Source organism: Paenibacillus agri (assembly GCF_013359945.1).
GTDB classification, from domain to species: Bacteria; Bacillota; Bacilli; order Paenibacillales; family Paenibacillaceae; genus Paenibacillus_AQ; species Paenibacillus_AQ agri.
The window spans coordinates 57672-115342 of sequence record NZ_JABWCS010000203.1; the positions used below are offsets into that span (position 1 = coordinate 57672).

The window sequence follows — 57671 nt, forward strand, 5'->3', positions numbered from 1 at the left end:
ATGTCCATTGCATCTATTACGGATTGCTACCCGATCAGTCGAACGGCTGTTAATAAGCATCTGCAGGTTCTGTCCGATGCACAGCTTGTCAGCAGCCAGAAGGTCGGACGGGAGACCCGGTACAGACTTCAGCCGGAGCCTTTGGCGGAGCTACAGGAGTGGCTGGCCTTTTTTGAAGAATACTGGTCCAATAAATTACTGGCCCTTAAAGACTTTGTCGAGGCTGACTCTGATGACAATTAAAAAACCGGGAGGCGTGTAATTACACGCTTCCCGGTTTTTTGTTGTACATGTCGCTAACGTTTGTAACTATCAGTATCGGCTACATCTGGCACTAACGGTTACACCTATCAGTATCGGCTATATCTGTTGCTAACGGTTACACCTATCAGTATCGGCTATATCTGTTGCTAACAGTTGCACCTAACGATATCGGCAACTTCTACCGCTAACAGTTGCATCTGTTGCCACAGCCCTAAATGTTGAGAACTCAGCTGGATTGCTTGGCTTTCGCCGAACCGGATAGTTCGCCTATCGCTAAAGAAGCTAGAATAACAATAAGCGCAGCGATAGAGGTCCAAGCCAAGTGATCTCCCAGAATCAACGTGCCGAGCAAGATACCGAACAACGGAACCAGATAGTTGGTTAACGATGTGAAGGCTGCTCCAGTTCGTCTGACTAGTGTGTTGTACAGCATGTAGACTAGCCCGGCATGAAAGACCCCAAGGATGATGACATATAGAACCTGCTGCCCGCTTAGGTCTAACTGCAGCGGGTTTTCAAAGATAAAAGCCAGCGGCACTAGGACAACCGATGCCACGAGCAGAACGTTACGCATCGCCAGAATCGACGATATGGGCGGCAGGCGCTTGATCAGCAGTAGGGATGCTGCGAAGCTGATTGCAGCACCGAGCAGTGCGGCATAACCGATAAAGCTTCCTTTTCCAGCCAAAGACGCCGACGACAGATCAGGAGCGAACAGCAGGCAAAGGCCTGCGAAGCCGATCAGTACACTCAGCCATTTTTGCCAGGATACCTTCTCGCTGGGTGCAAAGATTTTCACAAAAACAATGGTGAAGATTGGTATGGAACCTAACAAAATCGAAGCAGTGCTGCTGTTGATGTATTGCTGTCCCCAGCCAATCAGGACGAAGGGAACTACGGCTTCAAACAAGCCGATCAGGATAAAGGACCTCCAGGTGCCGGTTGGCAGAGGTGTAGACTCCTTTTTACCTGTGAAAAGATACAGTACAGTAAGGGTAATGGTGCCCAGCACAGCTTTGCTGGCCGCCAGTGTAATCGGCGTAATGTTGCCAATAACGAGGTCCACAAAGAAGAATTGGGAACCCCAGATCAGGCCGATGCCTAAGAGCAGCATGTAGTTTAATCGTTTCATCGTTCAGTCCCTACCTTCTTCTATATGATGATTGTCTTCATCATCTTAGAGCGGAGCGGTCCTTGATTCAATGCATAAAAAGGCTATCTGTACCGATACACCAGCAGAGAAGGCGATCTATTGATCTCGCAACCGCCAGACAAACATACTTTTTTTCCTTGTCCACATTTATACCTTAAGGTTATTGATATAGCTATGAAATATGGATATGATTCTCCAGAAGCGTTTGCACGGGCGTTTAAGAATCTTCATGGGATCATGCCGATATCTGCGCGCGATAAAGGCGTTTCTCTAAAAGCCTATCCTCGAATGTCCTTTCACATTTCAATTAAAGGAGATATCTTGCCGGTTCTGATTTTGGTTTTCAGCCAAAAAACATATATTGACATCTCGCACACTTGCCCCGTATAATTCCAACTAATCGGGTTTGATTTATAAGTATTGCATTGTTGACCAGTCCACTGGAGACAATTATTCGTTTTTGCGAATAATTGTCTCTTTTTCGCTTACTGGTAATTACCAGATTACCACTTGATCGAGAGAGAGACCAAAAGGGGGAATATTCTTGGAACTGTTGCAAGAGGTGGTACCGTTGTATCACCAGCTCAAAACGTATATCAAACAACAAATCGAAAGCGGCCAATGGCAGCCAGGTATCGCGATTCCAAGCGAGCGGGAACTGGAGAAACTGTTGGGATTGAGCCGTACGCCCATCCGTCAGGCCCTTGGAGAACTTGTTGCGGAGGGATGGCTTGAACGCAAACATGGAAAAGGCACTTTCGTTGCACAGCGTACTTCCGCCGCTGTCACGACGAAGCTGGTCGGACTAGTCGAGCAGCTTCGCAGCCAGGGATTATACCCGACCATTGAAATCGCGGAATTCGGACACTGCGAAGCGCCGGCCGCCGTATCACAGGCACTCGGCATTCCGGCATCTACGCAGATGATCCGTACGGTTAGACGAATTGCGGTATCCAGCGGTCATGTGATAGTGGATGAGAACTATTTCAACATCAATTTATCCGGGGTCATAACGGAAGAGCGGCTTGGGCGCTCAACTGTCTTCGATCTGCTGGAACAGAGCGGAATGAATGTCAAGAAAGGCTCGCAAGGCTACTCAGCAGTCAATGCCGACGCCCGCATCGCCAGACTGCTCGAAGTTCCCGAAGGCACCGCATTGCTAGTCATACAGACGCTGTTGTTCAACAACCGTGATCAGCCTTTGCAATATTCCTTGTCTTATTGCAATCCAGAACGCTACACCCATGAGATATTGCTCAGCCGTTAACAAATTCAAAGGAGATGGAATGTCATGAAATTATGGAAAATAGTAACTTTATCTCTCGTCACCGCAATACTAACCATCGTAACGGCCTGCTCGGGCAGCAGTAATAACGGCGCAAAGCCGGTCAATCAGGCAGGCAACGTTTCAAAAGATAATCAACAACAACCAGCCTCATCGGAAGAAAATATCGAACTAACGTTTGCTAACTGGATTTCAACGGAGGATGCGACGAAGGATGCCTACAACCAGTTAGTAGAAGGTTTTGAAAACGCCCATCCGAACATCAAGATCAAGTCACTCGGCATCCCGTTCAACGAATACAAAGATCAGGTACTCATTGCCTCTACCGGAGGCAATACGCCGGATGTGCTGATGGCAAACCAGAGCTTTACGCCGGCATTCGGCAATGCAAACATCGTACAGCCGCTAGAAACAATACTTGGCGGTGACATCATCGACGATATTTTGCCTTCGAGCAAAGCAGGAGTCACCTTTAACGGCAAAGTGATCGCTATGCCGTGGGCGCCGCATCCTAATGCGCTGTTCTGGAACAAGACGCTGTTCGCCAAAGCGGGTCTCGACCCCAATGCGCCGCCAAAGACGTGGGACGAGCTTCTGAAATATGCGGAGGCAGTCGCAGCGCTTAAACAAGACGATAAAGGCAACCCAATCTATGGTATCGGCGAAGCAAATAAAACCGGCGCTTACACCGGCCAAATGCTGCTCCGTATAACGCTCTCTCATGGCGGTAAGTTCGTTGACGATCAGGGCAAGCTGATCGTCAACCAAGGCTCGGCGCTCGTAGAATCGCTGCAATACCTGCGCGACATCGCCAATAAGAATGTTGCCCCGGTCGGCGCCGAGATCAAGGATTTGCGCGCCATGTTCGGGACGGGTTCGCTGGGCATGCTCGTCAACGGCGACTTCGGCCGAAACACGTTCCGAACCACTAGCGGCAAAGGGGAAGTTTTCGATAAGGAGTGGGGCGTGACAACCGTGCCTGTCGGCGCGACCGGACGTTCCGAGACCGTCTTCACCGAGCATCAATTGCTTATCTCATCGTCGACCAAACATGCCGAAGCAGCCGCTGAGTTCGTGAAGTATCTGGTATCTAAGGATGCCATGGTTTTGTACCACAAACTTAACGGAGTCATGTCCTCCCGCGCCTCAGTTGCATCATTGCCCGAGCTGAACGAGGACGATTACGCCAAGGTATTCAATGAGCAGATGAAAACGGCCAGCCCATTCCCGACGGGCAACCCTGCGTTCGAACAGGCTATGAAAGAAACGTCCAACTTGACTGTGCTCGCGACAACAACATCCGAGGATATTCCAGCTATTATCGCCAAGATACTGCCGAAGCTTCAAGAACTGTATGCTGCGAAGTAGGCAATGGCAAACCTTTATTTCAAACACTTATAAGCTAAGGGGGGAGGCAGTCTATGTCAATCAAATGGTCTCGCACCCTTAAAAATCAGGCGTTCGGCATGCTGCTTGTCGCACCCGCGACCCTGCTGTTGTCTGTGACGATTCTAATCCCGTTGGCTCGTTCCATTTCGACGAGCTTCCGGGGCGCTTCGTTGCTTTCGGCTGAACAGCCCTTTATTGGTCTGGCCAATTATAAGGCGTTGTTGTCGGGACAAGAATTTTATCATGCGCTCTCCATTACGCTTCGGTATGTTGCATGCACTGTCGGCATTGAGATTGTTCTTGGACTCGTGAGCGCTTTGCTGCTGAACAGCCGTATCCGATTTCGGGCGTTCTTCCGCAGCATTTTGCTCATCCCGTGGGCGATCCCAACGCTTGTCGCAGCGCTTGTCTTCCTACTGATTTATCAGGCTGATTATGGAGTTTTGAATGGCTTGCTTATCCAGAGCGGATTAACGGAAAAGAAGCTGAACGTTCTGAATGATTTAAACTTGGCGTTGTATGGCATCATGGGCGTTGCGATTTGGCGCCAGACGCCGCTGGCTGCCGTAATGACGCTTGCCGGGCTGCAGGGCGTCCCGCGCGACTGGTATGAAGCTGCAACAATTGACGGTGCAAGCAAATTAAAAACATTTTTGTATATTACTCTTCCCGCTTTGAAACCTGTACTTGCTAATGTGACGCTGTTGATGGTCGTTGCCAACTTTCAAATGTTCACGTTATTTTATGCTCTTACCGGAGGCGGACCGGCGGACGCGACTCAATCATTGGCTATTTACACGTACGAAACGGCGTTCCAGGCCTACGATCTAGGTAAGGGCTCGGCAATCGGCGTAATATGGATGCTGTTGCTGCTACTCATCGCTGTTCCACTTAACCGTGTGGCGCATCGGAGTATGTCATGAAGGGGGTATATCGGCTTCCCACTGTTCGACGTCATCTGCTGAACCGCAGCAATATCGGTGTTTATGTCCTGCTTGCGGTTATTCTTTCGTTGTTTCTATTTCCGGTTTACTGGTTGGTATCGGTCTCACTGCAGACGAACGACGATCTGTTTCAGTTTCCACCCCAATGGGTTCCGTTCAAGCTGACGATGCAAAGCTATAAGGGTGTCCTGCTCTCGGCGAACTTTCTTACTTTTTACAAAAACACCGCGATTGTCGCGGCCGGATCAACAGCACTTTCAATTGCCGTTTCGATTCTCGCCGGATACGGCCTCTCGCGCTTCCGTTTCCGGGGCAGCCATCTACTGCTCGTCTTCTTTCTATCGTCGCAAATGTTCCCCGCCGTGACGTTATTGATCGGACTGTACACGCTATACAGCAAGCTTCATTTGCTCAACACCCTGCTTGCGTTGATGTTAGCCGCAACAACGACAGCGCTACCTTTCTCTATTATGATGATGAAAACATTCATGGACGGGATCGCCGGCGAGTTGGAAGAGGCCGCGGAGGTCGACGGCGCGACACGCCTAAAGGCGCTTATCCATATCGTTTTGCCGTTGACCAAGCCAGGGATCATGGCGGTAACAATCTATTGTTTTCTCGTAGCGTGGGACGATTTTCTGTTTGGCATGACGCTTGTTCGTGATCTCAATATGCGGACTCTCAGTCCGGGGCTATCCCTTACCTTCCTTGGCGAATTAAGCACCAACTGGTCGGGGGCGGCTGCAGCAGCTGTCACGGCTACAGCCCCGCTGCTCGTCTTGTTTCTGTTTTTGCAGCGGTATATGGTGGAAGGTTTAACCGCAGGAGGAGTTAAAGAATAAGCAAAATGCTTGAGAGGAGAAGAAGTATGACAACCGTCAGCAAACCGAATGTCCTCATTTTTTTCACCGATCAACAGCGCTGGGACACCACGGGCATCCATGGCAATCCACTGGGGCTGACGCCTAATTTCGACCGAATGGCTGCATACGGTACGCATTTGGAGCATTCCTTCACTTGCCAGCCCGTATGCGGTCCAGCGCGCTCCAGCCTGCAAACCGGTGTTTATGGCACTACATCCGGCTGCTACAAAAACGGTATTCCATTGCCGGAGCATTTAGGGACGCTCGGACAATATTTCGGGCAGGCTGGCTATCAGACCGGCTATATTGGGAAATGGCATCTGGCAGACGAGGAGCCGGTACCTGCGGCCAAACGTGGTGGCTATGATTATTGGCTTGCCTCGAACGTGCTCGAGTTTTCGTCGGACAGCTACCGAACGGTTATGTACGATAATGACAGCAATCCGGTACGGCTGCCGGGATACCGGGTTGATGCGCTTACCGATGCTGCAATTCGATACATCGACAACCATCGGGAAAATCCATTCTTTCTGTTTGTATCGTATTTGGAGCCTCATCATCAGAATCATATTGACGACTATCCTGCTCCAGTTGGCTACCGCGAGCAATATGGCGGCCGCTGGATTCCGCCCGATCTCGCGGCACTAGGAGGCACCGTCCATCAGCATATCGGCGGTTATTATGGCATGGTTAAACGGCTAGACGAAGCGCTCGGCCGGGTGCTCGACGCTCTTAAAAGCTTGGAGCTGGACGAGCAAACAATTGTATTGTTTACCTCCGATCACGGCAACCATTTCAAGACGCGGAACGAGGAATACAAGCGTTCTTGCCATGACAGCTCGATTCGCGTCCCTACAGCTTTTAGTGGCCCTGGATTTAGCGAAGGCCGCAAGCTGCGGCAGCTTGTCAGTCTGATCGACCTGCCGCCTACACTGCTGGATGCCGCAGGAATTAAGGTGCCTGCCCAGATGCAAGGGAACTCGATAATGCCGCTCTTGAACGGTGCGGGCTCTTCTCAGCCTTGGCAGGAGGAGGTGTTCGTGCAAATCAGCGAAAGCAGCATCGCTCGAGCGATCCGCACGCGAAAATGGAAATATTGTGTCGTCGCCGAGGGCAAGGACGGTAACGCGCAGGCCGGCTCGGAGGAGTATATCGAGGCTTATTTGTACGACCTTGATGCTGATCCGTATGAACTAACGAACCTGATTGGTCTGGACTCTCATCGCGAGGCTGCGGATATCCTGCAAGCCCGTCTGCAGCATCGCATGGCGGCCGCGGGGGAGAGCGTGCCGATCATCCGGCCGGCGCCGGCCGTGCCGGGAGGCCAGCGTCATGTTTCGTTGCAGGAAGCGCGGAGCTGACAACGGAAAGGGCCGCTCTCCTTCTTGCCGGATCGCTTTTCACATCGCTTGATCTTAATTTCCAGTACTGGTCTCCTTCCGTGACGGGCGCGACTTCCGCTACCTGCCGGTGAAGCCCGCAACTGCGGTACAATTCCCTTGCTTGCCTTGCAAAGAGTGCCGCAGTGCGATTAAACCTACACTGAACGAAGGAGCTGTTTTCCAAAATGATTCGTCAACTAGTCCGATTACTGGTTCTATTAGCGTTGTTAATTCCCGTCTTTGGCCGGATAGAGCGCGTACCCTCCGTTTTCGCGGCCGGCATTTCCTATTATGTGGATTGTGCTGCTGAGAAAGCCGGCATGGGAACCGAGGCCGCTCCATTTCACAATTTGGCGGCAATTAATACGGTTCATCTTACCCCCGGTGATTCCGTTCTGTTCAAACGCGGGTCGATCTGCTCCGGCACTTTTGCGCCGGTAGGAAGCGGGAGTTTCGCCGCACCTGTCACGATTGCTGCCTACGGTCCGGGCTTGGCAAGACCCGTTATTAACGCGAATGGTCAGACCGACGCTATTTTGCTGCGTAATTTGCAATATATAGAGTTAAGCGATCTCGAACTGACAGCTTCCGGCGATAACAAGACGGCTAGACGGGGGGTACACGTTCTTGGCGAAAACGCAGGCGACTTATACGGCATTACGTTGCGAAACTTATATATTCACGATGTCCGCGGCTACATGCCTTCAACGGTCAGCGGCAACTATCACGGCACAGGCAAATACGCGAATGCTTCAGGCGGCATCGTTATTGAGGTGCTTGGCACAGCGGTGCCGACCGCTTTTCATCAGGTGCAAGTGTTGAACAATCAGATTGCAAGCGTAGACCGTCAAGGGATTTATGTTTGGTCTAATTATTGCCAACGACCGGGACTGGTGGAGTTTTGGGGGAGTTTGTGCAACGGGTCGTGGAAGCCGATGACCGACCTCTACATTAGCGGTAATACGCTCTCGGATATCGGCGGGGACGGAATCGCACCAATGACGGTTGACGGGGCGCTGGTCGAATCCAACATCTTAACCGGTTTCAATATGCGATCCGACTCGCCGAACGCAGGTATGTGGACGGCGAACGCAAACAATGTCACCTTTCAATTCAACGACACGTCCGGTGGCAAAACGACTAAGGATGGTATGGCATATGACATCGATCATTCCACAAGCAATATCACATTCCAATACAACTATTCCCATGGAAACGAAGGCGGATTTTTTCTGATTTGTGCCCAGGGAAACAGTAAGGCGGTCAACTTCGTGATCCGATACAATATTTCGGTCAACGACCGGGCGCGTATGTTCCAAAGCTGCGGCGGCGAGGTGGTTTCAAGCCATATTTACAATAATACAATGTATATAGGTTCCGGCCTTGCGCCCGTTATTTATCAAGAGACGACGAATCAGCGGCAGGCCATCCAGTTCCGGAACAACCTCATTTATAAAGAGGGTGGCGGTCAGGTTACATGGACGCTGGACGATTTGAATTTCGTTATCGACAATAACGCGTTTTTCGGAGTGCCGGTTCCAGCATGGGCGACTAATACGGTAACAACTGACCCTTGGCTGAACGGCCCCGGCAGTCTCGACCAGGCGGGTTACAAGCTGGGAGCCGGCTCGGTGGCACTGAATGTAGGGGCTGTGATCCCTGCAAACGGAGGCCGAGATTATTTTGGTAATGCTGTTTCTTCTACGACAGCGCCGAGTATCGGAGCTTATCAAGGGCCAGGCCTTGCACCTGCATTCGTTAGTCCGCTTGCTCATTTCAAGCTCGATGACGGAAGCGGCGTCACGGCCGCTGATGCAGCAGGTACGAATAACGGCAGTTTGATAGGCAACCCGGTCTGGAACAACAACGGCAAAATCGGCGGTTCGCTCAAGCTGAACGGCAGCGGCGATTACGTGAGCGTGCCGGCCGTACTGAATCCGGGCTCAGGCAATTTTACCGTTGCGGGATGGGTCAAGCTGGATACTGCGGCTGGTGTTAACCAAGTTATTTTTCAACAGGAGGGCGTTTTGGGGCGCACATTACTATACCGAGTAACTTCGACTGGCCAACTCGGTACTTTTCTTGGCGGAAGCGCCTTGCTCTCATCTGAGACGATTCCTACAGGAGAATGGACGCATGTAGCGGTTGTAAATCGGGGCGGAGCCGTCACGCTTTATGTGAATGGACAACCGGTCGGATCGGCAACACGCACCATCGAATCCCAAACGTCCCCGTTCCGCATCGGGGCCCATAAATCGCCTACCGATGCCAACGATTATTGGAACGGCAGCGTAGATGATTTCCAGCTATACAATACTGCGCTGAACAGCGCCCAAGTGTACCGGCTATACAACAGTTAAGTTTAAGCTCCCTGTCCGTTAGTACGGCCAGGGAACTTTTGCACATTTGAATACTGCGACAGGAGAGAGAAAGATGAACCATCCAATTCCCAAAGCATGCTGCTCGGTGAGCAGACAGCATACGAATGATAAACTTATACAAGCAGCAGAACCGGTTGCGACTCCATGCACTCTCGGTGCTCCATCTAGTCTCCGATTTGACTGGGTAAGTTTAACAGGCGGTGCGTTCGAGATGGGAACGAATGACTCGGAAGGCTTTCCGGACGATGGGGAAGGGCCAGCTCGAAAGATTGAGATTGATCCGTTTTACATTTCGGCTTATACAGTCACAAATGCGCAATATCAAGCTTTTGTTGAGGCTACGGGTTACATAACGGAAGCGGAGAAATTCGGTTGGTCTTATGTATTTCATCTTCTGGTGTCCGAAGAGACAAGGAGCAAAGTGAAGGGTTCCTCGCAACAGGCGCCCTGGTGGTTGGCGGTAGAAGGAGCAAATTGGAGAAGGCCGAAAGGAATAGAGATTGGCATCACGGATCGAATGGATCATCCGGTCGTTCATGTCACTTGGAATGATGCAATAGCGTTCTGCAAATGGTCAGGGACAAGGCTGCCAAGCGAAGCGGAGTGGGAATACGCAGCACGTGGTGGATTGAAAGGGAAAAGATACCCGTGGGGAGACAAACTGAAGCTTGACGACCAGCACATGTGCAACATTTGGCAAGGAAAGTTTCCTGTTAAAAACCATGCAAGCGACGGTTATATCGATACGGCTCCGGTTCATACATTCGAACCGAATGGCTATGGTTTATATCAGGTGGCAGGAAACGTATGGGAGTGGTGCGCAGACTGGTTCAGTCCGGCTTATCACCAACAGACGCAAAATGTGAATCCGATATTTAATATCGATACAGGACATAAATCGATGAGAGGAGGATCTTACCTTTGTCACCGTTCCTACTGTAATCGCTACAGGGTTGCTGCTCGAAGCTCGAATACACCGGATAGCTCAAGTGGTCATTGTGGCTTTCGAGTCGCAATGCATGCATAAAAGTTCCAAGGGACTACCGGAAATTATGATTTGGAAATTTCGATCTATTTGGGAAGATATCTTATTGAACGCAAAAAGCTTTCCGAAACGGACCAGCAACGTGGCTCATATTGAAAAGCTTTTTGCGTTGGCTTGATCTAGCCGAAAATATGACGAAGCTCGTCCGGCACCGGACGGCTTTTTCGCGTCGCCGGGTCCATTGCTACACTCGTTACTAACGTTTCGGAACATAGTTCGCCCTGGTCGTACGTATAAGCTGCAACATCCATTTCTGCCAATCGTCCAAGAATGATCACTACCATGTCCCTGCTCAATGCTTTATTTGGTGCAAAGGTAAGTGAATGTTCACTTTTAAACAATTTACAGCCTACAACCATATCGATTTGCTTCTTTGCTCAGTGATCTTTCAGATCGTCAAATCATTCAGACGGTGCTAGATAACCGACTCCACAAGTAGATAAGTGAGTTGTTGGAATGACAAGTAATTTATTTACTCGACTGTTGCGATTTCCTATGACAAGCATCTCAAATGGGCAGACCTGTAGTAGGAATTAGTAATAACAGTTTAGGCGGATATCTTGAGATGCTAAAGAATGTCGAATAACGGCTTCTTCTCGAGAGCTTGTTGATAAACATAGACAACGATCTGCCCGAAATACGCTTGTCGAATTCGGCACACCACTTTAAGAACGATAGTTAAGGAAGCGATTAATAATGAGGCGACTTAAATTCAGAAAGCTCATTCTACTGATATTCACAGTTTTTGGACTGTCAGCCTATCAATCCAATGAAATCGTTGAAGAGTTTTCAACACCACAAAATTTTATTACGCACAGCAATTCACGTTTTAACTTTAGTGTGGGTATTCCCGATAATTGGGATTACAGGGTTGAAGGAACTGAAAATTACAAAGCTACCGAATCGAGAGAAGCCATACCTGATGCAGGAATTGTTATAAATGTTGAGAACGATCCTGAACAAAAAATATCTTTGTCTGGCCAAGAAGGAACACTGTCTTGGGACCCCGCAGGTAATGCTGTTGTAGAAGACTTTGTCACGCAAACCGGATTAAAGGGTAAGAAATATACCAGTGAGGATCAAGATACGATCTCCATTTATTATGTGTTTGATCAGAATCAATTAAGGGATCTTGGATACAATACAAGAGCTTTAGGCGGGAACATCCATATGACGAAGGACGTTTACGAGCAAAACAAGGATACTATTGAACTTATCATTCGGAGTATCCGCCTCTCATAGCTAGTGAAAATATCCCGGCAGTCTCATCGGCGTGACCTATCTTGCGTCCCCTGAGCAATTGGTTGAAATAAGTGCCGTCGCACACACGAACTAACTCGGCCACCGTAGTTGGCGCAACAGGGACGGTCGGGCTTCGGATAGGCACAACGGCCATTGGCGCAAAGCAGAAGGGTTTCACCTAGTAAGTGTGAAGTAGTCTCCATCTGATCGTTAGGTGGGGACTATTTTACGTTTACGGTGTTCATCCAGTCTACGTTATAAATCTATGCTCTAACCTACATCCTCACAATACAAATTAGGCCAGCTATTATAGCTGGCTTTTTAGCATGTCTTGGTTTCGTTTTATAGAGTAAAGAGAATCTTTAGCCAGATTGTTTCCTAACTACCGAGCAAGCAGGAGATTCATCTGCACGTCCATTTGGCTATGCATGGAGATGGGGTCGCTGACAGGAAATGCTCCGGATCTATGGAATAGACACGATTATTTTGCACAGCCTTTAACTGCTTCCAAATGAAAATCTTCTCCAGCGTTCTGAAGCGCATCGTATAAATTATAAGCTCCACGGCACCAGAAGTTGCCAAACACATAAATGGAATCGGTGTGGATTTCGATAACAGACGCCGTTTCTTCCTTGGACATGAATCTTCGTAATTCAGTTCTGTGACGCTCAGCTTTCTGTTCATATTGCAAAATAAGCTTCTGCGCCATCCTCTGCTTGTTAAAAGCTTCGCCAAGCATCGCCAGTAAAGTCAATGGTTTATGGTCGTTTTGTGAGAAGATCATCATAGATGCAACGGTCGACAGCTCTTCACATTCCTGTTCGTTTGATACCAGTATATATTCCGGATGTAGTTCAGCGATCTCTTCTAGTTGATAAGGAATATTGTTCACTCGGTGAATATCCAGACTAAGGTTTCGCAAGTAGGGTCTGTAGTCAAATTCTTTGCGGCTGCGGTGGGGCGGATGCCAAGTGCGAGTATGTGCCCCAGACAGGTTAATGCACAAATATTTGCTGGTTTGTTCTCATAGTTGCGGATAAATTATCCGGGCGTTAGGCCTTCCGTCTGCTTAATGCGGCGGTTGAAATAGAATTCATCCCCTCTGCTATCAGCCGGAATAATTATCCATCATCTTCTTTAAATAATTTCGAAAGTCTTCAACATATGCTGTGGGCTCTACGATGGTTAGATTGGTGCCGAAACTTGCTAAAAATTGAAATCCCGTACTGTTCTGAGGAACATAAATGGTTGCTAATAAAAATTCGGAACTATAGTTTTCAATACTCTTTCGACCGTACCTTTCAATGAATTGATCTTTTATACTAGGCGAAATCAATGCCTTAATGGCGACTAGCTGCGGTTGATAACTTGCTGTTTGCACTTGTTCCAACAAATCATCCCTAGGGCTAAATGTTTTTTCATCCATATTAAGCTTATCGATCCGGGATAATTTAAACGTTCTATATCCCATACGATCTAAACAGAATCCTTTCAGATACCAACTTCTTTCGCTAAAATGAAGCTGATAGGGCTCGACAATTCTATTCGAAGTAGCGCCATCTTTATCTATATAATCAAATGAAACTAACCTTCTCATTAATATGGCTTCTTGACATGTCCTCAAGGTTTGAAGGATCTCAGACCGCCCCTCCCAATCATAAAATGACAGTTGAATTGAACTTTTCAGAGATAAGGCGCTAACCATCGCTTCTATTTTTTTAATAGTAATTTCAACTTCTTCGCTAATTAGAATTTGTTCCAATCCGCCGAGCGCAGTTAATATATTCTCTAAGTCGGAGCTGCTTAAAAGACGTTTATCAACCTTGTATTCATCCATAATACCGTAGCCGCCATTAACTCCATGGGTAGCATAGATCGGGATGTTTGATAGACTCAGTGTTTCCATATCACGAAGAATCGTTCTTTTGGAAACATTAAATAATTGCGCGAATTCACTAGTCGAAACGATATTTTTTTTCAACAAAATCATTATTATAGAAATAAGTCGCTCAACCTTGTCCATATTCCCTCCTCTTATTTCTCTACATCATCTGAAAACGGTGACATATATTTGTCACCTTTTGTAGATTATACTACATTTATCACAAGAAGGAGGGATTACTTTATGTCAGCTATCGCATATTTGAATTTTGATGGAATCACAGAAGAAGTGATTGAATTTTACGCGGAGGCTTTAAGTGCAATTGAAGTAAAGAAAGTGAAATTTGGGGATATTCCGCAAGATCAAAACTACCCAATGCCGGAAAATGAGTTAAATATGATCATGGAGTCTTCCATCGAATTCGCAGGCGGGAAGCTTATGATGTCGGACATTCTGCCTTCCATGAAGGCGGTAACAGGTGAGCTGGTGCAAGGGAATAATATTCTGATTAGTCTGGTCATTGACGATAAGCAAAAACTGGAGCAATACTTTAATGCTTTGTCCCTTGGCGGCCATGTCACCATGCCGTTATCCAATTATCCTTGGTCTTCGTGTTTTGGAACGCTAGTTGATAAGTTCGGGGTCAACTGGAAATTTAATAGTGACGCGGATCAGTTTCTTGATAACGTAATATCGAGCAAACAGTAACTCATTTTTGAAAAATGGTCTTCCAGCTGAAGGCTATTTTTTTTATATAATATTATGGAAATATGAATCAATGAAGAAAGGATAAAGTATCTTTCTATGGAAATGGATCATTTGACTCCCGTAAAATCGAGAGAAGAGCTGAGGTTCTGGCTACAGGAGAATAGTAGGACTGAAAAATCCTGTTGGGTCTTGGTCAGTATGACGCCCAAATCGGATACACTCTTATATTTGGACGCGGTCGAGGAAGCTTTGTGCTTTGGATGGATTGATGGAGTCAAGAAGAAAATATCTGAAACGGAGCTGGCTCAGAGATTGTCACCCCGAAGCAAAAAAAGCTCATGGACTGAATTGAATAAAGAACGTGTCCGCCGCCTCGAAAGGCTGGGACTCATGACAGACGAAGGAAGAAAGGTTCTTCCTGATATGGATTACGATTCTTTCAAAATAGATGAAGATATAGAGCAAAGATTAAAAGAGGAAAAGCAAGTATACGATCATTTCATGGCCTTTCCAGAGCTTTATAAAAGAGTCCGGATCGACACGATACAAAGCAATAAGAAACAGCCAGAATTGTTTCAGAGCAGATTAGACAAATTCATAACAAATACTAGAGAAAACAAAATGTACGGTCAATGGAATGATCATGGACGTCTGCTAGATTACATCGTGGAGGAAGAGGAATAAAATAGCTGCAGCATTTGCACGCAGACAGGGCTGCCCGGATAGGGTGGTCCTGTTTGTGTTCTTTATGAGTGTACTTTTAAAGGATAAGTTCTTCTGTTCAATACGTAAAAACCTCCTTATACAAAGAAGAGATCTAGTTATCTTCGTATAAGGAGATTTTTGGTATGCTCAATTACATGTTAATACAATCATGTACAATTTGTCGGGGAGTACATCGGAGGGTAGCTATTCCTATTCCGTCACAATGATACCTTGATTAGCGTACAACCCCGTAATTTCGGGATGCACATGCTCTGTAACGAGATAAGTCAGCTGGTTGGACGGACATACAATATGATTCGAAATCGTATTCAGCTTATTAGAGGTTACCATTCCCAGCACCTCGGTGGAAATAGATATCATTTTTCGTTTGACCAACGCTTCGGTCAGACTTGGAACACTAATGCCGATATACGGATCAATGTTGTAGACGCCCATAATGTATAGATCGCTGCGCATTGTGTTGAGTGTTTCTACGGTATCAATACCTAAATTGACCATGGACTCCTTGAACAAGGTGCCGCCTATCATAATCACCTCTACTGAATTATGGTTGGACAAGGCCATCGCGATAGGCGGGCTATTGGTAATAATAGTAGCTTTTAATGTTAATGGAAGCTGCTTCACCAGATACAGGTTGGTCGTTCCTCCATCAATAAGAATGACCATGTTGTCTTTGATATAATCCAGCGCTTTGAGTGCCAGCTTCGTCTTCAAGTCACTGGAAACATTTTGCCTCGTGGAAAAATCCTCAACAGGCGGGCCTATGCGGAGTGCACCGCTATGAACTCGTTTGACAAGCCCTTGTATGTCAAGATCCTTCAAATCTCTGCGGATGGTGTCCTCAGATACGTTTAAGCGTTTACTTAAATCGCTGGCGATGACCTTGTGCTCAGTGTTTAAAATTTGCACGATTTTTTGCTGACGTTCTTCTTTTAACATGTATTCCGTACCCTTCTTTTCTTTTTAGTGTAGCACAATTTTCAAAAAAACTGCAATAAATAGGTCCTTGTTTTGCATGTTTATCATTATTATGCCTGGTTCATTCCCCTGAATTGACGTTTTTGTTGCGGTTTATATGCATGATGCGATAAAAAGACTAGCTTATTTATGCGTGTTTATAATTGTTATTTTATTTAATTCGAAAATAAACGCTTTACTGCGCATATTTTTTGTTTTATACTCGTACAAAGAAGCATATAAACGCATAAAAGGAGACATAAACATGAGCAAAAGAGCAATCACAATTGCACCATCTATCATGTGTGCGGATCTTTGCAATCTGGAAAGTGGAATTAAAGAAATCGAGAAGGTCGGACTGGATACTTTGCATGTTGATGTTATTGATGGAAGCTTCAGCCCAAGCATGCCGCTGGGAATCGATACAATCAAGCAGCTCCGCAAAATTACAAATATGAATTTTGATGTTCATATTATGTCGAATAATAACGAATTTTTTATCCAAGAGATGATCAATATCGGGGTACAACAAATTACTTTTCATGTTGAAAGCGGTATACATGTTGATCGTTGTCTTCAACTTATTAAAAAAAGTGGCATTAAAGCAGGGGTAGCCTTAAATCCTTCTACGCCGTTGTCTGTGCTGGATCATATCCTGCCGGAATGTGATGTAGTGCTGCTGATGCTTATTAATCCGGGCTTTGCAACAGACAAGAATGAGAAGCAAGTGCCTTATGCTGTGAAGAAGGTAGAGGATCTGGACCAACTGATTAAAGCGCAGCAGCTGAACACAAAAATTGAAGTAGATGGTCGGGTATCCCTGGATACGATTCCTGCACTTGTAACGGCAGGAGCGGATATTTTGGTCGCAGGCTCAACTAGCTTGTTTATCCCGCACCGTAGCTTGACTGACAATAAAGTATTGGTAGAGGAAGCGATTCAACAAGGGCTTCTAGCGGGGGTGAAGTAAATGAGTCCATTTAATGAGGTGTCCAAGGCCATTGCTAACGAGCTTTCCGAGACATTGATCAGTATCGAGCCTCAGCAGGTTGAGCAGTTGGCAGACGCGATCAAAAAGGCGGATAAAGTTTTCTTTGTAGGTGTTGGCAGAGTACTATTGTCCCTAAAGTCGATTGCCAAGCGATTAGCGCATCTCGGTGTGAACACCTTCGTAGTTGGTCAAATTACGGAGCCGGCGATTACGGAAAATGATTTGCTCATTGTGGGATCTGGCAGTGGAGAGACGGCCTTCCCGCTTATCATTGCAAAGAAGGCGAAGCAATTCAAAGCAACCGTTGCACATATCGGAGCTAACCCGCAGAGCTCCATGAGAGAGTATGCTGATATATTTGTACGAATTCCCGTTAGCACAAAGCTGAATTTGCCAGGTGAAATCCCGTCGATTCAACCGATGACCAGCCTGTTTGAGCAGAGTCTGTTGTTACTTGGCGACACGATCTCATTAATGATTGTCAAAGAAAACAATGTCGATATGCACGCTCTGTGGCAGTACCATGCCAACCTGGAATAAGAGGTAGAAGGGGGCTTATGATGAAGGCGGTTCATTTTGGTGCCGGTAATATCGGCCGAGGTTTCATAGGGAATGTGCTTAGCAAAGCCGGGTTTGAGGTATGCTTTGTTGATGTTAATCCAGAGATGATCGACATCATTAACAAAACAAATAGCTATAAGGTTGAACTTCTCGATGCGGATCATACGATTGAAGTGATCTCGCCGGTGTCAGCGCTTAACAGCATAACACAAGAGGAAGAGGTCATTGCGAATATCGGAGCAGCCGACCTAATTACGCTTTCTGTAGGTGTTCCGAATCTGTCTAAGGTTGCCAATATTCTGTTCAAGGCTCTGCTCTCCAGAGCAGAACTTCGCAAGGGCCCAATAGATATCATTGCTAACGAAAATGCAATCAACGCTTCGACGACCTTGCGTAAGGAAATTGAAAGACTTGCCTCTGCAGAAGAAATGGCAACGATCCTTTCGTTTGCAGGCTTTCCTAATGCGGCGGTCGACCGGCTTGCATTATCCCGAAGAACTAATGAGGGGGAGTTGGTTCAGGTTGAGCCATTTTTTGAATGGATCATTAATCGTTCGGAGATGCTGAATCATTCTTTGCCTTTATTGGATAAAGTCATTTATGTAGATGATTTGACGCCCTATATTGAGAGAAAGCTATTTATCGTAAATATGGGTCATGCCGCAGCAGCCTACCTTGGTTACCTGTATAACGAGCCGACTATCCAGCGTGCGCTTGCTCATCCGGACATCGAAACTACGGTTCAGGGGGCGATGTATGAGGTGGCCCGTTATTTTGAAGCAGCCTATGGCAAGTCTGCCGAAGAATTACAAAGTTTTATCGAAACAACATGTAAACGCTTCAGAAACGAACAGGTGAGCGATGATATTTTTCGGGTTGGCAGGTCCCCGATTCGGAAGCTTGGTCAGGATGAGCGGCTTGTAAAACCAGCGATTGAGTTGTATAAGCGGGGTCTTCCTTACAGCCAGCTTGCCAAAGTGATTGCCGCCGGTTATTTATTCCGTAGTACGAAGGATGAAGAGGCGGTAGAGCTGCAAGACTATATATCAGAACAAGGTTTGATAAGCGCTCTGGCAGCTTTTTCACACATTACCGAGCCGGAAGTACAGGAAGTAATTAGACAGCATGTATCTGCATTGACAGCTGTATCCAAATGAATGAAGAGGGGCTAAACATCATGTTAAGTCATTTTTTGAAAAATAATACTAAATTCCTTCAATCGGTTCCTAGCTGGGAGGAATCCATTCAAATAGCGGCTCAGCCATTACTGGATCAAGGAGCCATTACAACTGCTTATGTCCAGGCCATGATAGATAATGTGCATAAGAATGGTCCGTACATCGTGATCGTACCGGGTATTGCTATGCCACATGCTAAGAATACAGGCAATATTAATGCCACAGGAATGTCCTTTTTGAAACTGGAAACACCAGTGTTATTCCCGGAAGGTAAGGAAGTAAGCTTGTTGTTTGTGCTTGCAGCTGAGGATAGTACAGGACATTTGGAGCTTATCACAGATCTCTCCTCTATGCTGATAGACGAGGATGTAATGGTGAAGCTGCTCCAAGTAAGCAGTGAGACGGAATTAATATCCCTCATCGAAGAAGTGGAATAACACCTGCAAATGGTGTTGAGCAGCAGAAAATTTGAACTAAGGGGACGATTCCAATGTCCAGTGTTGCAAAGCAGAAATCATCAATACGTGCACGGATTCAAGTTGTAGGCGGTTTTTTGACCAACATGGTTATGCCTAATATTGGTGCGTTTATTGCTTGGGGGATTTTGACCGCGCTATTTATTCCCACGGGCTGGTTCCCAAATGAGAAATTGGCGGAAATCGTCGGTCCGGCCATCACGTATTTACTGCCTTTATTGCTTGCATCTACCGGCGGAAGAATGGTAGCAGGCAATCGGGGTGCGGTAATGGGTGCAATCGGGGCAATTGGTCTTATTGTCGGATCCGATATACCCATGTTTTTAGGGGCTATGATTATTGGTCCTCTGGGCGGATGGGTCATTAAGAAATTCGATAAAAGCCTGGAGAACAGAATGCCAGCGGGCTTTGAAATGATCATTAACAATTTCTCTATCGGAATATTGGGCTTTATATTAATGGTGTTCTCTTACTATGTAATTGGTCCGGTGATCGAGGGTGCAAATGCCTTTGTCACAACATCGATTAAAGCCATGGTTGCAGGCGGCTACTTGCCGTTGCTGTCTCTCATTAATGAACCGGCCAAAGTATTATTCCTGAATAATGTTATCGATCAAGGCATTTATTATCCACTTGGCATGCAGGATACGTTAAGCTCAGGCAAATCGATTTTCTTTACAGTGGCCTCCAACCCGGGACCAGGTCTTGGCCTTCTGCTTGCATTTTCATTTTTTGGGAAAAAGGCAGCGAAGAAAACAGCACCGGGCGCTATTATTATTCACTTCTTCGGCGGGATTCATGAATTGTACTTCCCTTATGTATTAATGAAACCGCTGACGATTATTGCAATGATTGCAGGCGGCATGACAGGTATTACAGTCTTTAATCTATTTCATGCCGGTCTGGTAGCGGGACCAAGTCCAGGTTCTTTTATTTCATATTTGGCGTTAACGCCAAAAGGAAGCTTCCTCGGCATGCTTCTGGGCGTGCTTGCTGCGACAATTGTTTCTTTTGTGATCACCTCTATTATTTTGAAGCTGGACAATAAGTCTGATGATGAGGAAAACTTCAGCAGCTCTCTGGAAAAATCCAAAGCCATGAAAGCTGAAGGTAAGGAACTGCTTAATGAGATTATAACGGATGCACCTGCTGCAACAGAAATTAACAAGATCTCTTTTGCATGTGATGCCGGAGCAGGAAGCAGTGCCTTAGGGGCTACCACCTTTAGAAAGAGACTGCAAAAGAAAAATATTAGCGGTATTGAGGTCAAGCATTTCAGAATCGAAGACGTACCGGATGATTCCGATATTATTGTTGTTCATAAGGACTTGTATGAAAGAGCGTTGCTCAGACATAAGGGCAAGAATATTGTGACGATTAGCAATTATATTGATGATCCAAGTTTAAGAGAACTGCTTGAGACGGTTGAGAAGAATAAAGGAACTGAAGCGTAGGCTGCTTGTTATATATTTTGAGAAGAGGACGGGCGAAATCCATGAGTCAATATAAGACAATAGACGATCTTTCGATTGCAACCATCCGCACGATAGCGATCGATGCGATAGAGAAGGCTAATTCAGGGCACCCGGGTATGCCGATGGGGGCAGCACCTATGGGGTATCAGTTATTCGCCAACACTATGAAGCATCATCCGGGTCAGCCGGATTGGTTGAATCGTGACCGCTTCGTACTATCAGCAGGACATGGATCAATGCTGTTGTACAGCCTCCTGCATCTATGCGGTTATGATCTTCCGCTTAGCGAGATTAAGCAATTCCGGCAATGGGGCAGCAAAACTCCGGGACATCCGGAGTATGGGCACACACCTGGGGTTGATGCAACGACAGGCCCCCTCGGTCAGGGGATTGGCATGGCTGTCGGCATGGCTGCAGCCGAGGCGCATATGGCGGCGACGTATAATAAAGAAAAATTCCCGATTATCGATCATTTCACATATGCGATTTGCGGCGATGGTGATCTGATGGAGGGTGTGGCCTCTGAGGCTGCATCGCTTGCAGGCCATTTGAAGCTCGGTAAGCTGATCGTGCTGTATGATTCCAATGATATTTCGCTTGACGGCGAGTTGGGGCTTTCCTTCTCAGAGAAGGTTCGAGACAGGTTCCAAGCTTATGGCTGGCAAACCATGCTTGTAGAAGACGGGAATGATTTGAACGGAATAACTGCTGCCATAGAAGAGGCACAACAGGACAGCGAGCACCCAACTTTAATCGAAGTCAAGACGGTAATTGGATACGGCAGCCCGAATAAGCAGGGGAAAGGCGGACATGGAGGGCCGCATGGTTCTCCGCTTGGACAGGAGGAAACCAAGTTAACGAAGGAGTTCTATCAATGGAAGTTTGAAGAGCCTTTCCATGTACCGGATAAAGTCCATGAACACTTTGCACAAGTGAAGCAGCGTGGCATCGAAGCATACCAGGCATGGGAGCAGCTGCTTATGGCGTATAAGGAGGCTTATCCAAAGCTGGCTGACCAGCTTGAAACGGCGATATCGGGAGGGTTGCCTGAGGGCTGGGAGCAACTACTGCCGGTGTATGAACAAGGGGATGCTGCTGTATCTACACGAGTAGCGTCAGGTCATGCGTTAAATGGCTTGGCACAGGCTATCCCTTTTCTCCTAGGCGGGTCTGCTGATTTGGAGAGCTCGACGATGACGCACCTGAAGGGTCAGGCCATGTTCACTCCTTCCAGCTATGAGGGCCGGAATATTTACTTTGGTGTACGTGAATTTGCTATGGCTGCTGTGATGAACGGTATAGCTTTGCATGGCGGGTTAAAAGTATTTGGGGGAACGTTCCTCGTATTCGCTGACTATTTACGTCCGGCCATTCGACTGGCGGCACTAATGAAGCTCCCGGTTACCTATGTGTTCACACATGATAGTATCGCTGTGGGTGAAGATGGACCAACGCATGAACCGATTGAGCAGGTAGCTTCTTTACGTATTATTCCTGGTCTGACGGTGATTCGGCCTGCCGATGGCAATGAAACATCTGCAGCCTGGGCGCTAGCGGTTCGAAAGCAAGCAGGACCGACCGCATTGATTTTGACAAGACAAAATTTGCCGATTCTGAAGCAGAGTCCAGCACAAGCCTCTGAAGGCGTGAATCGGGGCGGGTATATCGTATCGGATGTATCGGCTGGGAAGCCGCATGTGCAGCTGATTGCCACAGGCTCAGAGGTACAACTTGCCGTTCAGGCGCAGGCAGTGCTTGCTGCAGAAGGCATTTTAGCACGCGTCATTAGTTTGCCGAGTTGGGAGCTGTTCAAGCAGCAAGATCAGGCTTATCGCGATGCTATATTGCATCCGGAAGTTCACGCACGACTTGCGATTGAAATGGCACACCCATTTGGCTGGGAGCAGTTTACGGGAAAAGAAGGTACTATTCTAGGTATTGCGAATTTCGGCGCATCCGCACCGGGAGACCGCTTGATGAAAGAGTTTGGATTCACAGTGGAACATGTAGTGGCACAGGCTAAAGCATTATTGAATAAATAAAGATGGAGTGAAGCCGGATGAACAAGACATTTATTATTACAAGTAAGGAAGGCATTCATGCGCGCCCCGCTACTGCTCTTGTAAATGTAGCACAGCAATTTCAATCAGAAGTAACTGTTGGTTCGAATGGTCGTAATGTGTCCCTTAAATCGATCCTTGGCGTGCTTTCACTAGGTGTCGGGCCAGGAGAATATGTTTCCTTTCAGGCTACAGGAGAAGACGCACCAGCTGTGATGTCTGCTATTGAAGCGGTATTTGAGCAGGAAGGGCTGGGCACAGTTCATGAATAACATATCCGGGATAGCTGCCGCCGCAGGAATAGCAATTGCAAAAGCCTTTGTTATTAAAGAGCTTGAGCTAACGGTTGAACTGCGGGCTGTTCCAGATCCGGAAGCGGAAGTTGCTCGTTTTCATCAGGCACTGGCCGTCTCCAGGGACGAACTGAACGTGCTGAAAGAGCGGACGCTTCAGGAGCTAGGCGAGGAAAAAGCTAAAATATTTGAAGCACATCTTCATATCATGAATGATCCTGAACTGATCGGGCCGATAGAAGCACAGATCCGCAGCGGCCACTGCAATGCCGAGTTTGCGATGCAAGAAACATCTAATATGTTTATTAAAATGTTTGAAGATATGAAGAGCACTTATCTGCAAGAGCGCGCAGCGGATATGCGGGATGTGACCAAGCGTGTATTGAACCATTTATTGTATGCCAAGTCGACAGATCTCAGTTCCATTCATAAGGACGTCATTCTTGTTGCAGAAGATTTAACCCCTTCGGACACCGCACAACTGAACAAGGATTATGTAAAAGGCTTTACGACGAACATTGGAGGGAGAACTTCGCATTCTGCCATTATGGCGAGATCCATGGAAATCCCTGCTGTTGTCGGAACCAAGCATATTGTTGACCAGGTGCAGGACGGTGACCTGTTGATTTTGGATGGATTAACAGGAAGCGTGTATGTCAATCCCGATCAGGAAACGGTTGCTTTGTATCGTGACAAGCAGGCGGCATACGAAGCGCAGAAGCTGGAGTGGCAACGACTACTGCATGAGCCAAGCGTAACAGCTGATGGTCATGTAGTAGAGCTGGCAGCGAATATTGGCTCCCTATCTGATGTAGAGGCGGTTCTATCGAACGGCGGCGAAGCGGTAGGATTGTTCCGGACAGAGTTTTTGTACATGGGCAGAGACAATATGCCTTCGGAAAATGAGCAATACCATGTGTACAAAACGATCCTTGAAAAAATGGAGGAGAAGCCTGTTGTCGTCCGGACGCTGGATATCGGCGGAGACAAGGAGCTGCCTTACCTTCAGCTTCCTAAGGAAATGAACCCGTTTCTAGGCTTGCGGGCCATCCGCCTATGTCTGGACAGACAGGATATATTCCGAACACAGCTTCGGGCACTTCTTCGTGCCAGTGTGAGTGGCAAATTGCGAATTATGTTCCCGATGATCGCTACGCTGGATGAGTTCAGACAAGCGAAAGATATTTTATTGGAAGAGAAGGACGCGCTGGTGCGTGAAGGTATTCCGGTTGCGGAGGATATTGAACTAGGCATTATGGTGGAAATTCCTTCAACAGCTGTTCTGGCGAATTTGTTCGCCAAGGAGGTTGATTTCTTCAGTATCGGCACCAATGATCTGATTCAGTATACGCTTGCCGTCGATCGCATGAATGAAGGGGTGTCCTACTTGTATCAGCCTTACAATCCTTCCATACTGCGGCTAATCAAAATGGTGATTGACGCAGCGCATGCAGAAGGCAAATGGGTTGGTATGTGTGGGGAGATGGCAGGGGATGCCATCGCAATCCCGTTATTGCTCGGTCTGGGATTGAATGAGTTTAGTATGAGCGCAAGCTCGATTCTCCCAGCCAAAAGCCAACTGACGAAGTTATCTTTCCAATCGGCTCAGCAATTGGCGGAAGAGGCGCTGAACTGTGCAACTGCGCAGGAAGTTGCAGCGCTTGTACAAGCAAATAACGAGAAGCTGACAGTGAGTTAACAGCATTTTCCTTTGGCATATAATAAAACTTCAAGCGATGCCTTTCAGTGAAATCACTGTGGCATATCCTATAAATAAAGTAAAGCTGGGTACCTCTGCAGGTGCCCAGCTTTTTTTGCGAATAGACTTACATGTTGGGAACAGGCTCCCAAAAACGTTAATTCGTATAGTTATCAAAATATCCTTGAATAAAGATAATTGGCGTACCCTTATCGCCACTTCCGGAAGTCAGGTCTGATAAAGAGCCGATCAGATCGGTCAATCTTCTAGGTGTCGTACCTTGTGCTTCCATGGCGCCTACCAGATCGGTCTCTTTATTGTTAATGTATTGAGAGATGGCCTGCTGCAATGCCTCACCTTTCAAATCAGCGAAGTTGTTATCAGCAAGGTATTTCAATTTCACCTCGTTTGGTGTGCCATCAAGTCCTGCTGTATAAGCAGGCGATACAACCGGATCAGCCAGTTCCCATATTTTACCGACAGGATCCTTGAACGCTCCATCCCCGTAGATCATCACTTCGACGAGCTTGCCCGTTTTTTCTTTGAGTCTGCGTTGAATGTTATCCACGATTGGTTGGCAATTGCGCGGGAACAACTTTATGCTATTTTCTGTCGACTTGTTAGAACCAAGCAGACCGTAGCTTTCATTACATCCGCTGCCATCCACCGATGCAGCCAGTATGTCATCGAGGCTATATACTTTTTCTCCGCCATTGGCCTTCAAAATTCTCTTCGTTCTGAATCTTGTATGGATATCGCAAGTCAGTACATGTTTAGTATATTGCAGGATAGTCTTGGGATTATTGGAGAAAATGACTTCACATTCCACGCCGTATTCTTCAATTAATGATTTATAGTAATCGATATAATCGATGCCGGTAAAGGTATGCTTTTTATATCCAAATAGTTCGCGGAATTGTTGCTCTGTCAGTACATCGGTCCAAGGATTAACCCCTTTTTCATCAAGCTCGTCCAGATCCACTAAGTGGTTGCCTACTTCATCCGACGGATAACTGAGCATGAGCACAATTTTTTTAGCGCCTTTAGCAATACCGCGAAGACAGATAGCAAAGCGGTTCCGGCTTAAAATTGGGAAAATAACACCGATCGTATCATCTCCAAATTTGGAGTTTACATCTTGTGCAATATGATCAATGGTAGCATAGTTGCCTTGCGCACGTGCAACGATGGATTCCGTAACTGTAACGATGTCTTTATCCTGAATGGTGAAGCCTTCCACTTCGGAAGCTTTAAGAACACTATCTACAACGATGTCTTCGATGCTGTCTCCTTGATTAATGATGGGGCAGCGAAGGCCTCTTACAACTGTTCCGACAACTCTTTCCAATATAATCGCTCCTTGCATAATTTGGATTCCTATTTGTAATATACACTCAGCAAGTGGTATAAATGAAATTAATATATTGAATACGTGATATAAGAGGTGCTTATAGTAGTGAGCAAGTTAGATTTATATAAAGTGTTTTGTACAGTGGCTAGGAACACAAGCTTTTCCAAAGCGGCTCAAGAGCTTTATATGACACAGCCGGCTGTCAGCCAGGGGATTATGCAATTAGAAAGGGAACTCGATACCAGGCTATTCACCAGAACATCGAAGGGTGTATTTTTAACGGATGAAGGCCGCCTCTTATTTGACTATGCCAATTCGGCCATGAATTTAATCCACGTCGGGGAAGAAAAGCTGCTCGAATTGAAAAATTTAACGACAGGCGAGTTGAAGATAGGTGTAGGCGATACGATTTCCAAGTATTTTTTACTTCCGTACCTAGAAGAGTTTCATAATCGTTACCCCAATATCAAGTTCAAGATGGTGAACGGCACTACCCTTGAGATTTGTGCGCTAATTAAATCAGGCAGTGTGGATATTGGTATTTGTAATTTTCCGCTGGAAGATCCGGCACTAGAATTAGTCCCCTGCACTGATATTCATGATATTTTTGTATATGGGGAGAAATTTAAGAGCCAGTTAGCAGGAACGGTCACCCTGGAGCAGGTCGTCAAATTGCCGTTAATCTTCCTTGAATCCAAGTCCAACTCCAGAAAATATGTGGAAGACTATATGCTGTCTAAAGGAATTAAAATTTCTCCCGAATTTGAACTGGGTTCACATCATTTGCTATTGGAATTTGCCAAGATCAATTTAGGCGTAGCTTGTGTGACGAAGGAATTCTCCCAGAAATATTTGAATACTGGAGTATTGCATCAAGTTTCATTAACCGAGGAAATACCGAAGCGAAGTATTGGCATCTCTTTTTTGAAAAGTGTATCCTTATCGCCAGCATCGACAAAATTTGTTGAGATTATAAAGAACCAGTTATTGGATTGATTTTAGGCTAATAAAAATTCTAGAAATGGGTGAGATGAGTGTCTACTAATGTAAGGTTGGCTACGATTCAAGATGCAGAGTCATTATCTAGTTTAAATCAAGAGTTCAATGGCGGGGACAAGCGTTCTGTGTCAGAAATCATGAAGTCTCTGAATAGCAACAATGAATTGGTAGCCGTGGCCACTATAATGGACGAAGTGGTCGGCTTTGCCTGTGCTCAAAGTATGAAATCGTTTTGTTACAATGAAGCTCACGGAGAAATTACTGAAATGTATGTTCAGGAATCTGCCCGGCGTAACGGAGTCGCTACTTCCTTAATTTCTTTTCTGGAAAAACAACTTCTTACCCGTGGTGTCAAAACAGTTAAGATTCTGACCGGAAGAGACAACAATCCAGCCATTCAAACCTATGAACTAAGCGGTTATATTAAGGATGATGAAGTAATGCTGAAGAAAAAGCTTTAATACCTCTGTATAGAAGCCCTTTGAAAACGTGGCGCCCCGCATCACTCAGGTTTTCTTCATGAACGGTACAGTTTAGCTATAATTATTTTCGCCAAGTCATAGAATCTAATAAATGATTATGATGGGTAAAAGGACATTTTCCCGAAGGAGATATTTCATGGAGACCCATACTCATTATCATGCAGAGGATAATACGTTTAGCATTGACTGTCAGGACATCATTTTAAGAGAATACATAGTTACTGATCTGGATGCATTTCATTCGCTTACCTGGCAACCTGAAATACATGAATTTTTGCCAGGCTGGAACGTAGCGAAAGAGCAACGGGAAGAATGGCTCATACACTACGAAATTCCAGAGAACGGGCAGTTTCTGAAGGCTGTAGCGGAAGGTGGAGATATTGGTGAGCTCCGTCTTCGACTGGGGATTGTTTTGAAAGAGACGGGAGAGTTAATCGGATGGTGCGCCTCAGGAATAAAGGATGAATTGCCAGCCCCAAACCGTGAAATTATGTACGCAATATCCAGGGATCATAGGGGAAAAGGATACGCAACACAAGCCGTACAAGGGATGGTCCAGTATTTATTCGAACATACGAACGTTGAGGTGCTGACTGCTATTGCACTTTTAATTAACTTGCCATCCAATAGAGTCATCCAAAAATCCGGATTTCAATTGCAAGGGATTATTGAGATCGATAACGAAAGCTATAAGCATTATAAGCTTGATCGACAAAATTGGGTAAACCAAAAGTAGAAGTTCAGGGCAGAACAAAGTTGTCAGGGAGGCCGGGTATGGAACAGCGAATGGTGATCATTACTGGGGCAAATTCGGGCATAGGGAGGGCGGCGACGCTGAAGTTTGCCAGTGAGGGCTATCATGTGGTGATGGCCTGTCGAAGCTTGCAGCAGAGCAGGGGCGTCCAGGAGGAGGTTATACGGCTTTCCAGTAACGAGAGTGTCGATCTTATGGAGGTTGATATGTCTTCTTTTGCATCCATCCGTGTATTCTGTACAGCTTTTATAGCTAAGTACCCCCGTCTGGATATCCTCATTCATAACGCTGCTTACCTGAATCATGGTGAAAAAGAGTATAAGCTCAGCCCCGAAGGTATCGAGCTGACCTTTGCGACCAACACATTTGGGCCTTTGCTAATGAGTCATTTGCTGCGCGGCCTGCTTGAACAATCGCCAGATCCGAGGATTCTGCATGCCTGCACAACGAATATCAAACACTTCTTTGATCCGAAACGGACGATTGAGTTCGATAATTTGCGCGGTGAGTACCGTGGCACCCGGCCGTTCAGTATGTATAAGCGGTATGGAGATTCCAAAATGGCCTTATTGCTGTTGAGCTTCAAACTGGCCGAAGAGTACAAGAGCCGAGGGATTAACGTGAATGCCTTGCAGATTAATCGTGTAAAGTTGTCTCCAGCGACGATTAACAAAATGAGTCCCCTGTGGCGAGTGCTGGCACGGGTCCAAAATCTGACCAACCGACTGCCATCCGGCATGGCTGATCATTATTTTCATATCTGCACCTCTGACGAATTCAAGACTGTCATTGGACGGTTCATTAACCACAGGAGAGAGATTATGCATCCGGCAACAACGGAGACAGGCCTCGCACAATTGAGGAATATCTTTGGATCGGAGAGCTATCCCGCTTACGCTGCGGATGAGCAGAACATAGAGAAGATATGGGCGCTGGGCATGGCGCTGATTGAAGAGTAGATTGGACCAGCGCCGAGTGGAGTAATTCATACTTCATTTTCAAATATACTTTTTAAAATCAAATCTGCACATTCTTCGGAAGTATTTAAATGTGTGTTGACAGTACAATTATACTGGATATCCTTTGCCATGATTTTGTGTTGCCAATCTGATTGGTCTTCGGTTCTATCTCCTCGGGCAATATTTCTCTGACGGCAAATATCTAAAGGGCAAAACACTTCAACAATGTGTAACGGGTACCCAGAGAATAAATTCTGCACTTTTTCATAATGTGGTTTCAACTCTGGTCTATCCACCATAATGCCATCAATGATTACATTTTTACCATGGTCAGAAAATAGTTTGGCTGTATGATACATCATGATAATTGCTTCACTTAAATACTTCCAGTAATCTTCACGAAGATAACGTTCACCTATCATTTCTTCAAAAAGGTCATTGGCAACCACATAAAAAAATTCGTGCGATTTTAACTGTAAGGCATCTACTATTGATGTTTTTCCAGAACTCGTAACGCCGTTTAAAAATACAATTCTACCTTTGTTCATTCTGTTAATCCCCCCTTATTAGGGTGCTTTATTTCCTGCATCATGTATTTAATGAAGGCTAAAAAAATTTGTGAATCAACATGACTATTATCTGTTTCTCCGTTGTCTGTTTCTTCGGTGTATTCATTTAGACATTGTATAATCAACTGCTGGAACTTTTGAGGCAAATATTGTACTCCCCATTCTCCGCCCTCTCGCTTTGAAGATATCTTACCTTCTTTTATAAAATAAAGGACCCGACAGAGATTTAAGGTTAGGTACATAGGCGTAAGGTACGCAGGGGGATTGTCCATAATCTCCTCTGCACATCCCTCCACATCGTGCAGAATGGAGGCGAGATAGTATTGACTATCGATCGGTTCATAAAGCTCACCTAATGGTTTTCCGTATAGGGTTATTCCTCTCTCATAGGCAACAACAATTTGAGAAGCTAAATCTTTATCTTCTAATCCCCCACAAAGATAATTGTCAATTGTGCGATAGTTCTCCCTATGATAATCAGAGTAATGAAACTCAAAAGGTGTGGGATAAACAAAAGGTTGTAGGTAAGTCTCTAAGATAATAGTGAATTCTATTCCACGCTCATTAGACATTTCATCATGTAGAGCTAAAGCTATTTTTGCAATCCTAGAATTATTTACTGATGTTAGCGGCTCTTTTACAACAATTAATAAATCAATATCACTTTTTAAGGGGTTAAAGCACCCCATTGCCAGTGATCCATGTAAATAAACACCTAACAAATTCCCCGTAAGTTCTTCTTCAAAAAGTGTAACTAATTTATTTAAGAAAGTCTGAGTATTCATATTAAGTACCTTCCATATTTTCTCATATAGTATTCTAAGTATAGTTCACCTTACATTTTTATCAAGGTAGTACTTATTTATATTTATTTTCAACTACCCACAAGTTCAGCTTAAAAAAGCATCCCCGCGACCATGGCTGGTAGCGGGGTGCTCTGTATAACAATGGACTATTGGCTGGACATCCGCACTAGAATTGAATCACAACCATTTGATGACAGGCCCACAGCGGCACAGTGTAGCTCAATTTGCCGTCAACTTGGTTGAATGGAAGACTCTCGTTTTGAGGTGCCAGATATACATCTTTAACTTGTTCTGTCGTCACAAGGGTGACTTCTGTATTCATGAGAGGCAGCAGATCCTCAATAATTTCTACACCTTCCCCTCTGCGGACCGGAGAAGCATATAACAGGTGATTGACCCAGCGCTTGGAGGCCGGCTGCGCCTGCAAAGTGGTAACACCTTGCGCAGGCAGATTGGTATTCAGCGATTTATGGTTTCCTAGCAGGCGATCCAGCGCGTAGTAGATGATTTCCTTCACGGGCAGGCTACCTTTTACCGCATAATCTTCAAACACATGCCAAGCTACATAGATTCCGTCCCGTCCCTCTGCGATGCCCGCTCCGGCTTCTTGTAGATCGGAAGGAGTATGCTGGTGCGAGCAGAAGGTGAACAAGTCGCGGTTGAAGTATGAATTTTCCTTGCTGCCGAGCAGAGTACCGCCCGGTGAGAGTACAGCGTCTTGACCTTCGGTATAAATGACAAAGGAGGCTGTGCGCAGCGAGGGAAGCTCGAAAGACGGCCGCAGATATGATGGCCGGAACGCGGATATCCCCTGCCAAGTAACGCCCAAATCCAGTGCAAATCCGCTTCCGTCCACGGACAGACCGGAACGTCCGGTAGCCAGGATTTTGCCGCCGCCAGCAATAAAGTCATCTAGTTTAGTCTTAAGTTGCGCTGTAATCTGAATCTCGTCCGGTAGAATTAGCACCTTGTATGATGCCAGATCGGCCTCCAAATCCACCACATTGAAGAGATAGTTACCCTCTAGCAAAATCCGTACAGCCCCCGTATCATGCTTGTTGTGCTGTGGAATCGGACCATCGCCAGCAGCCCATGATGCAGCTTCGAGCGACAACAGGGCGATATCAGCGATACCTGTGGTATCCTGGCACCATTCTTCCTTGGCCGCTACCTCGCGGTAAGCTTCGCCGATCAGCGTGTAGGTGGCGAGATCCATCTTGCCGCCGGGATGCAGCTGATCCCCGATGGAGCAGCGCGCCCCGTTGGCAAGGCTCAATGCAGCTTCATAGCGCAGCGCGTTTGGATGTTTGTACCCGCCGAACTCGCCCCAGGAAGTGTGGAACTTTCCGGTCATCCCGAGGAAATCCATGCCCAGTGTCTGTGCATATCGTGCGGAGAGAGGGAAGTGATCATAGCCCCAGCCGCCTGTCGGCAGGGACTCCAGCTCCAGGTGGGTGTTAACATGAGCGAGGTCTCGCCGCCCCCGGTCAACGTGGCTGCTGTTGTGGAATACCGGCAGTCCCGGTTTCACCGCGTGAACGGTATCGTTCATTCTTTTTGCGTACCGGGCGTAGGTCTCTTCCCACAACTTCCGCATATCTTCCAGATTACGCGGGTCTGAGCCCCGCTCACGGATGTCAGCCACACAATATTGACAGTAGCATTCCCGGACGCCGACGATATCCAGGAAGATGCCGTCTGCATCGTAGTTTTTCACGACTTCTTCCACCTGCTGGGCCAGAACGTCAAGATAAGGAGTGTTCATACAGAATTGATGATATCCTGGTGTCATGAAGTCACCCGTCCAGCTAATGACCTCCTGCTGATTGCGAATCAGCCACTGTGGATGTTTACGGGCGAGCCGCTCATCCAATCCGGCGGAGAGATAGACTGGCGTCTTCACGCCGATTTCATGAGCGGCCTCAATCTGGGCGCCCAGAAGATCAAAATCCAGACCTGGATGCATTTCATTGGCAGTAGTTGGGTGGTAAGCCCAGCCATGATGACATTTGGAGAAGATAGTGATGGAATCGACATGCCCGGTCTTAAGCATCTCCTGAAATTGCTGCTTGGAAAAGTCCCGGCCAATGCCTTCAATGGCTTCGGATGTATGGAAATCGAGATGCACCTGACGAAATTTCATGCTTGCGTCCCCCTGGTCATTAAATGATAGAATCATATTATATCTACCACTCTAATGGATTATGGGATGACATACAGCCGACAATTCCGACTTTGTATAGTACAATTTCGGTGTGTTTGAATCAGGAGGACGTTACATGCTTGTGCTTGAACTACCGGTCCCGCCCTTTCCATTGCTGGCGGCAATCGGTCACACGTTATGGAAGCCCGGTGTGCAGCATGCTCAGCGCCAGTTCGAGGTATTCGATCTCATTATATGCGCCAAAGGGATGCTGCACATGGAGGAAGATGGTATTGGTTATGAGGTAGCCGGAGGCATGATGCTGGTTCTGGAGCCTGGCAAAACCCATCGCGGCTCACGGCCGACCGAGCTGGAGACCGAGGTGTACTGGATTCATTTTCAGTACCCTGTGTCTGTGGAACCCATCTTGAAGGAGAAGACACATTGGCAGCAGCCGCTGCTCCAGCGGAGTGATCAGGATACGGAAGCTCCACCGGGAGTCATTGAGATTCCGAAATTCGCTGCTGTGGATCTGCGCTCACTCCAGCCTCTGTTGACCGAGATGCTTGAGCTGCACCATGTGTTGACCCTACAGCGTTCCTTTGAGCTGAATATCCTGCTCGGCCAATTTCTCCTGCAACTGCAGAACGGGATGCGACGCAGCAGTCCGCAGGCCCGTTCCTATTTTCTCAGCGAGAAGGTAGCGGCTTATTTGAACCAGCATTTAGAGCAGCCGTTCGATTCCGTGCAAATGGAGCGTGATCTGCTCTATCATTTCGATTATCTGGCTCGCTGCCTGAAGCAGTATACGGGGATGAGCCCGCTACAATACAGGCACCATCTTCAGATTGAGAAGGCCAAGCGGCTGCTGGCGCATTCCGAGCTTTCATTGAAACGGATCGGTGAGTTGTGTGGCCTGCAGGACAATAACTATTTTACACGCTTGTTCAAGCGCCAAACTTCACTTACGCCAGGGGAGTACCGCAGGCAGTATCAGGTGTTTTTAATAGAGTAGAAAATGGAGTAGTTCGTCAACGTTGTATCCCCAGCATCAATAAATATGATGGAATGAGGTGTCGTATCACCCTAAGAAGAAGCCTCTGCAGGGTTCGTATCCATATTCAGACCCATTCTCCGTAATCCATTGGAGGATGGGTTTTTCATGCTTGGATTCCAGTGGTATCTCCTTACAAATCATACAAATGGATACTCCAGTGAACGAATGGTTAGGTCCTGCCCACTTGTAATGATGGTATACTAAAGCGGGATTATAGAGGTCCTCTAGGTGTTAGGGGCACAACAATAGAACGGAAGCGGAGGAGAGCCGGTGGAGAAGAAGGGTATGAGAAGCTGGAAATGGTTTAGGTTCAAAGGCGCTTGGCCGGCATTGTTCTGGTCCTATATCTCAATACTTCTGCTGCTGCTTGTTCTTGGCAGCATACTTTACTGGAGCGCCAGGGAAGTGGTGGTGAAATCCGTGGAGCGTAGTAATTCCGCTATGCTGGGACAGCTCCGGGAACTTGCTGATGGGCAGCTGCAAATGATCGAGCAGTTGGAACAGCAGATCGCCAATCATCCCAAACTGCTGCAGCTAATGAGCAGTAAAGCGCCTTTGTCTGATAAGGAGCAGTACGAGATGATTGCATTAGCCGAGGATTTGAAGCGCTACAAGCAATTGACACCATTCATTAACGATTACTACATATATCTGCCCAAAACTGGAACCATGCTGGGGCCGGGCGTGAAGACTACACCGGAGATTTTGTTTGATCAAGCCGTTCGCTTTGACGGGTTGAGCGCCGATGAATGGGTGCAGAAATTTGAAAGCGGATACCATTTTCGTACCTTCGAGCCATCACTGCATGCAAGGAGCAGTATCGGGGAGTCAAGCGACATTCTTGCATATATGCAGACTCTTCCGCTCGGCAACCGTTCCAAGGGATTAGCTACGCTGTTTATCATGATTAATGAAGACGAACTACGCAAAATGTTCCAGGGCTTGGCGGATGCCGGACAAGGTAGCATTTACATTGTGGACAACAGTAACCGGCTGGTCAGCACAACGGCCGTTAGTAAGGCTCCATTATCTTTTGCATATGGAGAAATGCAAGGCGAGCAGGGGAAGCTGGAGACCCGGCGTGAGGGGAAGGAGATGATTGTCTCCTATGTGACTTCAAGCGTCTTCGGGTGGAAATATGTACTGGAGGTGCCCCGTGTTGTCTTTCTGAAGGAAGTGAATGAGGTGCGGAGCTGGGCTTTGTTGTTGCTGGTTTTGGCTGCGCTTTCAGGAGCGGCTGTTTCATTCTATCTATCCTATCGTAACGTACGCCCACTTCGTGATTTAGTATCGGTTGTAACGGGCAACAGTCCTGCGCTGCCGCGTAAGGAGGGACCTCTGGAATATCAATTCATACATACATCGATCCAGTCGGCCCGAATAACGGAAACGGAACTCCGGGGCCGGTTGTCGCAGCAGACACCCATTATTCGTCTACATTTCCTGAATCGGCTGATCAAGGGCTACGCAGATTCTCATGAGCTGCAGCCGGAAGCCTTGGAGTTCATGGATATTCGTTTTATCTCCGATACTTTTGCGATCCTGTTGATCGACGTGGAGGATATGAATGCTTTTTCTACTGAAAATGATCCTAAAGAATGGCTCTTTATCAACTTCGTTATTTCGAATATTGCCACCGATCTGGTGGGAGAGCGGCATATCGCCTACACCACTGAGCTGGATCAGGGCAGAATTGCTCTCCTGATTAATTTCAGTGAAGCTGATGAGGTGGGATGCAGGGCAGAATTGTCAGCGATCACAGAGCAACTGGAACACATGCTGTGTAAGCGATTCCGGCTAAAGGTGTCTATTGGTGCGAGCTTCATTGCGCGGGAAATAAAAACAATCGGCGAAGCCTTCCGCGATGCTCTCAAGCGGCTCGATGAGGACGCCAAGCAGCAGGCTAAGGATCACGCAGTTGACCAATTGCGGGAGCGGCCGCCGGTATATTATTATCCGTTGGATATCGAACAGCAGTTGACCAATTATGTGAAATCAGGTGAGGAAGAGAAAACAGAACAGCTTCTGAATGCTTTGTATTCGGATCATTACAGCACTGACGGCAGCAGTCCGCTGGTTGGCTCGTATTTCCTGCTACATTTGTCTTCGACGTTGTTCCGGATTGTCCAGAATACACCGAATGCGGATGCGGAGCTTGCTATGCGGCTGTTACAGAATCAGTCCGATGGCAACGCGGATGCCCACCGTACATTCCAGCAGCTGAAAGGGGAGTTTCAGACCGTCTGCCGTCTCTGGCGGGAAGGACGCAGCGACCAGGGCAGCCGGATGCTGGAGACGATCAAACGGATCGTAAGGGAACGTTACAGCGAGAACATGTTGAGTGTGAACCTGATTGCGGATGAACTGGGAATTACACAGCCATATCTATCCTCTTTTTTCAAAAAGGTTACCGGTCATACGATCCTTGAATTTATTGCCGAAACCCGGCTGAAGGAGGCAAAACGGCTGCTGACAGATACGGATCATACCGTAGCTTATGTGGCTCATGCGGTGGGCTACTCCAACGACATTGGTTTTATTCGTTTTTTCAAAAAACATGAGGGGATTACCCCTGGTCAATATCGTACGAACACACAAACGGAACACCGATCTTAGAGATGTGCAGTCTCCTATCTTTCAATTGGGATGGTAATGTAACATCCAGGCCATATTCAGCTGCTGCGTAACACGGGTATGATGATGTCGGAGTTGCGAGTGGACGCACACCATACAGTAACCAGAGGGGGGAAGATATTCATGAATTATGGAAAAAAAGGCCTGATCACCATGCTGGCGGCCATGACGGCACTAACTGTCTCATTATCGGCCTGTTCAGGGGGGAACCAAGCAGAAGAACCAACGAATTCTCCGGCGGCGGGAACGGGGAATGTAGAAGAGCCTAAGGATGGTAAGATCGTGTCCAGCCCGCTTACATTAACTTATTATGTACAGGGTTTGGGCAGCGCGGCGCCAGGAATCAAGACTCAAAATGATATTGCTGCTTATCAAGAGACAGAGAAGAAGACAGGAATTCATATTGAATTCCAGAGTCCTACTACCGGTCAGGAGAAGAACCAGTTCAATCTGCTGATGAGCTCAGGCTCATATCCGGATGTTATCGAATGGGGCTGGAATGATTATCCGGGCGGTGGAGTAGGTGCCATGAACAGCGGTGTTATTGTTCCGCTTAATGATTACATTGATAAATATGCTCCGAACCTGTCCAAACTGCTGGCAGACCATCCGGAGATCAAGAAAGAGGTGTCCACGGACGACGGACGAATTTATGCATTTCCTTTCCTGCGGGCGGATCCATACCTGCGTACGTACTTTGGCCTTGGCATTCGTAAGGATTGGCTTGATAAGCTAGGACTTCAGATACCAACAACTATTGACGAATGGCACACTGTATTGAAAGCGCTTAAGGAAGGCGATCCCAACGGAAACGGCAAAGCCGATGAAATTCCGCTCCTGATTAAAAAGGATACGATGCTGAATTTCAGTAATGTGTTCCTAAATGCTTGGGGGATCACCAGCCAATTCTATTTGAAGGACGGAAAAGTGGCTTACGGTACAACTCAGCCGGAATTTAAAGAGTTTCTGGAAACGATGCGCAACTGGTACGCAGAAGGCCTCATTGACCGCGATTATGCAGCGACGGACGACAAGCAGAAGGACGCCAAATGGACCGGCGGACTGTTAGCTGCATCTGAACTGGCGGTGGGTGGCGGGATCGGAAAATATATGACAGCGATGTCCGAGAAAGATCCCGACTTTAACCTGGTAGGTGCACCTTATCCAACGCTCAAGAAGGGCGACAAGCCGGTTCTGGGGCAAATTACGCCAATTTTCAACAGCGTGGGAGCGGCCATTACCAGCAGCAACAAGCATATCGAGGAGACAGTAAAATGGTTGGATTTCAAATATGGTGAAGAGGGAAGTATGCTGTTCAACTTTGGTATTGAGGGCAAGAGCTACGAGATGAAGGACGGCTTTCCTACCTATACCGATGAAATTATGAAAAATCCGGATGGCATGGCTTTCGCTACTGCGCTCGGCCAATATGCGATTCCGTTCGGAGGTCCGTTTGTACAGGATAAACGTTATCAGGAGCAGAACGTTTCGCTGCCTCAACAGAAGGAAGCGCTCAGTACCTGGATGGATGTAGAGAATGGCGACTGGCTTCCAACGCTGTCGTTGACCAATGATGAATCGGCAAGATTGGCAGCGATTATGACGGACGTGACTACTTATCGTGACGAGATGTTCGACAGATTCGTTATGGGTGTGGAGCCAATCGACAATTTCGATACCTTTGTGAAAACCATTGAAGGCATGGGGATTCAAGAGGCTATTGATATTCAGCAGGCAGCTTACGAACGATATTTGAAACGGTAACGCTGATTTGAGCGGGTTCCTAATGGTTCGTCGCGCTGACCTGCGCCGGCCTGGGACCCGCTGTTTTTACTCTGTACATGAAGGAGGTCTATGTGTTGAAGCTGCTGCGAGACTGGTCCCGACATAAATATATCTATTTGATGCTGCTTCCCGTTGTGATCTACTATCTGGTATTCCTTTATTTTCCGATGTACGGTTTGCAGATTGCTTTTAAAGATTTCTCACCTGTCAAAGGAATTTTGGGCAGCGAATGGGTCGGGTTCAAGCATTTCATATCTTTTTATGACAGTTATTACTTCTGGCGCTTGATTCGCAATACACTGTTGATTAGCTTGTATGAATTGGTTTTTGGCTTTCCGGCTCCTATCATTCTGGCCCTGCTGCTTAATGAAATTCGAAGCCGTGTATTTAAAAATGTGGTGCAGTCCATTACGTATCTCCCGCACTTTATCTCAATAGTCGTAGTCTCGGGAATGCTGGTCGACTTTCTCTCCGGGAACGGTCTGATCAATCAACTAACTGGATTGTTTGGTATTCCTTCGGTTTCTTTCCTTATTGTACCTGAATGGTTCCGGACCATTTATGTTTCCTCCGGAATCTGGCAAGGAGTAGGCTGGGGATCGATTATTTATCTGGCGGCGATTGCGGGTATTGACCCCAGTCTTTACGAAGCTGCCAAGACTGATGGTGCAGGACGATTCAAGCAAATTCTGCATGTCACCCTCCCGGGAATTATGCCGACGATCATCATTATGCTGATCTTGCGATTCGGTACACTGATGGCTGGGGGCAGTCTGGAAAAGATTCTTTTGTTGTACAACTCAACAACCTATGAAACGGCGGACGTGATCTCCACCTTCGTATACCGGCGAGGATTGCTTCAGATGGATTATGGTTTTTCGGCAGCAATCGGCCTGTTCAACAATGTGATTAACTTCCTGTTGCTCGTCTCGGCCAACAAGATCAGCCGGAAGATCAATGAAACAAGTCTGTGGTAGTCCATTCCAGGGGGTGAATGATCCTTGAAGACTCATATTTCCTGGGGAGAACGGCTGTTTGATATCTGCATCAACGTATTTATGGTGGTGCTGATGGCTGTTACCCTGTATCCGTTTCTGTATGTGCTGTTTGCTTCCTTCAGTAATCCTTCCGATCTGATTCAGCATCAGGGGCTGCTGTTGATGCCGACTGGCTTCAGTCTTGAATCTTATAAGCTGGTATTCGAGAATCCAATGATTTCTATCGGTTATTTCAATACTTTGATTTACGTTGTCGTCGGTACGACGCTGAATCTGACGCTGACCAGCTTCGCTGCCTATGCGCTGTCTCGCAAGGGTGTGCGATTCGTCGGCCCCATTATGTTTGCCATCGTGTTCACGATGTTCTTCTCGGGTGGTCTGATTCCCACCTATCTTAATATGAAGCATCTGGGGTTGCTGGATACACGGTGGGCAATGATTTTGCCGTCTGCGATCAGCACCTGGAACCTGCTGGTCATGCGCACCTCCTTCGCGGGTATTCCCGCAGCGCTGGAAGAATCAGCGCGGATTGACGGGGCCAATGATTTTCGTATTCTGTTCCAGATCTTTATCCCGGTCTCATTGCCAATTATGGCTGTAATGACTCTTTTCTACGGTGTGGGGCATTGGAATGCCTATATGGATGCGCTGATTTACCTGCGCGATAAGGATTTATACCCGCTGCAGCTCGTTCTGCAGGGAATTCTGATTACGAACAGCACAGACTCCATGATGAGTACCGTGGCAGATGTCGACAAAGGTCTGATTCAGGAGACGATCAAATATGCAACGATCATTGTTGCGACAGTACCGATCCTGCTGCTCTATCCGTTCCTCCAGCGGTATTTTGTCAAAGGCGTTATGTTAGGTTCTATTAAAGAATGACAATGTTACGGAAGGAACTGATCATATGACTTCAAAAAAAGTTGCTCATATTATTGCTCATTCCCACTGGGATAGGGAGTGGTATCTGCCTTACGAGAAGCATCACGTCCGGCTGATTCAACTGATGGATACCCTGATTGACTTACTGGATCGTGATCCGCAGTTTCACAGCTTTCATCTGGACGGCCAAACCATTGTACTGGAGGATTACTTGCAGGTCCGGCCGGAGAATAAGGACATTCTGAAACGGCTGGTGCAAGAGGGAAGGCTGGTCATCGGTCCATGGTACATCCTGCAAGATGAATTTCTGACCAGCGGGGAAGCCAATATCCGCAACCTGCAAATCGGGCATAGAGATGCTGCGGAATATGGAGCAGTCTCCAAAATCGGCTATTTCCCGGACTCCTTTGGCAACATGGGGCAGGCTCCCCAGCTTCTACGGCAAGCAGGCATAGATGTAGCGGTCTTTGGCCGGGGTGTGAAGCCCGTTGGCTTTAATAATGAATTGAAGGGTGATTATGAGTCGGCGTATTCTGAGCTGAACTGGGAATCGCCTGACGGTTCGCAGGTGCTGGGCATTCTATTCGCCAACTGGTATAACAATGGGATGGAGATTCCGGTCGATGCTGCTGAGGCACAGCAATACTGGAACAAGCGTCTGCAGGATGCAGGAGCCTATGCTTCCACACCTCATCTGCTGTTTATGAATGGATGCGATCATCAACCGGTACAGAGTGACCTGAGTGCCGCTCTGGATACGGCGCGGAGTCTGTTCCCGGATATTCAATTTGTGCACTCCGATTTCGGCCAATATGTGCGTCAAGTCCAGGCCTCCTTGCCGCAGAGTCTATCCACGGTGCGTGGAGAACTGCGCAGCCAGCGGACAGACGGCTGGTGGACGCTAGTAAATACGGCTTCTGCACGCGTATATATCAAGCAGGCCAACCAGCACTCACAGGCACTGCTGGAGCGTACGGCAGAGCCGCTCGCTGCCTTCGCTGCACTGCTTGGAAACCCGTACCCGCATCATCTGCTGCGCTTTGCATGGAAGACGCTGATGCAGAATCATCCCCATGACAGCATTTGCGGATGCAGCGTGGATGAGGTGCACCGTGAGATGATGACCCGCTTCGCCAAGGCGGATGCCATCACGGAGGAGATCATAGCAGAGAGTGCGGCTGTCGTCGCCAGCAGTATCGACAACGCAAGTGTCTTCGGACAACTTGAAGGCGCGGTGCCATTCGTTGCGCTGAACACCTCTGGCTGGGTCAGAACATCAGCCATCACTATAGAGCTTGAGACAGAGCGGATCTACATGAAGGGTCGGAAGAGGGCGGATATTATTCGTGAGCTTACAGCGAAATCTGTTACTGGTCAGGTTCAAGATGCTGCTGGGAGAATCATGCCCGCAGAGATCGTGGATTTGGGTGTACGGTTCGGCTACGATCTGCCGGAAGATCGTTTTCGCCAGCCCTATATGGCGAGAATGGTGAGCGTAACGTTGTTAGCTGAACGGGTGCCTGCACTTGGATACCGGACCTATGCTTTTGTCCCGGTATCGGGGGTTAGCCACACAGCATCTTCAGAGAAGCTTGACCTGTTGAATGCGAGTAACATTGAGAGGGAACAGCAGCAACAGGAGTACATTCTGGAGAACGATTTTCTGCATGTTTCCGTGCAGGAGAATGGCTCCTATACTGTAACAGATAAGATAAGCGGCGGTGTCTTCCCGGGTCTGGGCGTATATGAGAATATCGGGGACATTGGGAATGAGTATATTTTCAAGGCTCCGGCAGGCGATCAGCCGCTGACCGCAGAAGGGCTGCGAGCCAGTGTTGTGAAGCTTCCATCTGGATCGTTCCGTGAGAGTCTCGAAATCGTGCATGAATGGTCCTTGCCTGAAGGTGCGGACGAGCAGCTGGCTAGGGAGCGGGAGGCGTTCGTTCCGTTTCTGGAACGGACAGCGGTCCGAAGCCCGCAAAGTGTTCCGTTTCGGGTCACGACACGCCTTACATTGGTTCAAGGCGATCCGCAGCTTCATGTGGAGACGCTTGTAGACAATCAGGTTCAGGATCACCGCCTGCGGGTGCTGTTCCCCACAGGCATAGAATCCCCGGTTCACCGGGTGGATTCTGTGTTCGAGGTGGCGGTACGTGATACCGTACCTGCTGCGGAATGGATCAATCCTAGCCACTGCCAGCATCAGCAGGCCTTTGTCAATGTCAGCAGCCCTGACGCCGGATTGACTATTGGAAACCTTGGCCTGAACGAGTACGAGGTACTGCGCGATGATCAGGGGACCATCGCCGTGACCTTGCTTCGTGCAGTCGGGGAATTGGGCGATTGGGGGGTATTCCCTACACCGGAAGCTCAGTGCCTGGGTAAGCATAGCTTCAAATATGCGGTGATTCCACATGGAGCTGGCAGTGCCAGAGAAGCGTCCTTTGCGCTGGCCTACCAGAACCAGTCGCCCATAACGGTTGTGCAGGCTCCTATGCAGAGCGGACCACTGCCTGTAGAGCATACCTTTGCCGAATGGGAAGGTGAAGGACTAGCGCTCACAGCAGTGAAGGTCAGTGAGCACAGTGATGATTTTGTACTAAGATGGTACAATATGACAGAGAAAGAGGTTGAACTGAGTCTGACAGTGACTAGTCCTGCCGCTACGCTCTACCGGAGCACAGTGCTGGAGGAGCGGAGTGAGCCGCTGCCTGCTTCGGGAGGAAACGCGAAGCTCGGCGTTGGCTCAGCGGAGATTATAACGCTGGGCGCTATGTTCAATTCAGATAACGGGTAGCTGTCAGATCCATACGGGGACTAAAACCGCCTATCATCATATTTTGGTGATAGGCGGTTTTTTATTATGCCCTAATAAGGACATGTATTTGAATTCACAGATAATGATAGAAATACGTAATAATACACTCTATTTTCGAAGGAATACATAATTGTTAAATGCCTTCCAGAAACCTAGAATGTAAACAGAACGTTATAATTATATATCCTAAGGAATTGGATTCGGGTGTAGAGTATGCACATAAAATCATTCTAGGAGGTTATCACAGTGAAGCGAAGGCTTTTTTATGTGATTCCGATTCTGCTTATTGTTCTGGGTGCCTGGCTATTTTTGCATAATCGTGAGGATAACAAAGTTTCTGATAACCAAGAGAAGAAGGTTGTATTCGTCGATCCTGTCAATAACAGTGGAACACAGTCCAACGTTAAGGCGATTTATGAGCAAGAACCGGTGCAGTATTTGAACGCGGCTTATGAGGTTGAGGTGAAACGTGATATTTTGTATGCCAAGAAGAAGAATGAGACAGAAGCGGAGGAAGCGTTGAAGCTTGATCTGTACCAGCCCACTGGTGACAACAACAAGCTGAGGCCGGTCTTTGTCTTCATCCATGGAGGCGGTTATGCTGGAGGAGGTAAGGAAGATGCTGCCGATTTTGCAACGGCGATGGCCAAACGGGGATATGTGGTCCTGTCCGTAGATTACCGGTTGAAAAAAGACCCGTTCATAAACTTCAGCCGCACGCTTACCGATGCTTGCGAGGATATACGGGACGTGATTCATTGGATTAACGATAATGCAGGGACTTACGGACTGGATGCCGATCACATTGTGATCGGAGGGGATTCTGCTGGAGGCCATCTTTCTATAAATTTTGTCAATCTCTCTTTGTCCAGTGATCCGGCCCTTGTGAAGTCTGTCTTTGCCATTGTGGATATTTATGGAGGGGATCTGACAAGGCTTCCGGATAGCAAGCTTCCTCCGTTTCTTATTATTCATGGGACCATAGACAAGCTGGTTCCATACCAGCTAAGTGTGGATTTAGGCAATCAATTGAAGGAGCAGGGAATTTATCATAATCTGCTTACGATGGAGGGCGTAGGCCACGACTACAAGAATGCGAAGTATATCGACGAGATTGTGGAGACAACCTCGCATTTTTTATGGAATGTTCGGAACAGTCGAGACCTTGACCGGTTGCCGGAGAATTCCGGTCTCTCCGTTGCGTCTGGTGATATTTTTGAAATCAAACTTCCCGAAGCTTACAGAGGAACTACCGGGGAGCAGCTTAATGTTTCTTTGCCGAATGGATGGGAGCTCATAGGACAAGAGAACCACACACTGCAGATCCAGACTCCAGAGGGCGTTAAGCGAGGAAATCTATCCGTTGATGTGTGGCAGGGCCAAGCACGCGAGACTGCCCAGGGCTTTACCGTCAATGTGAATGTCATCGATCCGCTGGAGGTACATTATATGACTTTCTACGATCAATCACGGCAAGCGGTAAGAACTCATATGGACGTTGTTAACCGGTCCAAGAACAAATTCAGCGGTTTATTGCAAGTGGATTATGAGACAGCACAATCTACACCTGGTACTTTTACAACAGCAGTGGAGGCACTGCAACCAGGCGAGAAGGTACGTGTAGATCTTCCCGAATTGGCAAGGGGCCACCGCACACTGAAAGCTTCTAACGATCAGGGCACACTGCTGCAGACAGCGTTGGATACCTTCAATGCCCTTCTAATCCCAAAGCTCAGCAAGCCTTTGAAGATCGAGGGCGATCTGTCGGAGTGGAATAATTCTGCTAGATTTGCTGTGAAGGATGTCAGGGTCAACGATTGGAAAGGAGAGCAGGATCTTAGCGCCACCGGCCAGCTCTCCTGGGATGATCACAACCTGTATCTCGGGGTAGAGGTCACTGACGACAAGCATGTTCAGCCGGCGTCGGGGGATGCCATCTGGAGCGGGGACAGCATCCAGATCGGGATAGGCATAGCCAACTCAGATGGCACAGTTCCGTCAGAGTATCATGAATTAGGTGCCGCGAGGGGGGACAACGGGACATTGTACAAGTGGCGCTGGATCGCGCCAAGCGGCTTCCCAGTGGGTGATGCTATAGATCTTAAATACGCCATCAAACGGGAGGACTTAAAAACCACCTACGAGCTGGCGATTCCGTGGAAAGAGTTAAGCCGTGAGACCACGCTGGTGAAAGAGGGCCTGAAGCTGAAATTCTCAATCCTGGTCAATGACAATGACGGAGAAGGGCGTAAAGGCTGGGTGGAATACAACAGTGGCATAGGGACCTCCAAGGATATCGACGCCTTCGGCGACCTGTATCTGGTGGATTGATAGAGACTTCGCATGATTCCAAGGCCTGATATTCAGGTCTTGGAATTTTTTTGCTAGAATAAGAACAGATGGATGATGGGAGGAGTCAAGAAGGTGACGGGATACTTGCGTGGACAGGTAGCGAAATTAGCCAATGTAAATATGGAAACGTTGAGATATTACGAGAAGCAAGGGCTGCTGCCCCCGCTGCAGCGGTCAGAATCTGGATACCGTCTCTATCCGGAAGAGGTGCTGGACCGGCTGACGTTTATTCATAACGCCAAATCCTGCGGATTCACGCTGAAGGAAATTAGAAAGGCTCTAACCAAATCCAGAAATAGTGAAATCAACATAGATGATTTCCTAATGACCATAGACCGAAAACAGGAGAAAATCCGATCTGAGATCTCGAAAAAAGAAGAAATGCTGCTGTCGCTGAATCAGTTGAAAAGCAACTTGCAGGCCACGGATAGACATCCTGGCGTGCAGGCAACATTGCAAATCCTCAATATGGATTCCTAGTTGACCCTGTACCTAACTACAGGTCTTAAAGTAGTCATAACAAGACCAGTAGGAGGGTGTTACTATGTTAAAGACCAGTATAGAGCAGCTAGAGGCCATTAAAGAATATTTGCGGAATAACAATAATTATGAGAGTCAGACGGTGGCAGGTATAAGGCAGAGTATGGCGAACCCGGCAGCGGGGATGGCAAGCCATGATGATATGACATACCGGCCAGAGAGTATCGGGCCGCTGCAGGGCGAATGGGCCATTCCTGACAACCTGGCTCCTGATATGGAGAACAAGGCGATTCTGTATTTTCACGGAGGAGGCTTTGTTGCCGGCACTTGTGATTTTTACCGGGATCTATGCACTAGAATCGCAAAATCCAGCGGGAGCAAGGTACTCACTGTGGAGTATCGTCTGGCCCCAGAGCATCCTTACCCAGCCGCTAATGAGGATTGCCTTAACACGTACTGCTGGCTGCGGCATCAGGGCTATGCTGCTGGTGATATTATACTGGGAGGCGATTCTGTAGGAGGGACGCTTGTCCTTATGACACTATTATCATTGCGGGACCAAGGCGAGGAGCTACCAGCCGGCGCTTTTTTGCTGTCCCCGCATACGGATCTCGTTCACCTGGACGGGGAATCGTATAGCAGTCGTGCAGCACTTGATCCAACAGGGAGCCGGTCCGCCAATCAGAGGATACTGGAAGACTATGTAGGTAACGTAGGAAAAAAGCACCCTTCATTATCTCCGCTAAGGATGGATCTGGAGGGCTTGCCTCATTTATGGATACAGGTTGGAGATCATGAGGTGTTGTTAAGCGATTCAATCCGATTGCAAGAACGGGCTAAAGCGGTGGGCGTTAAGGTTGAACTGGAAGTCTGGGAGAATATGTGGAGCGTGTTTCAATTCTTGGCCCACATGCTGCCTGAAGCACAACAGGCGATAGATCATATCGGTGGGTTCATCCGGGACAGGCTGAGTCAGCGTTCTTTCACCAATTAAAACTGGAGAATCGGCAGCCGAACAGCCCGCGAAAAATACCCGCGGGCTGTTTCGGCTAAACAATAAATGTCTGAAAATGGTAGCGCTCAGCTTTTAATATGTAGCGGGGGAGGGATCAGCCAGCCTTTTTTCTTGTTCATGTGCAGGATTTTTATACCGATCGCTGCTTTAGTGAGATGATACTTGGCGAACAAGGCGCCGATGTCTTCGCGTATGGACATTCCCATAATGGTACTACAGCCCACCAGTCCAGCAGCATTATCTGCAGCGATTTTGGAGGCGATTTCCATATCGGTGAACCGGGCACCTGCGGGAATATCCTCCACCTTTACCTCCGGTCGGTCAGGGAGCGTCGGCACTGAAGCAATACCGGCTGTCCCAAGGAGCGCGTCACACTCACTGCTTTCCAGTTCAGACTGGTTAATTAAATCTCCGAGTACTTTTTTTAGATCATCATCGCCAGCATGGGATTGAAATGCCCGATAGAGTGATACTAGCCCCTTTGCAGCCGTTGATGTCATCCATACATTGAAAATCTCTCCATAATGCATGGGCTCATCTTTCGGATTACCGCCTAAAATACCAGCCATACTCAAACCCCTCTCAATAATTGAATCGTACTGGATTAGTATGGGAATCCGATGAAGAATGTATTCTTAAGTAGCAGCTGATAATTAGAAAAAATAGGGTTGCTCCCATAATCGTAGCGTGATATTATCCAATAAACAGGAGATGATCTGATGAATTCTAAAGTTTCATTCAAGACATTAAATCGTCCCAAACTGGTGGATGATGTGGTCAATCAACTGCAAAAGAAAATTTCCGACGGGGAACTCAAGCACGGTGATAAAATCCCTACGGAACCAGAGCTGATGGAGCAGTTCGGCGTCGGGCGTTCGACGATCCGTGAGGCGGTCAGAGTGCTGGTGCACGCAGGTCTATTGGAGAAGCGGCAAGGCTTTGGTACGTTTTTGACAGCCGATCCTATTATTCACGAACCACTGGTTCACCGGCTGCGGAGAGCTGAATTGCTGGAGGTATACGAAGTAAGAAAGATGCTGGAGCTGGATATTTCCCGGCTGGCTGCCGAGCGGCGGAGCGAGAAGGACCTGGAGCACATGCGGACAGCACTGGATCAGAGGTTGCAGGCGCTGGACAACGACGATACGGCTGCCTACCTGAACGCCGATATTGCTTTTCACTTGGCAGTAGCGGTGGCTAGCCAGAACAGTATCGCTGCCGATCTGTACAGGACGTTTTCGTCGGTGCTGCTGGATGCGCTTCATATGCTGGCAAAAGATCAGAATGTGCATGAACATCATCACCTTTTTCACGAGAATCTGTATCTGGCGATCAGGGATAAGGATGTGAGTGCGGCCGAGCACTGGACTTTGCAGAATTTGAACGGGACGGTGGGGCAGCTTAGAAAATTTTTGAATCAGGATTAAAGTTTTTTTGATTATAAACATCAGATGATATGCTGAGTGCCTTCCATTTTCCTTCAAGGAGTGATTAAGCAGATGACGAATGTGATCGAAGTGAACAATGTAAGCTGGTACCGGGAGAACAAGACGATCCTGGAGCAAATTGACTGGACCGTGACCAAAGGGGAGCATTGGGCGATCTTGGGACTTAATGGCTCGGGTAAAACGACGCTGTTAAACGTCATCAACGGTTATATCTGGCCGACCAAGGGTCAGGTGTCTGTGCTTGGGCACAGATTCGGGGATGTTGACCTTCGGGAGCTGCGCAAGTCCATCGGCTGGGTCAGCTCCTCATTGCAAGAGAGATTGCATGCCAATGATAAGACACAGAATGTAGTGATCAGCGGAAAACATGCCTCCATCGGGTTATACACCGAGCCGAGTGAGGAAGATTATGAACAGGCCCGGAAGCTGATGGAACGTCTGTCCTGCATTCATTTGCTGGATCGCGCGTATCAATCCTGTTCACAAGGCGAGAAGCAGAAGATTCTGATTGCCCGGGCCCTGATGGCTTCGCCTAGACTGCTTATTCTGGATGAAGCCACGAACGGGCTTGACTTCCTGTCCAGAGAAGCGCTGCTGACGAGCATCAGTGAGTTGGCCCAGGAGCCGGATGCCCCAACGCTATTATTCGTTACCCATCATATCGAAGAGATTCTGCCTGTATTCAATCAGACCTTGCTGATTCGGCGGGGCGAGGTCTACTCCAAAGGCCAATCGCAAGAGGTTCTGACCAGCGCTAACCTGACGGACTTCTTTGAAACCCCGATTCAGGTGAGTTGGCAAAATCAGCGGGCCTGGCTGTCTATTCCGGAAAAAAACTAAGACAAGCTTCAATGAAGACATAGCCTGAAAAGGCTGTGTCTTTTTTCTTTGTCTCATATCGCGAGGCCGAGGCGTTCTTAAGGTATTATTGCAAGGCTAGGAGGGTAAAATGCCTGCATCGGGTCTGTCGGATACATTTCCTAAGGTCCATCTCCGGGTGGAGTGTGAGCATCAACCTGCGGGTGGACTTCATAGATCCGGAATTTCGGTACAATCATGTCATGCCTTTCAAATTGTCACAGAAATGAGGAATTCAAATGAGTATGACCAACTATGTGATTGTGGTGATTCTTGTTGTAATTTTAAATTTGCGGGAAAAAGAAATCAGACCTTCCCGTTTATGGATTACCCCGGTTCTCTTCGCATACTTGATGTTGTCCAGTGTGACCACAATCGACCTTACTCCTGGCAGCTTGCTGATCTACCTGATCTGTATCGTCTTAGGTCTTGCTCTGGGCGCCTGGAGAGGCAAGCTTCAGAAGGTGCGGGTGAATCCTGATACGGGCAAAATCACTTCGCAGGGCTCCATAGCCGGCATTGTAATTTTCCTGGCCGTGATGCTGATTCGCCATCTTACGGAGTACTGGGGTGCGCATCATGCTGTGTTGTCTATCAGCACCGGGTTGCTGTTCGTTTCGCTTGCCAACGTCTTCGCTCGCCGCTATTTTGTCTATCTGAAATACAAACAATTGGCAGCCTATAAATGAGCAAAAAGCGCAGTCCATCGCCCAAAGGGCAGGGCAAGCTACCCGTTTTTATATAAAAATTAGAGTGGAGGCTTTTATTGTGACTACAAACCATGTGTCTTCCTTATTAATTAACATACTGCGTTCAATTGTCCTTATTATTGGGGGTTTGGTGAGCATCGTGGTAGTATTTGCTGCCCTCACTCTATTTGTTCCCGATAAAGGGAATTCATTAATAACCATTGGAATCATGACTTGGTCGATATTGGGTCCGCTCTTTGCTGTTGCTAGTTTGGTAGTGGTTATCGTTACTTTTGTGTTGCGCAAAAAGGTGAAACGCCGGTTTGCGAATACAACCGTTGTTTTGTCTGTGCTCGCCTTGTTGTCCTCCAGTGGGATCGTAGGGAATTTTATAAAGGCCACATATGACAATGGCGGTTCGATAAATGTGCTATCGACGATTTGGCCATTCTCGACAAAACCTGCCGTTCCTGATATTACGGAAACTTATCAGGTGGCAGATGGTAAAGAACTGAAGGCATTCGTGTATAAGCCCCGAATCCAAACCATTGCAGCACCGATTATCATGTACATCCATGGTGGTGGTTGGATAAGCGGTCAGGGATCGGATTTGTCATCCATCATGAGGTGGTATGCAGATCAAGGTTGGCTAGTGGTAAGTGTAGACTATCGATTAGCTTCAGATCAATATGCTACATGGGATAAGGCGCCTGCTGATGTTGCGTATGCGCTAGCTTGGGTGTCCAAACATGCTGAAGAATGGGGCGGAGACAATAACAGGTTAATTGTTATGGGAGACTCAGCAGGCGGTAATTTGGCTATCAACCTCGGTTGGGCGGCAGCAACTAACGAAGCTATGCACGATGGTCCTGATTCTATAACAATTCCAAAGCCGAGGGCAGTAGTCGCTGGATATCCTGTTGTTAATCCCGGTTATTCTTATGACTACGGGCAAAAATGGTGGAATGATCAAAGTCCAAAAGATTTTACAGCAGATTACATCGGTGGTTCGCCTACAGAGCACCCTGAACGGCTCTCAGCCATCTCCTCATTAACCTACGCAACTCCTTCTGCACCACCTACACTTATTGTTGCAGCAGAAAATGATGACTTTATCCCAGCACAAGGAACTTATGAGGTAGTGCAGAAAGCAAAGGATATGGGCGTGAACATAACATTAAGAAAATTCCCATCTACGCATCATGGATTTGATGTAATCCCGGGAACCCTTGGAGACATGGCTAAGAAGTCAGTTGTCGCTCAATTTCTAAAAGAACAAGGACTAGGTCCAACAACCGGCAGAAGAGACAAAAATGATATAATGAAATATCATTCTAAACGACAAGGATCTTACTATGAAAATTAAACAAAAGCGCAGTGCGCTGTTAGGTTTCTTGCTGACCCACCAGCGCAAGATCGTACTTAGTCTTATACTGCTATATACTCTAAATGTTGTTCCCCAAATCATAGTGTATTCGTCCAGGTTCCCTGCAGCAGGCCCGGCTGTGGGAATACTGGCGGTGCTGATTTATTTGGTCCTCTTGTGGTTGCCAGCGTCGATCGTCAAGGCCTACTGGCGTGGAACTATGATTCTGCTCAGCTGGCTGATGACACTGCTCTATTGCCAGATGTCCAGTACTTCGGTACCGCTGATTGTCTTTGTTTTCTATCTTATCGGCTATGCTACGCTTCGGCTTCCGTTGTTTTTTTCGGTTCTGCTGGGCGTAATGATGATATCAGGTGATGCGCTCATTTTCTTTCTGTCCGGGGTGCAGAAGAATGATATTTTAGTCGCTTCTGTTCTCCACATGGGTACGTACATTATATTTTGGGGAGTGCGGGTCCGCAGGGAAGCTACCCAGTCTAGGATGCTCCATTATGAGCAATTGCAGGCGGTTCATACGGAACTAGAGCAGGCACATCATCAATTGCAGCATACTCACAATGAACTGGAAGAGGCTACAGTACAACTGCTTCGTTATGCTGTTCTGGAGGAACGGACCCGTATTTCCCGCGATCTTCACGATAGCATCGGCCATGGCCTGACTTCCGTCATCGTACAGCTTCAAGCATTGCCTTTTATGATGAAAAGTGATGCCGCCGAAGGCGAACGGTCGCTGCGGACCGTGCTTGACGTCGCCCGTCACTGTCTACAGGATGTTCGCTCTGTCGTCCGGCAGATGGCAACGGATGAGGCAAGGCTTGGCTTTGTGGCTTTGCAAAGTCTTGTCAAGCAGGTGCAGGAGCAAGCCGGGCTTACGATCGAATTGTCCGCTGACGAGGACGATCATGAATGGGGAACAGAGATTTCCGAGCTGTTGTACCGGGTGCTGCAGGAGGCACTCACGAATGTGATTAGGCATGCGGGGGCTTCCCATGTTGAAGTGGGCATTATCAGCGATGACAGGGGGTTGACGCTGACGGTTGCGGACAACGGAATCTGGCAGGCTGCGACTACACTGCAGCCCGGGTTCGGCCTGACCAGTATGGAAGCCCGTTGTGAGCGAGCGGGTGGCACCTTGACGATACAAGGAGTCCAGCCGCACGGCATGAGACTGGTCGTTACTTTGCCATTGGGTGACGAGGAAGAGAGACAGGAGGAGAGAGCATGAAGGGATCCATGATCCGTGTCATACTGGTGGATGATCAGCAGCTTGTTCGCCACGGTTTGCGCTACATCATTAATGCGCAGGACGATATGGAGGTGGTTGGGGAAGCAGAAAGCGGACCGGAGGCCGTGGAGCTTGTCCGGCAGGTCGGACCTGACGTAGTGCTGATGGATGTTCAGATGCCCGGTGGCAGCGGAATTGCAGCAACACCTGCCATTCTGGAGCATAATCCGGATTGCAAAGTCGTCATCCTCACCACCTTTGACCAGGAAGACTACGTCTATGATGGCATCCGTTCCGGTGCGGCTGGCTATTTGCTTAAGGATGCCGCTCCGGAAGATATGGTGGATGCGGTGCGAGCGGCATTCCGCGGCGAGGCCATTTTCCGGACGGCAGTGGCCTCCAAGGTGATTGGGAAGGCTATGAGCTCCAGGGCGCCGATCCCTCCGGAGGACCATGTGCCGGACCGCTTACCAGCCTTCGATTCACTCACTGAACGGGAGCTGGAGGTTCTCCAGCAAATGGCATACGGGCTGCGCAATGAAGAGATCGCGGCTACGCTCTATATCGGTGAGAGTACGGTGAAAACTCATGTCCACCGTATCTTGCAAAAGTTCAGCGCAGACGACCGTACACAAGCTGTTGTATTTGCTATCCGCAATAGAATCGTTAAGTAACCCTTCTTTTACAAAAGGAGGGTCTTTTTTTTACAGGAACTCATTTACAAATATGCGCGGTCTGATTATACTCATCCATATATTTCAATTTTTATAGAGGGATCCCCTAATAAAGGAGAGTTGAAAACGTTGAGTGCAGTGCCTAACGCAACTAAATCACCGAGTCTTCTCAGCAACCGCTTCATCCAGACGATCATATTTTCTAATGTTCTGCTGCAGATCGGAATCTGGGTCCGCAATTTTGCCATTTTGCTGTACGTTGCGGAGAAGACAAACAAGGATCCGTATGCGATCTCATTGATCAGCCTGGCCGAATTTGCACCGATCTTTGTGTTCTCCTTCATTGGCGGAACATTTGCAGACCGTTGGCGGCCCAAGCGGACCATGATCTGGTGTGATTTGCTGTCAGCGGTATCCGTATTTGCTGTTCTTCTGACCATTCATTTTGGCAGCTGGCACTCTGTGTACTTTGTAACATTCATCTCGGCGATCCTGTCTCAATTCTCGCAGCCTTCGGGAATGCGCCTCTTCAAGCAGCATGTGCCTGAGGAGCAACTGCAGCAGGGGATGGCACTATTTCAGTCGCTAATGGCGATCTTCATGGTGCTTGGACCAATGCTGGGTACCTTTGCGTACAGCAATCTGGGCTTGGAGTATTCAATAGCGGTCATGGGAGTAGTGTTCCTGCTCTCTGCACTCGTACTGTTCAGGCTGCCGAAGGATAAAGTCGAGCCACGGGTGGCTGATACAAAGGGACAGTTCCGCAAGGAATTAAGTGAGGGCTTCCGTTATGTATGGCAAAGCCCGGTTCTGCGCATGCTTGGCGCGGCTTTTATTCTTGCCGGGCTGGCTGTTGGTGTAGCTCAAGCCTTAAGCTTGTTTATCGTAACGGAGCGGCTGGGTAAGCCGGAGGCTTTTCTGCAATATATGCTGATCGTGAACGGGGCGGCTATGCTGATTGGCGGCGGGGTTATTGCTGCTTTCTCCAAACGGGTGCCGCCGCAGGCTCTGCTGGGCTTTGGTATGCTGGTTAGTGCCTTGTGTACGGTCGTTATTGGGCTCTCGACAAGTGTAAGTATCACATTACTCGCGCAGTTCGTGAACGGTCTAGCCTTCCCTAGCATCCAGATCGGGATCAGCACAATGATCTTGAAATGGTCGCATGAATCGATCGTGGGCCGGGTGAACGGGGTGCTCATGCCAATGTTCACCGGAATGATGGTGATCTCCATGTCTCTGGCCGGTACATTGAAGCATGCCTATCCGCTGGTCACGATCTATGGTGGATCCGGTGTTCTGTTCCTGCTTGGCGCACTGCTGATGATCCCGATCCTGAAACAGAGAGCACCAGAGAACTTGCAGGCTTTGCCGCAGCAGTAGGCAGTTTTCAACAATGGTAGGCCGCTCAGTCCCTGCCCCCTTTTTTGAATGAAGGGGGAAAATGGGATTGAAGCGGCCTGTTCTGGTTAGACAGGTGAGCCTGAAGCACCTTCCACCATCAGCTAAAAGAAGACGGTCTTAATTTTTTTCGAGCTTGGCTGAGATGCCTGTCAGAATGATGGCGAAGAACACCATGATGGCACCGATCCATGGGGTATGCACATAGCCCATATGGTCAACCACAACACCACCAACTACCGACCCAATAGCGATCCCTACGTTGAATGCAGCAATATTAATGGCGGATGCGACATCAACTGCACCAGGGACATACTTTTCTGCGAGCTGGACAACGTACAATTGTAGGCCAGGTACGTTCATGAAGGCGAACAGGCCCATCAAAATGACGCCGATGATGCCACCCACTTTAAAGGGAGCCAGGAATGTCAGCAGGACCAGAACAGCGGCTTGAATAATGAACATCCAGAACAACGCCCGAATCGGGTTTTTGTTGGCTAGCTTCCCGCCAAAGGAGTTCCCGAGGGCAACAGCAACACCATACACGATCAGAATAATGTTAATCATCCCTTGGCTAATGCCAGTCACATCATGCAAAAGCGGAGTCAAATAAGTGAAGGCAACGAACGTTCCGCCATAGCCAAGCGCAGTGATCAAAAATCCGAGCAACAGACGGCTATTAGTAAGCAGACGGAACATATCGGTGAATTTGGTCGGTGGAGACTGCTTCAGGTTCTTTGGAATGAGAATAGCGCTGGACACAATGGCTATCACACCAAGCAAGGCAACGCCCCAGAATGTTGCTCTCCAGCCAAAGGCCTGTCCGATATAGGTTCCGAGAGGAACCCCGGTGACTATGGCAATTGTCAGGCCGGTGAACATCAGTGCGATCGCGCTGGCTTTTTTCTCAGGCGATACCAGTTGGACCGCAATGGTTGCACCAATGGAGAAGAACACGCCATGCGAGAATGCTGTTATAAAACGTGCGATTAGCAGTAATTCGAAATTAGGTGCAATCGCAGCAACTACGTTGCCGATGATGAACACTATCATCAGAGTCATGAGCAAGGATTTGCGGCTCATACGGTTAGTAAGAGCGGTAATAATCGGTGCTCCAATGGCTACCCCAAGTGCATAGCCGGAGATGAGGAGACCAGCCAGGGTGACGGCAATATTCAAATCATTCGCGATAGTAGTAATCAAACCAACAGGCACAAATTCAGTAGTACCGATACCAAATGCACTGATTGCAAGAGCGAAAAGCGCCCATCTTCCTGTCTTGGCCTCGACCTTTGGTTGAGACTGTGAAACCGACTGACTCATATAAATCCTCCTAATGTTAATGTGGTTCGAACTGCAGGACATCTGCTTCCCTGCTAACGAGAGCAATTATATAGCCATATATTTTGGATTGGTAAGTACGTACTTATTAGTAATATAGGTACTTAAAAGTAACTAATGGACTCCGAGGGGGTTACAGCATGTGTATGATCGTAATTGTTGATGGGGTTTCCCTGTAATGATGTGTTTTTGGATATTATATCGTAAACTATAGCTATACCGATCTTAACGGAATTGAGGGAGATGTAGAATTCAACACCTGGCAGAAGAGGGAATAGAGAGATTGTTAGAGTCGTCTATTGCACGCTTGTTGGGTGAGTTGTCGCTTGAGAGTGTCGATCCCAGGGAGCCGGTACAGGTTCACCGATATCCCAAGCCTTGGCGGCTATTGGGAGCGGGCAACTATGCGGCAGTATTCAGTCACCCTGACTATAGCCATTATGCGGTGAAGGTGTACGCTCCCGGCAGACCCGGCTTGAGGGAAGAAGCGGAGGTATATCGGCGTCTGGGCCGTCATCCATCTTATTCGGAATGTTATTACGAAGGCCACGGATTTCTGATTTTGAAGCGGCTTGATGGAGTCACCATCTATGATTGTATCCGCCGCGGCATTCCTATCACTGACCAGGCTATTCAGGATATAGATGATGGTCTGGAATATGCACGGTCCAGAGGGCTTCATCCTCATGATGTGCACGGTAAGAATGTAATGGTCTGGCAAGGGCGTGGACTCATTGTGGATGTGTCTGATTTTTTAAAGCAGGAAGATTGCAGCATGTGGGCTGATTTTAAAAAAATATATTACCGCCTGTATCGGCCTGTAGCTTCCCGAAAGGTGTTTCCTGTTCCCCGCATTGTACTGGAGCTAATGCGCAAAGGCTATCAGCGGTGGCGGCGCTGGAAGAAGTGAGTGGCTTTGTGGCTATCCCTGCAATGATAGTTTATGAAACGTGACATTTCCGGAGGAGCTGTCCCAGATCGACAAAACTGAATTCTATGCCGTTGACCTGGGACTTTGGCTCATGAATAATAGAAGAGGATATCAATAGATTGGAGCAATGACATGAGCTATCGCAATTTGGAAGAATGCATTATTGATCTGGAGAAAAACGGACATTTAGTTCGTATTACCGAAGAAGTGGACCCTCATCTGGAGATGGCGGCCATTCATATGAAGGTGTTTGAAGCCGGTGGGCCGGCATTGCTGTTCGAAAAGGTGAAGGGCTCGAAATTCCGTGCGGTGTCTAACCTGTTCGGAACGGTGGAGCGCAGCAAATTTATTTTTCGCGATACGTGGGATTCCACACAGAATGTCATTGCTTTGCGCAATGATCCAGTGAAAGCACTGAAGAATCCGTTCAAATATATCGGCACCGGACTTGCAGCAAGAAGAGCGCTGCCTCTGAAGAAATCCGGCAGCCAGCCGTCCGGTTTCCAGGAAATTCAGATCTCCGATCTTCCGCTGGTTAAGCACTGGCAGGGGGATGGCGGAGCTTTTGTCACATTGCCTCAGGTGTATTCGGAGGACCCGGACAAGCCGGGCATTATGAACTCTAATTTGGGAATGTACCGTGTCCAACTCACCGGGAATGAATATGAGCTGAACAAAG

The 57671-nt window shown here is 47.7% G+C and carries 52 protein-coding genes and 1 pseudogene (2 of these 53 cut by a window edge); 42 read left to right on the forward strand and 11 right to left on the reverse strand.

Annotated features, from left to right (window positions below):
- Positions 1-243, forward strand: the 3' portion of a protein-coding gene (locus HPT30_RS10030; RefSeq protein ID WP_175371259.1) for an ArsR/SmtB family transcription factor. Its footprint begins 90 nt before the window's first position; only the last 243 of its 333 coding nucleotides appear in the window; the start codon falls outside the window, past its left edge; the stop codon is at positions 241-243.
- A 247-nt stretch (positions 244-490) separates the two neighbouring features.
- Here HPT30_RS10030 and HPT30_RS10035 read toward each other — a convergent pair whose 3' ends face one another.
- Entirely contained in the window at positions 491-1396 is a 906-nt protein-coding gene (locus HPT30_RS10035) for a DMT family transporter (protein ID WP_175371260.1), read from the reverse strand.
- A gap of 177 nt (positions 1397-1573) precedes the next feature.
- Here HPT30_RS10035 and HPT30_RS29910 point away from each other — a divergent pair.
- From HPT30_RS29910 to HPT30_RS10070, 8 genes and pseudogenes are all read left to right on the forward strand, one after another.
- A pseudogene (locus HPT30_RS29910) lies at positions 1574-1738 on the forward strand (helix-turn-helix transcriptional regulator); the annotation flags it as partial.
- Positions 1739-1961: 223 nt separating this feature from the next.
- On the forward strand, positions 1962-2684 hold the full coding sequence (locus HPT30_RS10040) for a GntR family transcriptional regulator (RefSeq protein ID WP_175371261.1): 723 nt from the start codon (positions 1962-1964) through the stop codon (positions 2682-2684).
- A gap of 24 nt (positions 2685-2708) precedes the next feature.
- Positions 2709-4070 (forward strand): ABC transporter substrate-binding protein, encoded by a 1362-nt coding sequence (locus HPT30_RS10045; RefSeq protein WP_175371262.1) that lies wholly within the window; start codon positions 2709-2711, stop codon positions 4068-4070.
- A gap of 53 nt (positions 4071-4123) precedes the next feature.
- Positions 4124-5014: a carbohydrate ABC transporter permease gene (locus HPT30_RS10050; RefSeq protein ID WP_175371263.1), complete on the forward strand. Its 891-nt coding sequence runs from the start codon at positions 4124-4126 to the stop codon at positions 5012-5014.
- Positions 5011-5877 carry a carbohydrate ABC transporter permease gene (locus HPT30_RS10055; RefSeq protein WP_175371264.1) on the forward strand — a complete coding sequence of 289 codons (867 nt, stop codon included), beginning with the start codon at positions 5011-5013 and terminating at the stop codon, positions 5875-5877. Before HPT30_RS10050 ends, HPT30_RS10055 begins: the two co-directional genes overlap by 4 nt.
- A gap of 26 nt (positions 5878-5903) precedes the next feature.
- The gene (locus HPT30_RS10060; RefSeq protein WP_175371265.1) at positions 5904-7259 is read left to right on the forward strand and encodes a sulfatase family protein; all 1356 of its coding nucleotides are present in this window, start codon (positions 5904-5906) and stop codon (positions 7257-7259) included.
- 206 nt (positions 7260-7465) lie between these two features.
- Positions 7466-9640: a LamG domain-containing protein gene (locus HPT30_RS10065; RefSeq protein WP_175371266.1), complete on the forward strand. Its 2175-nt coding sequence runs from the start codon at positions 7466-7468 to the stop codon at positions 9638-9640.
- A 73-nt stretch (positions 9641-9713) separates the two neighbouring features.
- Positions 9714-10688, forward strand: coding sequence for a formylglycine-generating enzyme family protein (locus HPT30_RS10070; protein ID WP_175371267.1), 975 nt, complete (start codon positions 9714-9716; stop codon positions 10686-10688).
- A gap of 137 nt (positions 10689-10825) precedes the next feature.
- On the opposite strand, the gene HPT30_RS10075 is transcribed toward HPT30_RS10070, so the two are convergent.
- Positions 10826-10990 (reverse strand): acyl-CoA thioesterase family protein, encoded by a 165-nt coding sequence (locus tag HPT30_RS10075; protein WP_175371268.1) that lies wholly within the window; start codon positions 10988-10990, stop codon positions 10826-10828.
- A 412-nt stretch (positions 10991-11402) separates the two neighbouring features.
- Between HPT30_RS10075 and HPT30_RS10080 the strand changes: the two genes are divergently transcribed.
- On the forward strand, positions 11403-11948 hold the full coding sequence (locus HPT30_RS10080) for a PsbP-related protein (protein WP_175371269.1): 546 nt from the start codon (positions 11403-11405) through the stop codon (positions 11946-11948).
- Between the two features lie 481 nt (positions 11949-12429).
- Here the strand turns inward: HPT30_RS10080 and HPT30_RS10085 are convergent, their stop codons facing one another.
- Together HPT30_RS10085 and HPT30_RS10090 are read right to left on the reverse strand one after the other, a co-directional pair.
- The gene (locus HPT30_RS10085; RefSeq protein ID WP_175371270.1) at positions 12430-12840 is read right to left on the reverse strand and encodes an ABC transporter substrate-binding protein; all 411 of its coding nucleotides are present in this window, start codon (positions 12838-12840) and stop codon (positions 12430-12432) included.
- Between the two features lie 216 nt (positions 12841-13056).
- Positions 13057-13971 carry a helix-turn-helix transcriptional regulator gene (locus tag HPT30_RS10090; protein WP_175371271.1) on the reverse strand — a complete coding sequence of 305 codons (915 nt, stop codon included), beginning with the start codon at positions 13969-13971 and terminating at the stop codon, positions 13057-13059.
- A 102-nt stretch (positions 13972-14073) separates the two neighbouring features.
- On the opposite strand from HPT30_RS10090, the gene HPT30_RS10095 reads away from it, so the two are divergent.
- Positions 14074-14538: a VOC family protein gene (locus HPT30_RS10095; protein ID WP_175371272.1), complete on the forward strand. Its 465-nt coding sequence runs from the start codon at positions 14074-14076 to the stop codon at positions 14536-14538.
- Between the two features lie 96 nt (positions 14539-14634).
- Positions 14635-15222 (forward strand): YdeI/OmpD-associated family protein, encoded by a 588-nt coding sequence (locus HPT30_RS10100; protein ID WP_175371273.1) that lies wholly within the window; start codon positions 14635-14637, stop codon positions 15220-15222.
- A 231-nt stretch (positions 15223-15453) separates the two neighbouring features.
- On the opposite strand, the gene HPT30_RS10105 is transcribed toward HPT30_RS10100, so the two are convergent.
- Positions 15454-16203, reverse strand: coding sequence for a DeoR/GlpR family DNA-binding transcription regulator (locus HPT30_RS10105; protein ID WP_175371274.1), 750 nt, complete (start codon positions 16201-16203; stop codon positions 15454-15456).
- A 283-nt stretch (positions 16204-16486) separates the two neighbouring features.
- Here HPT30_RS10105 and HPT30_RS10110 point away from each other — a divergent pair, with 283 nt between their 5' ends.
- Genes HPT30_RS10110 through ptsP form a run of 8 tightly spaced genes read left to right on the forward strand, consistent with a single transcriptional unit; the run spans position 16487 to position 24954 of the window.
- Positions 16487-17191: a ribulose-phosphate 3-epimerase gene (locus HPT30_RS10110; RefSeq protein ID WP_175371275.1), complete on the forward strand. Its 705-nt coding sequence runs from the start codon at positions 16487-16489 to the stop codon at positions 17189-17191.
- Entirely contained in the window at positions 17192-17752 is a 561-nt protein-coding gene (hxlB, locus tag HPT30_RS10115; protein ID WP_175371276.1) for a 6-phospho-3-hexuloisomerase, read from the forward strand.
- 17 nt (positions 17753-17769) lie between these two features.
- On the forward strand, positions 17770-18930 hold the full coding sequence (locus HPT30_RS10120; RefSeq protein WP_217622328.1) for a mannitol-1-phosphate 5-dehydrogenase: 1161 nt from the start codon (positions 17770-17772) through the stop codon (positions 18928-18930).
- Positions 18931-18950: 20 nt separating this feature from the next.
- Positions 18951-19388 (forward strand): PTS sugar transporter subunit IIA, encoded by a 438-nt coding sequence (locus tag HPT30_RS10125; protein ID WP_175371277.1) that lies wholly within the window; start codon positions 18951-18953, stop codon positions 19386-19388.
- Positions 19389-19441: 53 nt separating this feature from the next.
- On the forward strand, positions 19442-20881 hold the full coding sequence (locus HPT30_RS10130) for a PTS mannitol transporter subunit IIBC (RefSeq protein ID WP_175371278.1): 1440 nt from the start codon (positions 19442-19444) through the stop codon (positions 20879-20881).
- Positions 20882-20922: 41 nt separating this feature from the next.
- Positions 20923-22944, forward strand: coding sequence for a transketolase (gene tkt, locus HPT30_RS10135; RefSeq protein ID WP_175371279.1), 2022 nt, complete (start codon positions 20923-20925; stop codon positions 22942-22944).
- Positions 22945-22961: 17 nt separating this feature from the next.
- Positions 22962-23234, forward strand: coding sequence for an HPr family phosphocarrier protein (locus tag HPT30_RS10140; protein WP_175371280.1), 273 nt, complete (start codon positions 22962-22964; stop codon positions 23232-23234).
- Positions 23227-24954 (forward strand): phosphoenolpyruvate--protein phosphotransferase, encoded by a 1728-nt coding sequence (gene ptsP, locus HPT30_RS10145; protein ID WP_175371281.1) that lies wholly within the window; start codon positions 23227-23229, stop codon positions 24952-24954. Before HPT30_RS10140 ends, ptsP begins: the two co-directional genes overlap by 8 nt.
- A 157-nt stretch (positions 24955-25111) precedes the next feature.
- On the opposite strand, the gene HPT30_RS10150 is transcribed toward ptsP, so the two are convergent.
- Entirely contained in the window at positions 25112-26302 is a 1191-nt protein-coding gene (locus HPT30_RS10150; protein WP_175371282.1) for a coenzyme F420-0:L-glutamate ligase, read from the reverse strand.
- 108 nt (positions 26303-26410) lie between these two features.
- Between HPT30_RS10150 and HPT30_RS10155 the strand changes: the two genes are divergently transcribed.
- From HPT30_RS10155 to HPT30_RS10170, 4 genes are all read left to right on the forward strand, one after another.
- Complete coding sequence (locus HPT30_RS10155) at positions 26411-27301, forward strand: LysR family transcriptional regulator (RefSeq protein ID WP_175371283.1); 891 nt, start codon at positions 26411-26413, stop codon at positions 27299-27301.
- A 38-nt stretch (positions 27302-27339) separates the two neighbouring features.
- Positions 27340-27765: a GNAT family N-acetyltransferase gene (locus HPT30_RS10160; RefSeq protein ID WP_175371284.1), complete on the forward strand. Its 426-nt coding sequence runs from the start codon at positions 27340-27342 to the stop codon at positions 27763-27765.
- Between the two features lie 157 nt (positions 27766-27922).
- Complete coding sequence (locus tag HPT30_RS10165) at positions 27923-28522, forward strand: GNAT family N-acetyltransferase (protein ID WP_175371285.1); 600 nt, start codon at positions 27923-27925, stop codon at positions 28520-28522.
- A 38-nt stretch (positions 28523-28560) separates the two neighbouring features.
- Positions 28561-29499 carry an SDR family NAD(P)-dependent oxidoreductase gene (locus tag HPT30_RS10170; protein WP_175371286.1) on the forward strand — a complete coding sequence of 313 codons (939 nt, stop codon included), beginning with the start codon at positions 28561-28563 and terminating at the stop codon, positions 29497-29499.
- A 26-nt stretch (positions 29500-29525) separates the two neighbouring features.
- On the opposite strand, the gene HPT30_RS10175 is transcribed toward HPT30_RS10170, so the two are convergent.
- The 3 genes from HPT30_RS10175 to HPT30_RS10185 form a co-directional block, all read right to left on the reverse strand.
- Positions 29526-30047: a chloramphenicol phosphotransferase CPT family protein gene (locus HPT30_RS10175; RefSeq protein WP_175371287.1), complete on the reverse strand. Its 522-nt coding sequence runs from the start codon at positions 30045-30047 to the stop codon at positions 29526-29528.
- Complete coding sequence (locus tag HPT30_RS10180) at positions 30044-30853, reverse strand: aminoglycoside adenylyltransferase domain-containing protein (protein ID WP_217622329.1); 810 nt, start codon at positions 30851-30853, stop codon at positions 30044-30046. Before HPT30_RS10180 ends, HPT30_RS10175 begins: the two co-directional genes overlap by 4 nt.
- 187 nt (positions 30854-31040) lie before the next feature.
- Entirely contained in the window at positions 31041-33017 is a 1977-nt protein-coding gene (locus HPT30_RS10185; RefSeq protein WP_175371288.1) for an alpha-amylase family protein, read from the reverse strand.
- Between the two features lie 136 nt (positions 33018-33153).
- On the opposite strand from HPT30_RS10185, the gene HPT30_RS10190 reads away from it, so the two are divergent.
- From HPT30_RS10190 to HPT30_RS10230, 9 genes are all read left to right on the forward strand, one after another.
- Complete coding sequence (locus HPT30_RS10190; RefSeq protein ID WP_175371289.1) at positions 33154-34032, forward strand: helix-turn-helix domain-containing protein; 879 nt, start codon at positions 33154-33156, stop codon at positions 34030-34032.
- Between the two features lie 312 nt (positions 34033-34344).
- On the forward strand, positions 34345-36690 hold the full coding sequence (locus tag HPT30_RS30685; RefSeq protein WP_175371290.1) for a helix-turn-helix domain-containing protein: 2346 nt from the start codon (positions 34345-34347) through the stop codon (positions 36688-36690).
- Positions 36691-36831: 141 nt separating this feature from the next.
- Positions 36832-38472, forward strand: a complete 1641-nt coding sequence (locus tag HPT30_RS10200) for an extracellular solute-binding protein (RefSeq protein WP_175371291.1) — start codon at positions 36832-36834, stop codon at positions 38470-38472.
- A 77-nt stretch (positions 38473-38549) separates the two neighbouring features.
- Complete coding sequence (locus tag HPT30_RS10205; RefSeq protein WP_175371292.1) at positions 38550-39470, forward strand: ABC transporter permease; 921 nt, start codon at positions 38550-38552, stop codon at positions 39468-39470.
- Between the two features lie 81 nt (positions 39471-39551).
- Positions 39552-40376, forward strand: coding sequence for a carbohydrate ABC transporter permease (locus HPT30_RS10210; RefSeq protein WP_175371338.1), 825 nt, complete (start codon positions 39552-39554; stop codon positions 40374-40376).
- A 25-nt stretch (positions 40377-40401) separates the two neighbouring features.
- Positions 40402-43173 (forward strand): alpha-mannosidase, encoded by a 2772-nt coding sequence (locus tag HPT30_RS10215; RefSeq protein WP_175371293.1) that lies wholly within the window; start codon positions 40402-40404, stop codon positions 43171-43173.
- Positions 43174-43440: 267 nt separating this feature from the next.
- Complete coding sequence (locus HPT30_RS10220) at positions 43441-45525, forward strand: alpha/beta hydrolase fold domain-containing protein (RefSeq protein WP_175371294.1); 2085 nt, start codon at positions 43441-43443, stop codon at positions 45523-45525.
- A gap of 93 nt (positions 45526-45618) precedes the next feature.
- Positions 45619-46026, forward strand: a complete 408-nt coding sequence (locus HPT30_RS10225) for a MerR family transcriptional regulator (RefSeq protein ID WP_175371295.1) — start codon at positions 45619-45621, stop codon at positions 46024-46026.
- A gap of 64 nt (positions 46027-46090) precedes the next feature.
- The gene (locus HPT30_RS10230) at positions 46091-47020 is read left to right on the forward strand and encodes an alpha/beta hydrolase (protein ID WP_175371296.1); all 930 of its coding nucleotides are present in this window, start codon (positions 46091-46093) and stop codon (positions 47018-47020) included.
- Positions 47021-47106: 86 nt separating this feature from the next.
- Here HPT30_RS10230 and HPT30_RS10235 read toward each other — a convergent pair whose 3' ends face one another.
- On the reverse strand, positions 47107-47610 hold the full coding sequence (locus HPT30_RS10235; protein ID WP_175371297.1) for a DUF3231 family protein: 504 nt from the start codon (positions 47608-47610) through the stop codon (positions 47107-47109).
- Positions 47611-47760: 150 nt separating this feature from the next.
- Here HPT30_RS10235 and HPT30_RS10240 point away from each other — a divergent pair, with 150 nt between their 5' ends.
- The 7 genes from HPT30_RS10240 (at position 47761) to HPT30_RS10270 (ending at position 54702) form a co-directional block, all read left to right on the forward strand.
- On the forward strand, positions 47761-48468 hold the full coding sequence (locus HPT30_RS10240) for a FadR/GntR family transcriptional regulator (RefSeq protein ID WP_175371298.1): 708 nt from the start codon (positions 47761-47763) through the stop codon (positions 48466-48468).
- A gap of 72 nt (positions 48469-48540) precedes the next feature.
- Complete coding sequence (locus HPT30_RS10245; RefSeq protein WP_175371299.1) at positions 48541-49329, forward strand: ABC transporter ATP-binding protein; 789 nt, start codon at positions 48541-48543, stop codon at positions 49327-49329.
- A 257-nt stretch (positions 49330-49586) separates the two neighbouring features.
- Positions 49587-50036, forward strand: coding sequence for a CcdC protein domain-containing protein (locus HPT30_RS10250; RefSeq protein WP_175371300.1), 450 nt, complete (start codon positions 49587-49589; stop codon positions 50034-50036).
- A 79-nt stretch (positions 50037-50115) separates the two neighbouring features.
- Positions 50116-51402, forward strand: coding sequence for an alpha/beta hydrolase (locus tag HPT30_RS29920; protein WP_175371301.1), 1287 nt, complete (start codon positions 50116-50118; stop codon positions 51400-51402).
- Positions 51392-52648 (forward strand): sensor histidine kinase, encoded by a 1257-nt coding sequence (locus tag HPT30_RS10260; protein ID WP_175371302.1) that lies wholly within the window; start codon positions 51392-51394, stop codon positions 52646-52648. Before HPT30_RS29920 ends, HPT30_RS10260 begins: the two co-directional genes overlap by 11 nt.
- Positions 52645-53322, forward strand: a complete 678-nt coding sequence (locus tag HPT30_RS10265) for a response regulator (RefSeq protein ID WP_175371303.1) — start codon at positions 52645-52647, stop codon at positions 53320-53322. The genes HPT30_RS10260 and HPT30_RS10265 overlap by 4 nt, the downstream gene beginning before the upstream one ends.
- A gap of 129 nt (positions 53323-53451) precedes the next feature.
- Complete coding sequence (locus HPT30_RS10270; protein ID WP_175371304.1) at positions 53452-54702, forward strand: MFS transporter; 1251 nt, start codon at positions 53452-53454, stop codon at positions 54700-54702.
- A gap of 138 nt (positions 54703-54840) precedes the next feature.
- Here HPT30_RS10270 and HPT30_RS10275 read toward each other — a convergent pair whose 3' ends face one another.
- Positions 54841-56043 (reverse strand): MFS transporter, encoded by a 1203-nt coding sequence (locus tag HPT30_RS10275; RefSeq protein ID WP_175371305.1) that lies wholly within the window; start codon positions 56041-56043, stop codon positions 54841-54843.
- A 301-nt stretch (positions 56044-56344) separates the two neighbouring features.
- Here HPT30_RS10275 and HPT30_RS10280 point away from each other — a divergent pair, with 301 nt between their 5' ends.
- Positions 56345-56971 (forward strand): serine/threonine-protein kinase, encoded by a 627-nt coding sequence (locus tag HPT30_RS10280; RefSeq protein WP_217622330.1) that lies wholly within the window; start codon positions 56345-56347, stop codon positions 56969-56971.
- A gap of 153 nt (positions 56972-57124) precedes the next feature.
- A protein-coding gene (locus tag HPT30_RS10285) for a UbiD family decarboxylase (RefSeq protein WP_175371306.1) crosses the window boundary here: on the forward strand, positions 57125-57671 show its 5' end (the start). The gene runs 1295 nt beyond the window's last position; only the first 547 of its 1842 coding nucleotides appear in the window; the start codon lies at positions 57125-57127; its stop codon lies beyond the right edge, outside the window.

Excerpts from the sequence above, each read along its gene's own strand:
- HPT30_RS10035 (WP_175371260.1), bottom strand. The coding sequence starts at position 1,396 with ATGAAACGATTAAACTACATGCTGCTCTTAGGCATCGGCCTGATCTGG.
- HPT30_RS10045 (WP_175371262.1), top strand. The coding sequence starts at position 2,709 with ATGAAATTATGGAAAATAGTAACTTTATCTCTCGTCACCGCAATACTA.
- HPT30_RS10050 (WP_175371263.1), top strand. The coding sequence starts at position 4,124 with ATGTCAATCAAATGGTCTCGCACCCTTAAAAATCAGGCGTTCGGCATG.
- HPT30_RS10055 (WP_175371264.1), top strand. The coding sequence starts at position 5,011 with ATGAAGGGGGTATATCGGCTTCCCACTGTTCGACGTCATCTGCTGAAC.
- HPT30_RS10060 (WP_175371265.1), top strand. The coding sequence starts at position 5,904 with ATGACAACCGTCAGCAAACCGAATGTCCTCATTTTTTTCACCGATCAA.
- HPT30_RS10065 (WP_175371266.1), top strand. The coding sequence starts at position 7,466 with ATGATTCGTCAACTAGTCCGATTACTGGTTCTATTAGCGTTGTTAATT.
- HPT30_RS10070 (WP_175371267.1), top strand. The coding sequence starts at position 9,714 with ATGAACCATCCAATTCCCAAAGCATGCTGCTCGGTGAGCAGACAGCAT.
- HPT30_RS10075 (WP_175371268.1), bottom strand. The coding sequence starts at position 10,990 with ATGGTAGTGATCATTCTTGGACGATTGGCAGAAATGGATGTTGCAGCT.
- HPT30_RS10080 (WP_175371269.1), top strand. The coding sequence starts at position 11,403 with ATGAGGCGACTTAAATTCAGAAAGCTCATTCTACTGATATTCACAGTT.
- HPT30_RS10090 (WP_175371271.1), bottom strand. The coding sequence starts at position 13,971 with ATGGACAAGGTTGAGCGACTTATTTCTATAATAATGATTTTGTTGAAA.
- HPT30_RS10095 (WP_175371272.1), top strand. The coding sequence starts at position 14,074 with ATGTCAGCTATCGCATATTTGAATTTTGATGGAATCACAGAAGAAGTG.
- HPT30_RS10100 (WP_175371273.1), top strand. The coding sequence starts at position 14,635 with ATGGAAATGGATCATTTGACTCCCGTAAAATCGAGAGAAGAGCTGAGG.
- HPT30_RS10105 (WP_175371274.1), bottom strand. The coding sequence starts at position 16,203 with ATGTTAAAAGAAGAACGTCAGCAAAAAATCGTGCAAATTTTAAACACT.
- HPT30_RS10110 (WP_175371275.1), top strand. The coding sequence starts at position 16,487 with ATGAGCAAAAGAGCAATCACAATTGCACCATCTATCATGTGTGCGGAT.
- hxlB (WP_175371276.1), top strand. The coding sequence starts at position 17,192 with ATGAGTCCATTTAATGAGGTGTCCAAGGCCATTGCTAACGAGCTTTCC.
- HPT30_RS10120 (WP_217622328.1), top strand. The coding sequence starts at position 17,770 with ATGATGAAGGCGGTTCATTTTGGTGCCGGTAATATCGGCCGAGGTTTC.
- HPT30_RS10125 (WP_175371277.1), top strand. The coding sequence starts at position 18,951 with ATGTTAAGTCATTTTTTGAAAAATAATACTAAATTCCTTCAATCGGTT.
- HPT30_RS10130 (WP_175371278.1), top strand. The coding sequence starts at position 19,442 with ATGTCCAGTGTTGCAAAGCAGAAATCATCAATACGTGCACGGATTCAA.
- tkt (WP_175371279.1), top strand. The coding sequence starts at position 20,923 with ATGAGTCAATATAAGACAATAGACGATCTTTCGATTGCAACCATCCGC.
- HPT30_RS10140 (WP_175371280.1), top strand. The coding sequence starts at position 22,962 with ATGAACAAGACATTTATTATTACAAGTAAGGAAGGCATTCATGCGCGC.
- ptsP (WP_175371281.1), top strand. The coding sequence starts at position 23,227 with ATGAATAACATATCCGGGATAGCTGCCGCCGCAGGAATAGCAATTGCA.
- HPT30_RS10165 (WP_175371285.1), top strand. The coding sequence starts at position 27,923 with ATGGAGACCCATACTCATTATCATGCAGAGGATAATACGTTTAGCATT.
- HPT30_RS10170 (WP_175371286.1), top strand. The coding sequence starts at position 28,561 with ATGGAACAGCGAATGGTGATCATTACTGGGGCAAATTCGGGCATAGGG.
- HPT30_RS10175 (WP_175371287.1), bottom strand. The coding sequence starts at position 30,047 with ATGAACAAAGGTAGAATTGTATTTTTAAACGGCGTTACGAGTTCTGGA.
- HPT30_RS10180 (WP_217622329.1), bottom strand. The coding sequence starts at position 30,853 with ATGAATACTCAGACTTTCTTAAATAAATTAGTTACACTTTTTGAAGAA.
- HPT30_RS10185 (WP_175371288.1), bottom strand. The coding sequence starts at position 33,017 with ATGAAATTTCGTCAGGTGCATCTCGATTTCCATACATCCGAAGCCATT.
- HPT30_RS10190 (WP_175371289.1), top strand. The coding sequence starts at position 33,154 with ATGCTTGTGCTTGAACTACCGGTCCCGCCCTTTCCATTGCTGGCGGCA.
- HPT30_RS10200 (WP_175371291.1), top strand. The coding sequence starts at position 36,832 with ATGAATTATGGAAAAAAAGGCCTGATCACCATGCTGGCGGCCATGACG.
- HPT30_RS10205 (WP_175371292.1), top strand. The coding sequence starts at position 38,550 with ATGAAGGAGGTCTATGTGTTGAAGCTGCTGCGAGACTGGTCCCGACAT.
- HPT30_RS10210 (WP_175371338.1), top strand. The coding sequence starts at position 39,552 with ATGGTGGTGCTGATGGCTGTTACCCTGTATCCGTTTCTGTATGTGCTG.
- HPT30_RS10215 (WP_175371293.1), top strand. The coding sequence starts at position 40,402 with ATGACTTCAAAAAAAGTTGCTCATATTATTGCTCATTCCCACTGGGAT.
- HPT30_RS10230 (WP_175371296.1), top strand. The coding sequence starts at position 46,091 with ATGTTAAAGACCAGTATAGAGCAGCTAGAGGCCATTAAAGAATATTTG.
- HPT30_RS10235 (WP_175371297.1), bottom strand. The coding sequence starts at position 47,610 with ATGGCTGGTATTTTAGGCGGTAATCCGAAAGATGAGCCCATGCATTAT.
- HPT30_RS10240 (WP_175371298.1), top strand. The coding sequence starts at position 47,761 with ATGAATTCTAAAGTTTCATTCAAGACATTAAATCGTCCCAAACTGGTG.
- HPT30_RS10245 (WP_175371299.1), top strand. The coding sequence starts at position 48,541 with ATGACGAATGTGATCGAAGTGAACAATGTAAGCTGGTACCGGGAGAAC.
- HPT30_RS10250 (WP_175371300.1), top strand. The coding sequence starts at position 49,587 with ATGAGTATGACCAACTATGTGATTGTGGTGATTCTTGTTGTAATTTTA.
- HPT30_RS10260 (WP_175371302.1), top strand. The coding sequence starts at position 51,392 with ATGAAAATTAAACAAAAGCGCAGTGCGCTGTTAGGTTTCTTGCTGACC.
- HPT30_RS10265 (WP_175371303.1), top strand. The coding sequence starts at position 52,645 with ATGAAGGGATCCATGATCCGTGTCATACTGGTGGATGATCAGCAGCTT.
- HPT30_RS10275 (WP_175371305.1), bottom strand. The coding sequence starts at position 56,043 with ATGAGTCAGTCGGTTTCACAGTCTCAACCAAAGGTCGAGGCCAAGACA.